A 54,810-nucleotide genomic window follows, 5' to 3' on the forward strand; every position below is an offset into this window, starting at 1 on the left:
AGAAGACAGCGGTAGTTCCCGGCAGTGATGCTAACTCACTATGGAGATCGCGAATGGTTGCGTCCTGTACTGGACAAGGTAAACACATCAACCGCAGTACCCGGCGCGGAGGCTCAGACTCCGGCAGCGATTTCTTCACCACCAAATTCTCTCCTTCACCTCAAGAACCTTTTTCTACCGACGTGCATAACGGTGCGCGTAGCCGTTGTATATCGTCATCCGGTAATGCAAGCAATGGCTTACAAGGAAGCCAACCCTCTGATGTTCGTGCGCATAATCGTGCCGATGCTGGCGCGTGTGATGAATACCAACAACTCAAGGTGCTATCCATGGGAAGACAGAAAGCAGTGATCAAAGCTCGTCGTGAAGCAAAACGTGTGCTGAGACGGGATTCACGTAGCCATAAGCAGCGTGAAGAAGAATCGGTCACCTCGCTTGTGCAGATGAGCGGCGTAGAATCCATTGGCATGGCGCGGGACAGCCGCGATGCATCGCCAATTGTGGCGCGGAATGAAGCTCAGGCGCACTACCTGAATGCTATCGAGAGTAAACAGCTCATCTTTGCAACCGGGGAAGCCGGATGCGGGAAAACCTGGATCAGCGCCGCCAAAGCGGCGGAGGCGCTGATTCATAAGGACGTGGAAAGGATCATCGTTACCCGTCCGGTACTGCAAGCGGATGAAGATCTGGGCTTCCTGCCCGGCGATATTTCCGAGAAGTTTGCCCCGTACTTCAGGCCCGTCTATGACGTGCTGGTGAAGCGGTTGGGCGCTTCCTTTATGCAGTACTGCCTGCGACCAGAGATTGGCAAGGTGGAAATCGCGCCGTTCGCCTATATGCGCGGACGTACATTTGAAAATGCGGTCGTTATTCTTGACGAGGCTCAGAACGTGACCGCTGCGCAAATGAAGATGTTTTTAACGCGCCTCGGGGAGAACGTGACGGTTATCGTCAACGGCGATATTACCCAGTGTGACCTGCCGTCGGGCGTGAAGTCCGGCCTGAGCGATGCCATGTCACGTTTTGAGGAAGATGAAATGATAGGGGTGGTCCGCTTCACAAAAGAGGACTGCGTCCGCTCAGCGCTGTGCCAACGAACGCTGGAAGTGTACTCCGACTAAGATCATTTCACATTTTAAGTCATTTCTTCCCGGCGTTATGCCGGGAAGCTTCCTTTATTCCCTCTGCACGCGTGGCTTTTTTAAATCATATTTATTTCCTATAGCATTCAACAGGATTTACGCCCCGTTTTGCGGTAATAATAATATTACTGTTAATTTGCTGCGAACGCTTTTTATACAGGTCACGGAAATGTGATATGTATTTATAATACCCACAAAATATCTATGAATATAATGATCATGCTAATTATTGGTTTAAAATTAAACGTGAATGTTGTCACAGAACATGACTAAGCAGTAAAAATTAAGTTGGTGTCTTTTGGGTAATTATCTATGTTTCGTACTTGTTCAGACAAAATTCTAAAAAGAAACTCGCCAGGGGATCGTTTCCTCTGGAACATCACGCTAAGGGTCATACATGAACGAACTGGTTAGTGCAATTAATGGTGTTATCTGGAGCCCGGCGTTAATATTTTTATGTCTGGGTGTCGGCCTCTATTTCTCGCTGCGTAGTCGCTTTCTGCAATTACGGCATATAAAACTTATGATTACCCTGATGTTTCAGGGGCGTCCTACCGAGGCAGGCGTGTCGTCGTTTCAGGCGCTGACGATGACGCTGGCGGGCCGCGTGGGGACAGGGAATATTGCCGGTGTAGCGACCGCCATTACCTTTGGTGGACCCGGTGCGCTTTTCTGGATGTGGATCGTGGCATTTTTGGGGGCAAGCTCTGCTTTTGTCGAATCCACGTTAGGTCAGGTTTATAAAGAGAAAATTAACGGCGAATATCGTGGTGGTCCTGCCTTTTATATTGAGAAAGGGTTAGGCGTGAAGTGGTACGCATGGTTATTTGCCATCGTAACGATTTTCTCCTGCGGATTATTACTGCCAGGTGTGCAGGCAAACTCTATTGGTGCGAGCCTGGATATTGCCTTTGGTCTGAGCCCAAATGTCACGGCGGCGTTACTTGCTGTGCTGTTGAGTTTTATTATTTTTGGTGGCGTAAAAAGGATTGCCAGCTTTAGCAGTATGGTGGTTCCGTTTATGGCGCTCGGCTATATTATTGTGGCGTGCGTGATTATCGCTATCAATATTGATCAGCTTCCTTCAGTTATATTGCTGATCTGGAAAAGTGCTTTTGGCCTTGAAGCTGGGTTTGGCGCTATTCTGGGCCAGGCCATCATGTGGGGCGTGAAGCGTGGCGTCTATTCCAACGAGGCGGCGCAGGGTACCGGGCCACATGCCTCCTCGGCGGCGGCCGTAAGCCATCCGGTGAAACAGGGGCTGGTTCAGGCGTTCTCCGTGTACATCGACACGCTGTTTGTCTGCTCCGCGACCGGGTTTATGCTGTTGATCACCGGGCTGTATAACGTGCAGGGCGTCGACGGCGCAGCGCTCTATACCGGAATAGCGGGCGTGGCCGCAGGACCGGGATATGTCCAGACGGCAATGGAAAGTATGATGCCGGGCTTCGGTAATTATTTTGTTGCCATCGCGCTGTTCTTCTTTGCCTTCACCACGATCATTGCTTACTACTACATCGCTGAAACGAATATCGCCTACATCAACCGTAAGATTCACCGCCCGTGGCTGACGTTCCTGCTCAAGCTGTGTCTGATGGCTTCGACGGTATATGGCACGGTACGCACCGCGGATCTGGCCTGGGGATTAGGGGATATCGGCGTAGGGCTGATGGCATGGCTCAACATTATTGCCATCGTTCTGTTGCATAAAAAAGCGTTTGCCAGCCTGAAGGATTATGAAATCCAGAATGCACAGGGGTTGGATCCACACTTTGACCCGGTTCGGCTGGGGATTAAAAATGCGGATTACTGGCTGGAGGAGCGTAAGGATGAAGCGGGTGCTCAGCCTGAGCAGGTTTCATCTCCTGAAGGAAAGGAGTCGGTAGGGAAGTTGAATAGCTGAGGAATGGTTGAGACAGGCCCGTGCTTTTGTACGGGCTTTCTTTTTTTGTAGGTGAGGCAGCTCCTGTCGCACCGGGGGGATTGACTCGCTTCGCTCTCAGTCTGTCCAACTGGCTGCGCCAGTTGTCGAACCCCGGTCGGGGGTTCTCATCCCCCCCAAAGGCGTGCGACATGCGAAAAAAAAGCCCGCATTTTCATGCGAGCTCTTCTTCAAATATGGCGGTGAGGGGGGGATTCGAACCCCCGATACGTTGCCGTATACACACTTTCCAGGCGTGCTCCTTCAGCCACTCGGACACCTCACCATATTGTTTTGCTGCCTGACCGCTTGGGGGGCAACGGGGCGCTACTATAGGGAGTTGCGCTAAAACGGTCAAGCAGATTTTCAGCATTCGTGCTTGTTCGGTTAAGCCTTAATCAGCTTATGTCGCAGCGCGCAGGATTAACGCTGCGAATCGAGCACTTCGCTATTTTTCACCACGTCCTGCGCTTTGCTGTAGCTTTCGATCAGCAGCTGGTAGGCCGGGAAGATGTGTGTGTACACCTCAGCCCATTCACCCGCATCTTCACGGTTCCACGTGCGCTGAATTTCGGAAGCAACAGCAGCCGTGTCCATCGGCACCACGCCTGCCTGCACTACGCGCGCCAGGGTGATCTCCTGCGCCATTTTGCTGTAGGTGCCGGAGGCATCAATCACCGCAAACACTTTATATCCGTCCGCCACCGCGCTGATGGACGGGAAGGCCATGCAGACGCTGGTGATCGTCCCCGCGATAATCAGCGTTTTGCGCCCGGTGGCTTTCACCGCCGCCACGAACTCCGGGTTATCCCAGGCGTTGATCTCACCCTTGCGTGCCACATACTGTGCGTGCGGCGCGTTGGCGTGGATCTCCGGGATAAGCGGGCCGTTCGGTCCCTGTGGAACCGACGCCGTGGTGATCACCGGGATCTTCGCCAGCGAGGCGATTTTTGCCAGCGCTGCTGCACGGGCGCGCAGCTCAGGCATTGGCATGTCTCCTACGGTCTGGAACAGCCCGCTCTGGTGATCGATAAGCAGCATAACGGCATCGTTTACGTCAATAACGGGACGTGCACCGTTGAAGTTTGCAGGGGTAGACATAATGCGCTCCTTATTACGTTTAGATTTGGCCAAAGCGGCCGGAGTTGAAATCGCGAATAGCCTCGGCAATTTCGGTTTTACTGTTCATCACAAACGGGCCATAGCCCACGATGGGTTCATTCAGCGGCTCCCCGGCCATCAGCAGCACTTTGGAATCGCTGCTGGCTTCGAGATGCAGTTTGTCACCGCTCTGACTCAGCACGACCAGTTGCGCCTCACCGGCAGGCGTGGTGCCGTTCACCGTCACGCTGCCTTCAACGACAACCAGCGCCGTGCTCCAGCCTTCGGGCTGATTGAACGTCAGATGGCTACCCTGGCGCAGCGCGAGATCCCACACGTTCAGCGGTGAGAAGGTATGCGCCGGGCCGGTTACCTCTCCAAAACGGCCAGCAATCACGCGCAATGTTCCGCTGTTATCCGGCAGGGTGACCACCGGGATATCCGACTGAGTGATGCTCTGGTAGCCAGGCGTCGCCATTTTGTCTTTGGCGGGCAGGTTGACCCACAGCTGCATCATTTTCAGTTCACCGCCTTTCTGCGAAAACGCGCTGGAGTGGAACTCCTCGTGCAAAATGCCTGCGCCTGCCGTCATCCACTGCACGTCGCCTGGGCCAATAACGCCGCCTCTGCCGGTGGAATCACGGTGCTCCACTTCGCCTGAGTAGACGATGGTCACCGTTTCAAAACCGCGATGAGGGTGCTCGCCCACGCCGCGTTTCGCGCCGTCCCCCGGGAAGGTATGCGGTCCGGCGTAGTCCAGCAGCAGGAACGGGCTCAAGGGCTCTCCGTGCGTCTGGTAAGAAAACATCGAACGAACCGGAAAACCGTCACCGACCCAGTGCGGACGAGGTGCGGTATACACGCCTGTTACGTTTTTCATGATTAACTCCTGATGTCCTGTTGATGGAATTAGCTTATATTCAGGGTTAATATCCCGGTAGATAGCAAAAATGACATTCACTGTTCCTTAAATGGAACAATAGAGGCGTATGCAGGATCTCAATGATTTCGTATGGTTTGTGAAGGTGGTGGAGCATGGTGGCTTTGCGGCGGTGGGTCGGGCGCTCGATCAGCCTAAGTCGAAACTGAGCCGTCGGATTGCGCAGCTGGAAGAACGCCTGGGCGTTCGGTTGATCCAACGTACCACGCGGCAGTTTGCGGTGACGGAGGTGGGGCAGACGTTCTATCAGCACTGTAAAGCCATGCTGGTGGAAGCTGAAGCTGCGGAGGAGGCGGTGGCTGCTTTACAGGCTGAGCCGCGCGGTATGGTCAGGCTCACCTGTCCTGTCACCTTGCTGCACGTTCACGTGGGGCCCATGCTGGCGCGGTTTATGGCGCGCTATCCAGGGATCAACCTCCAGCTCGAAGCCACCAACCGCCGGGTCGATCTGGTGGCGGAGGGGGTGGATGTGGCGATCCGCGTTCGTCCGCGCCCGTTTGATGACAGCGATCTGGTATTAAGGGTGCTGGCGGACAGGGGGCACTGTCTGGTTGCCGGGCCGGCACTGATTGAACGGATGGGCAACCCGGCGATGCCCTCTGAACTCAGCGAGTGGCCGGGGTTAAGTATGGGGGCGGGCAAGCACCTGCATAAGTGGGAATTGAGCGGGCCGGAGGGCGCAAAGGCAGAAATTCACTTCACGCCGCGCCTGGTGACTACCGACATGCTGGCGCTGCGGGAGGCGGCGATGGCGGGCGTGGGCGTGGTACAGCTGCCCATTTTGATGGTGAAGGATCAGCTGGCTTCAGGTGAACTTGTTCGGGTGCTGAATGCCTGGGAACCCAGACGGGAAGTGATCCACGCGGTGTATCCATCCCGGCGCGGCCTGCTGCCATCGGTCAGGACGCTGGTGGATTTTCTCACCGAAGAGTATGCAAAGATGGTTGAAGACTAGCTTTTTGTAGGTCGGGTAAGCGTAGCGCCACCCGACATAAAGAACGCAGGGAGCGAATCTCCTTACGGAGAATATAAAAGAAAAAAGCCCGTACTTTCGTACGAGCTCTTGTCTTGAATATGGCGGTGAGGGGGGGATTGACTCGCTTCGCTCGCCCTTCGGGCAGCCTGTTCGCTACGCTCTCAGTCTGTCCAACTGGCTGCGCCAGTTGTCGAACCCCGGTCGGGGGTTCTCATCCCCCCAAAGGCGTGCAACATGCGAAAAAAAAGCCCGCATTTTCATGCGAGCTCTTCTTCAAATATGGCGGTGAGGGGGGGATTCGAACCCCCGATACGTTGCCGTATACACACTTTCCAGGCGTGCTCCTTCAGCCACTCGGACACCTCACCATATTGTCATCCCGTTGATGTCGGGACGGGCGCTAATGTAAGGAAAAGCCGTACTGCCGTCAACCCACTTTTTCAGTAATTTAGCGTGTTTAGACAAACTTCAGGCAACCTGATTCCGAAATGTGCGAAATGCGCCTCTTTTATCAGCAACGCGGTTTAGCGATAAATTTGTTATGCTGGCAAGCCAGTTGAAAATGAAAATAAAACAGCGCAATAAAAGGCAATGACTATGGATATTATCTTCTATCACCCCACTTTTGATACGGCTTACTGGATTAACGCGCTCACGGCGGCACTGCCTAGCGCACGCGTTCGCGAATGGAAACAGGGCGATAATGAACATGCCGACTACGCGCTGGTCTGGCATCCCCCGGTCGAAATGCTTCAGGGACGCCGTTTGAAGGCGGTGTTTGCTCTTGGTGCGGGTGTGGATTCCATTCTCAGTAAGCTGAAGGCACACCCTGAAATGCTGCCGGAGGATATTCCCCTGTTTCGTCTGGAAGATACCGGTATGGGGCAGCAGATGCAGGAATATGCCGTGAGCCAGGTGCTGCACTGGTTCCGCCGCTTCGACGATTATCAGGCGTTTAAACAGCAATCCCACTGGGAACCGCTTCCGGATTATCAGCATGAAGATTTCACCATCGGCATCCTCGGCGCGGGTGTACTGGGTTCGAAAGTCGCCGAAGCGCTCGCGCCGTGGGGCTTCCCACTGCGCTGCTGGAGCCGGAGCCGTAAGGATTATCCAGGCGTCGAGAGCTTTGCCGGAACGGACGAACTCCCGGCGTTCCTGAAAGGGACTCGCGTCCTCATTAACCTGCTGCCGAATACGGCGGAAACGGTCGGCATTATCAATGGCACGCTCCTCAACCAGTTGGCAGAAGACAGCTACTTAATGAACCTGGCGCGCGGGGTACACGTTGTGGAAGACGATCTGCTGAAAGCGCTGGATAGCGGTAAACTGAAAGGCGCAATGCTGGATGTCTATAGCCGCGAACCGCTGCCGACAGACAGCCCGCTCTGGGCACATCCGCGCGTGGCGATGACGCCCCATATTGCGGCCGTGACGCGACCGGCGGAGGCCGTGGCGTACATCTCGCATACCATCAGCGAAATAGAGAAGGGCAACGCGGTGACCGGACAGGTCGACAGACAGCGAGGCTACTGAGAGAAACCCGGCGTTCGCCGGGTTTTTGCTAATATTCGCCGCTGATAACTGCTATCCTTTGGAAAAACCGCAGAGGAGAGAAAGATGTATCCCGTTGACCTGCATATGCACACCGTCGCCAGTACCCACGCTTACAGTAACCTCCATGATTATATCGCTCAGGCGAAGCTGAAGGGCATTAAACTGTTTGCGATAACCGATCACGGTCCGGATATGGCGGATGCGCCGCACTACTGGCATTTTGTGAATATGCGTATCTGGCCACGCCTGGTGGACGGTATCGGGATACTGCGCGGCATCGAAGCGAACATCAAAAATACTGACGGTGAGATTGACTGCACCGGCCCGATGCTGACCTCGTTAGATCTGATCCTCGCCGGCTTCCACGAGCCGGTCTTTGCGCCCCAGGATAAAGAGACCAACACCGCAGCGATGATTGCCACTATTGCCAGCGGCAACGTGCACATTATCAGCCACCCGGGAAATCCGAAATACCCGATTGATATTCAGGCCGTGGCGCAGGCGGCAGCGAAGCACCGCGTGGCGCTGGAGATTAACAACTCCTCCTTTGTTCACTCGCGTAAGGGCAGTGAAGCCAACTGCCGCGAAGTGGCGGCGGCCGTGCGTGACGCGGGCGGCATGGTGGCGCTGGGCTCTGATTCACACACGGCCTTCACGCTGGGTGATTTCAGCGAGTGCCTGAAAATATTGCGGGACGTGAATTTCCCGGAAGAACAGATCCTGAACGTCACGCCGCGTCGTATGCTCGACTTCCTTGAGTCGCGCGGCATGGCACCGATTGATGAATTTGCCGATCTTTAATTAATAACGGAATAAAACATGAATGAGTTTTCCATCCTTTGCCGCGTGCTGGGCACCTTATATTACCGCCAGCCGCAGGATCCGCTGCTGGTTCCGCTGTTTACCCTGATTCGTGAAGGTAAACTGGCGCAGAGCTGGCCGCTGGAACAGGATGAGTTGCTGGAACGCTTGCAAAAAAGCTGCGATATGCAGCAGATTTCAACGGATTACAACGCGCTGTTTGTGGGGGAAGAGTGTCGCGTGTCGCCGTATCGTTCTGCCTGGCAGGAAGGTGCGACCGAAGCGGAAGTTCGGGCGTTTCTTTCAGAACGCGGCATGCCGCTGACGGATATGCCTGCCGATCATATCGGTACCCTGCTGCTGGCGGCCTCCTGGATTGAAGATAATGCAGGTGATGATGAGAACGAGGCGATTGAAACCCTGTTCGAAACGTATTTGCTTCCGTGGGTTGGCACCTTCCTGGGTAAAGTTGAAGCCCATGCCACCTCGCCGTTCTGGAGAGCGCTGGCTCCGCTGACGCGTGACGCCATCGCTGCCATGTGGGACGAGCTGGAAGAAGAGAACGAAGAGTGATTTGAATCACAAAAATCCTGCAACGATACATTTCAACTTGCACGTAATGTGCTTCTGATCTCATTTCTATGGTGCGCATCTGCTAAGATGCGCACCATGAACATACTACTTTGTATTGCAATCACGACTGGCATCCTCTCCGGCCTCTGGGGTTGGGTGGCCGTCTCTCTCGGCTTGTTGAGCTGGGCTGGTTTTCTTGGCTGCACGGCCTATTTCGCCTGCCCGCAGGGTGGTCTCAAAGGGCTCTTCATCTCCGGCTGTACTCTGATGAGCGGTGTGATTTGGGCGCTGGTCATTATGAAAGGCAGCGCGCTGGCGCCGCATGTGGAAATCCTGGGGTACGCCATCACCGGCATTGTGGCCTTCCTGATGTGCGTTCAGGCAAAACATCTGCTGTTGTCCTTTGTGCCCGGCACGTTCATGGGTGCCTGCGCGACCTTTGCGGGGCAGGGGGACTGGAAGCTGGTGGTCCCTTCGCTCATGCTGGGGTTACTGTTTGGCTACGCCATGAAGAACAGCGGCCTCTGGCTTGCGGCCCGACGCGAGAAGAGCCAGAGCGTTCCTGCGGTAAGTAAATAAAAAAAGGCGAGACGGAAATCTCGCCTTTTTTATGCGCCGCCGATTATGACTCCGGCGGCACCGACATCTCACGGTATTTCACCAGCACCGCATTACTCACGTCACTTTTATTCTGAAGATCCCACAAGCCGCGATCGATACCGTCATTAATCAGGAAAATCACGCCGGTTTCGATGGCCGACATTAGACACAGCATGACCGGCTCGTTAGAGGTATAGCCAATTTCACCCTCCAGCAGACGCTGGTAATCGATAAAGCGGAACACCCCGGCCTGCACTTCATAAGAGAGAATCGTTTTGCTGGTGGTCACGGAGGATAATATCTCACCCGTGCTGACGTTAACCACGCGCAGGTTGACGGCAATCTGATCCAGCTGATACTGCGTGTCGGCCCCGATGCCAAAGTAACGCGCACCCGCGCCGCCCGATTTCACGTTACTTTCGTAGCCGATAATCGAGCCTTCCACCATGATATTGGCTGCGGTGAGAGACTGTAGCGGCATGCGGTTATTGACGCCAACGGTACCATTCTCCTGCGCGGCACGAATGATTTTTCGTTCGTTAAGCAGGTTTTGCAGCCCCTGACGTTCCAGCGGGATAAACCAGCGAGAATCTTTCAGGGCGGTGACCAGCATCGCGGTGGCGCTCTGCGGTACGGCCGTCGAGAAGTTACTGGCCGGATACGGTTTGAACTGGCCCGTCTCATCCTGAATGTTATAGACCGAGACGAATATCTTCCCGGTAGGGACCGGCAGATGTGTCAGATCCCGGTAGCTCTGGGCACGAGGCATTAGGGTGGGTTTAGCGGCTTCTTTTGGCGGGGCAGTTAAACAACCGCTTAATAAGCACACTGCAACTAAAATAAAAAAGCGCTGCATAATAATTGTCCTTATTTTGGGGTTGTTTAGAAATCAGTTGAACTGGTCTGCAAACCGGAAACCTGGATTGTCGACGTTTTACCGGTTTTTCGGTCTGTCACATTTAACTGAAGCTGTCCGTCTTTATTGGCAATATCGACGATAAAGTCGTTAGTGACCATCCGTCCGGGTTTTCCGGTATTAATGTTGGTTAATAAGCCACCTAATATTTGCGACTGGATGGCCTGAGTGAAATTATCCAGGGCCGACGGGGTCTCGATACCGAAATCATCGTCATAGCTGGGGTCTTTATAGGAGTTTTGAGCCTGAGCCTGGTTAAGCATAAAGGCTCCGTTATTCGGGTTGCCGCCAAAATTAGGGTTGCGGAACTGGAATGTCATATTTCCGGCCCAGCTCAACGGCGCAATGAGCATTAACGAAATCACTGTGTGTGCGAGACGCATTACAGCCTCCGAAATAGGTGTCGTTGCTAGAACTCATCTTTTGCTAAATCGCCTGTGCTCAAAAGGGCTTTGTCTAACTGTAGGCGGTTAATAGCTTCTTCTGTTTGTGCCAGCGCGAAAGCGACGTTCTGATCGAAGTCTCTTTTCGTTGGGAATAAAAAAGTCTGGTAAATAACGTCCTGATTAGCGGTTATTGTGATCCAGCTTCCCCACCGCGCACTGGGCCGTTCGTTGATGGTTAAGTTACCCGGATAATCGCTTTCCCACTTATCGCTGAAGGCACGATAAAAATCGTGTCCGACAGAGGTGACGGTGTGATCGGTCAACAGTCCGGGAACTTCCACCTCAACAGCCTGAAGGTTTCCGGCAGCAAGCATAATGCCTGCGGCGGCAATCCAACTTAGGGTGCGTTTCATGCTATTAACGCCTGAGGTTATCGTTTGCCCACGACACCGCCTGCGTGCGATTTTTAACAGCTATCTTTTTGAAAAGATTATAAAGATGCGTCTTAACCGTATTTTCGCTGATAAATAACGAACGGGCGATTTCAATATTTGAAGCACCAATACGCAGTTTGTTCAGGATCTCTTTCTCACGGTGCGTCAGAAGTGCAGATTCTGAACTGTTATAGCGATAATTTCCGGAGTGGGTAATGAGGTAGCTGGCCAGTTTTTGCGAGAAATAACACTCCCCCCGCAATATGCCCTGCAAACCCTCCACGACACGGTTTTCTTCTTCAGTGACGTAAAACACGCCGTTAATATGCGGCCAGCTCTCAATATCGCGGAAAGGATACTCATCAGGCGTATTTAATAACAATACGCGGATATTATTGTTTTTCCTGCTTAAATTATCCTGCCAGTAATGGACCAGTTTTTTATCCGCTTCCATCATATCGAGAAGAATGATGCTGCCAGGAGCGATATCATCAAAAGAACGTTGAATATTATGCAGTTTCCCGTTAAGCGAGAGGCATTGTTTTAAATGCTGCAATAACGCTGTCGCTTGTAAGGAAGGTTTTGTGATCAACAATAATGTATGACCGGGTAAGCTATGGACTTCATTAAACATGATGAAACCCCACGTTATTTATGACACCCGGCAGCTGCCCTCGTATTATTGAAAAGGGCACCAGAAGTACTGACAGGTGTGGCACTGCTGTGTGTAGTTAAAAAACCTTCCTCCAAAGGAGGCGGTAAAATTAAAAACAAATAACGTACTGCTGTTTTCAATCTAGCTATTGCAAACTTTAAAGCAAGTGTTAATCATGTAACAGAATGTAAAATTCGATATTAAGTTGTGTATTTTGCAGGGTGAATAGATTTTAAGATAAGGGGGAAGTTGTACAGGTGTATAAACGTGCACAGATTTTGAAAGTCATACAATATATTATAACGAATTGAATTATTGGGCTTTTAATTATTGTAATCCAGCCGGTAAAAAGTATGAACTCAGCTAAAAAGTTAAGACTTCTCTAAGCTGGAAATTTTTCTTAAGAAAACTTGCTTCGTGTCACGCACTGGCAAAAGACATTGCCATGTTTGTCTGTAGAAGCCGGTACAGGTTGGACAGCCTGTCTCGCTGTTGTCCAGACGCTCAGACAAGAATTTATTTCTGCATTAGTGGTGTGTCGCGTCGTTTCAGGCGAGATTTACGACTTTGAAGTGAATGAGCATATAAAAATAAGGCACACGGGTGAGATATTAAATATGTTTCGGCAGACATACTCTTTTCCGTAACGCGGCGTTAACAAAACGAATCGCGTTAACGGGTAAAGACATACCTATTTTATAGCCAGGTCCAGGGTGACAGCATGAAAAACAAAATGTTGTTTATGATGTTTACATTACTGGGTGCGCCTGGGTTTGTAATCGCAGGTGATTCAGATTTAGCCAGTTCTGAATATAATTTTGCGATAAATGAATTAAGTAAAGCTTCATACAATCAGGCAGCCATTATTGGTCAACAGGGCTCAGGTAATAATGCTGATGTACGCCAGGGCGGTTCTAAATTGCTGTCCATTATTTCCCAGGTGGGCGGGAATAACCGCGCGCATGTTGATCAGTCAGGGACGTATAACCTTGCTTATATCGATCAGACCGGTAACGGCAACGATGCGAGTATTAAGCAGGGCGCTTTTGGCAACACCGCCATGATTATCCAGAAAGGCTCGGGTAACAGGGCGAATATAACGCAGTATGGTACGCAGAAAACAGCAGTTGTAGTACAGAGACAGTCGCAAATGGCTATTCGCGTTATTCAACGCTAGCGATGTGTGACGCCTTAATCAATCCGATGGGGGTTTACCATGAAACTTTTCAAAGTGGCAGTTATTGCAGCAATCGTAGTTTCTGGCAGTGCTTTCGCAGGTGCGGTACCACAATTTGGCGGCGGCCACGGTGGTGGCTGGGGTGGCGGCAATAACGGCCCTGACTCAACCCTGAGCATTTACCAGTACGGCGGCGGTAACTCCGCGCTTGCTTTGCAGACGGACGCCCGAGATTCTGAATTGACCATTACCCAGCACGGTGGCGGTAACGGCGCAGATGTTGGTCAGGGCTCTGATGACAGTTCTATCGATCTGCTGCAAAAAGGCTTTGGTAACAGCGCCACCATCGACCAGTGGAATAGCAAAGACTCTGTTATCAACGTGAAACAGTTCGGCGGCGGCAACGGCGCGGCGGTAGACCAGACAGCGTCCGGCTCAACGGTGACTGTGCACCAGGTTGGCTTTGGCAACAACGCGACCGCACATCAGTACTGATTCATTTCTGTACCAAAAAACAGGGCATGTGCCCTGTTTTTTTTCGGGAGGATCTCATGAGCACCTTCATTCTCCTTGCCGCGCTTGCCAGCCAGATAACGTTCAGCACCTCACAGCAGGCAAATATGACAACCATTATTCCTCAGGTCACGCTGGCAGACGCCTGCGAATGTCAGGTTGAGGTGTTATCTGTCCGACAGGGGCAAGCGGGACAAAGTACATCGCGGCAGAAAAATACTCTTTTTATACCCGCTAATCAGCCGATTGATTTAACGCGAATCAGTTTAAATATTCGTTCAGGGGATGCGGTAAAAATAATCGTCACCGTTTCCGATGGAAAATCGCTTCATTTATCACAGCAGTGGAACGCACCGGTAAGTACGCTTTAATAATTCATGAAATCAATGATTTAATAAAGTGGCGGCGCTGCACAGGTAAGCTATGCTGATATCAAGAACCCAGTCATCGGGTTGCTTAAATTGATACGTCATAACGGAGCGTTTTTACCCCTCAAGGACGAATTTCATTGAGGAGTACAAATAATGTTCAAATCCGCAGCGTGTATTATTTCTGGTCTGGGACTGATCCTGTCCTCTTTTTTATCTCCGGCTTATTCAGCAACTATAGAAAATGGTGGGGTGATTCATTTTCGTGGCGCGGTGGTCGCTGACCCGTGCGAAGTCACGCCCCGGCATCAGCAGTTTGCGATCTCCTGTCCGGAAAATAACCGTATGAAAACGCATACCATCAGTTATGACGAGGCGCTCCGGGGCCATCATCCTCATTCAGCTCTGGCCGCTGTCAGCATGAAATACCTGAATGAACAGAAAACGCTTGCGGTCGTTCAGGTCGATTACCGATAACCGACGTTTTTTTCACGGCAGTTTTTCTCCTTCTCCCTCTGCGATACACTGATGAAAAAGGCGGGTTGCAGAGGGTGTTTATGAGACCGCAAATCGACGTTATTCATGGCGATATCACGACGGTACACGTTGACGTGATCGTCAACGCAGCCAATTCCTCCCTGATGGGTGGGGGCGGGGTGGACGGTGCCATTCACCGGGCCGCAGGCCCTCAACTCCTTGAAGCATGCAAAACCGTGCGTCAGCAGCAGGGAGAGTGCCCGCCGGGGCATGCTGTTATTACGCTTGCAGGCGATCTCCCGGCCAAAGCGGTGATCCATACCGTTGGACCCGTCTGGCACGGTGGCGACCGCCATGAGGCTGAGATTCTGGAGCAGGCGTATCGGAACTGCCTGCGGCTTGCGGCGGATAACGGGTATAAGACCATGGCGTTCCCCGCCATTAGCACCGGCGTGTACGGTTATCCAAAGGAAGCGGCAGCTACAATCGCCGTGAATACCGTTTATCACTACCTTTCCCTCAAACCCATGCCGGAAAAAGTCATTTTTGTCTGTTTCGATGAGCACACCGCCGACCTGTATCAGCGGATTTTGACCGCGCGCAGCCAGGCATTTTGATGTCTGAAGTGCAAAAACGGCGCCCTGGAGGCGCCGTTTTGTTATCCCGCTTTAACCTGAGGTTTGCCTGAGAACAGGAAACGCAAAAGCGGGATCCGCAGATGGATTTCATACAACACGATGGCAATGCCAACCACAAAGACCAGGCCGGTGAAGAAGCCCAGCGCATTCGAGGCGATATGCGGCGTTATGTACGCCCCGAAAAACAGCGTCAGCGGATGGTGAACCAGGTAGATAAACAGCGAAGCATTAACGAAATAGGTGACGCGACTGGATTTAAAATTCAGCAGACGATGGCCAAGGGCGAACACCACGTTAACCATCCACAGGCCCATCAGCATCGTTATCACGCTCTCTGTCTCATACATCCACGCGTCCCCGCTGCCATAGCGCTGATTGAGAAGATAGGCGGCAAAGGCCAGCGCAGCACCCACCGCACACCAGGGGGAGGGGGTGGTAAACAGCGCTTTAAGCCGGGGATGAATAAATGCCAGCGCCCCAATCAGGAAGAAGGGAATGTAGAACAGGGTCTGCATCACCACGAAATTAAACAGCCCATCGCTCAGAATGGGAGGGTAGACAATGAGCAGGGTACGCCTGACGGCGGCATACGCGACCCCCAGCGCAAGAAACAGCAGAGACAGCTTGCCCAGGGTGATGTTGGCGAAGAAGGTCGAGGATGCGGTGCTCGCGCGCTGGCGCAGCTGGCTGAAGATCAACAAACTCACCGTGGTTAGCACCACCAGTACCAGCAGGAACCAGAGGTGGGAAATCAGCTCCCAGACCAGGGTATTGTATTTCTCATAGAAGGAGAGATTCGGCCAGTTTTCCGCCTTGCCTTTAACATGCTGCAACATGATGAACTGCGGCAGCGTCAGCAGCGGAATGGCCGTCAACATCGGTATGCCCACGCGCTCCACGCGCACTTTCCACCATCGTTTGAGGGGATAGCGCAAGAAGAGCATGTAAGAGAAATAACCGGAAATGACAAAAAACACCTGCATGCGGAAGGCATGGATAAAATCATTAAACAGCGTCAGCCACCAGGAGGGCATCTGGCTGTTCACGTGCCAGGTGTGGCTGGAATAGATCAGTGAAATATGAAAAGGGATCCCCAATAGCATGAGCCATGCGCGGATCGAGTCGAGGAAATATTCACGTTGTACAGGGGTTGTGCTCATATAACTTTGCGCATTCTCAGACTTTTCGCCTTATCCCTAAGGCTCATAATGGTTACATTCGGAGCCAACCCTACACCAAGACCGACACCCTGTCTCCAGGATAAGCACGCAAAGTGAAAAGCGGGTTCTTTCATTTGCTTAATCCATGAGCCAGCGAGCTGAACAAAGCAGTGATAATGTTGTCGGATTGCCTGAGTTTCCATTAAAATGGATCGGATCGATATAAGCACACAAAGGGGGAAGTGCTTACTTATTATGAAACATAAACCACAAATGATGAAAATGCGTTGGTTGGGTGTAGCAGTGCTGTTGTCACTGTATACCTCATCTGCACTGGCCTTTAACATCGATGATGTCGCAAAACAGGCTAAATCGATGGCGGGCAAGAGCTACGAAGCGCCAAAAAGTAACCTGCCCTCCGTTTTCCGCGACATGAAATACGCGGACTATCAGCAGATCCAGTTCAATCACGATAAAGCGTACTGGAACAATATTAAAACCCCGTTCAAGCTTGAATTTTACCACCAGGGTATGTACTTCGACACGCCGGTTGCCATCAACGAAGTGACGGCGACCGCGGTACGCAAAATCAAGTACAGCCCGGATTATTTCAATTTTGGCGATGTGCAACACGATAAAGACACGGTAAAAGACCTCGGCTTCGCAGGCTTCAAGGTGCTTTATCCGATTAACAGCAAAGATAAAAACGACGAAATCGTCAGCATGCTTGGCGCCAGCTACTTCCGCGTGATTGGCGCGGGGCAGGTGTACGGGCTTTCTGCGCGCGGTCTGGCAATTGATACCGCGCTGCCATCAGGTGAAGAATTTCCACGTTTTCGCGAGTTCTGGATCGAACGTCCAAAACCAACCGACAAACGTCTGACAATTTATGCGCTGCTGGACTCCCCTCGTGCGACAGGCGCTTATCGCTTCGTGATCATGCCAGGGCGTGACACGGTGGTTGACGTACAGTCTAAAGTTTACCTGCGCGATAAAGTGGGCAAACTGGGCGTCGCGCCGCTGACCAGCATGTTCCTGTTCGGGCCGAACCAGCCCTCTCCGGCGACCAATTTCCGTCCTGAACTGCATGATTCCAATGGCCTCTCCATTCATGCGGGTAACGGCGAGTGGATCTGGCGTCCGCTGAACAACCCGAAACACCTCGCCGTCAGCAGCTTTGCGATGGAAAACCCGCAGGGCTTTGGTCTGCTGCAACGTGGCCGTCAGTTCTCCCGCTTTGAAGATCTGGATGACCGCTACGATCTGCGTCCAAGCGCCTGGGTTACGCCGAAAGGCGACTGGGGTAAAGGCAAGGTTGAGCTGGTTGAAATTCCAACTAACGATGAAACCAACGATAACATTGTGGCGTACTGGACACCGGATCAGCTGCCGGAAGCCGGTAAAGAGATGAACTTCAAGTATGCGATCACCTTCAGCCGTGACGAAGACAAACTGCACGCACCGGATAACGCGTATGTAATGCAGACGCGTCGTTCGACGGGTGACGTGAAGCAGTCCAACCTGATTCGTCAGCCGGATGGCACGCTGGCATTTATCGTGGACTTCACCGGGCAGGATATGAAAAAACTGGCCCCGGATACTGCCGTGACGGCACAGGCCAGCATTGGCGATAACGGTGAAATCGTTGAGAACGCCGTGCGTTACAACCCGGTCACCAAAGGGTGGCGTTTGACCCTGCGCGTGAAGGTGAAAGATCCGAAACAGACCACTGAAATGCGCGCCGCGCTGGTCAGTAACGATAAGCCGCTGAGTGAAACCTGGAGCTATCAGCTACCTGCCAATGAATAATACATCTGAATATATTGATGCCATGCCGCTGACGGACATTGAAAAAGCGGCACTCCCTGCGAGCGACATCCGCGCGGTTCACACCGCGCTGGATGGTGAACATCGTCACTTTTCCCGTGATGATGATACGCCGCTGGGGTCAGTGAAGGCACGTCTGGAGCAGGCATGGCCGGACTCGCTGGCAGAAGGGCAGCTAATCAAGGATGACGAAGGGCGTGACCAGCTACAGGCGATGCCGAAGGCCACGCGTTCCTCCATGTTCCCCGATCCGTGGCGCACCAACCCGGTGGGCCGCTTCTGGGATCGCCTGCGTGGGCGTGACGTGACGCCGCGCTATCTGTCACGTCTGACCAAAGAACAGCAGGCATCCGAGCAGAAATGGCGTACCGTGGGAACGATTCGTCGTTACATTCTGCTGCTGCTGACGCTGGCGCAGACGGTTGTCGCCACCTGGTACATGAAAACCATTCTGCCGTACCAGGGCTGGGCGTTGATTAACCCTGCTGACATGATTGGCCAGGATATCTGGGTCTCCTTCATGCAGCTGCTGCCGTATATTTTACAGAGCGGCATTCTTCTGCTGTTCGCGGTGCTGTTCTGTTGGGTCTCTGCCGGGTTCTGGACGGCGCTGATGGGCTTCCTGCAACTGCTGATGGGGCGTGACAAATACAGCATTTCCGCGTCGACGGTCGGGGATGAGCCCCTCAATCCTGAGCACCGTACCGCGCTGATCATGCCTATCTGTAACGAAGACGTTGACCGCGTATTCGCCGGGCTGCGTGCTACCTGGGAGTCCGTGAAGGCGACCGGTAACGCGGCGCATTTCGACGTCTATATCCTGAGCGACAGCTACAATCCGGATATCTGCGTGGCGGAGCAAAAAGCCTGGATGGAGCTGATTGCCGAGGTGCAGGGCGAAGGGCAGATCTTCTACCGTCGTCGTCGTCGGCGTGTTAAGCGTAAGAGCGGAAACATCGATGACTTCTGTCGTCGCTGGGGTAACCAGTACAGCTACATGGTGGTACTGGATGCAGACTCCGTGATGAGCGGCGACTGCCTGAGCGGGCTGGTCCGTCTGATGGAAGCCAACCCGAACGCGGGAATTATTCAGTCCTCGCCAAAAGCGTCCGGTATGGACACGCTGTATGCGCGCTGCCAGCAGTTTGCGACCCGCGTCTACGGGCCGCTGTTTACTGCCGGTCTGCACTTCTGGCAGTTGGGTGAATCCCACTACTGGGGCCACAACGCCATTATCCGCGTGAAGCCATTCATCGAGCACTGCGCCCTGGCGCCGCTGCCGGGTGAAGGGTCGTTTGCCGGGTCCATTCTGTCGCATGACTTTGTGGAAGCTGCGCTGATGCGTCGCGCAGGGTGGGGCGTCTGGATTGCCTACGATCTGCCTGGCTCGTATGAAGAGCTGCCGCCGAACCTGCTGGATGAGCTCAAACGCGACCGCCGCTGGTGTCACGGTAACCTGATGAACTTCCGCCTGTTCCTGGTGAAAGGGATGCACCCTGTTCACCGTGCGGTGTTCCTGACGGGCGTTATGTCCTATCTGTCTGCGCCGCTGTGGTTTATGTTCCTGGCGCTCTCAACCGCGTTGCAGGTTGTGCATGCCCTGACGGAGCCGCAGTATTTCCTGCAACCGCGCCAGCTGTTCCCGGTGTGGCCGCAGTGGCGTCCGGAGCTTGCGATCGCGCTGTTCGCGTCGACCATGGTGCTGCTGTTCCTGCCTAAGCTGCTCAGTATCATTCTGATCTGGTGCAAAGGTTCGAAGGAGTACGGTGGTTTCTGCCGCGTGACCCTTTCACTGCTGCTGGAAGTGCTGTTCTCGGTCCTGCTGGCGCCGGTGCGTATGCTGTTCCATACGGTGTTTGTGGTGAGCGCGTTCCTGGGATGGGAAGTGGTGTGGAATTCACCGCAGCGTGACGATGACTCTACGCCGTGGAGTGAAGCCTTTATGCGCCACGGCTCTCAGCTGCTGCTGGGCCTGGTGTGGGCCGTTGGTATGGCCTGGCTGGATCTGCGTTTCCTGTTCTGGCTTGCGCCGATTGTGTTCTCGCTGATCCTGTCGCCGTTTGTATCGGTGATCTCCAGCCGTTCCACGGTGGGCCTGCGTACCAAACGCTGGAAGCTGTTCCTGATCCCGGAAGAGTATTCTCCGCCGCAGGTGCTGGTGGATACCGATACCTATCTGGAGCAGAACCGCAAACGCACGCTGGATGATGGCTTTATGCATGCCGTGTTTAACCCGTCATTCAACGCGCTGGCAACCGCGATGGCGACGGCGCGTCACCGCGCCAGCCAGGTGCTGGAGATCGCCCGCGATCGCCACGTTGAGCAGGCGCTGAACGAGACGCCAGAAAAGCTTAACCGCGACCGTCGTCTGGTGTTGTTGAGCGATCCGGTGACGATGGCACGGCTTCACTACCGCGTGTGGTCCTCTCCGGAGAGATACTCTTCGTGGGTGAACTACTACAAGGACGTGAAGCTCAATCCGCTGGCCCTGAAGGCGAAGTAAGTTGTTAAGTAGGGCGGGTAAGCGAAGCGCCACCCGCCAAATAAAATACCGGCTTAATCGCCGGTATTTTTTTAGAGGTCAGAAATGAAAGTAATCATTGTCGTCATGATGGCATGCCTGCTCAGCGGTTGCGGCAGCATTATCAGCCGCACCATCCCCGGGCAGGGCCACGGGAATCAGTACTACCCCGGCGTACAGTGGGATGTCCGTGATTCCGCATGGCGCTATCTCACCGTGCTCGATCTGCCGTTTTCTCTGATTTTCGACACGCTACTGCTGCCCATCGATGCCAGCCACGGCCCCTACGAGTAGCGGTGACTTATCGCTCGTCCCATTCGTCCGCTGCGGCCTGACCCTCTTCGGTATCCAGCGGCGGTTCGAGCTGAAACTCACCTTCGTCCCATTCGTGCAGCGTATTTTCTTCCAGCCACTCCTGACGTAACTCAATTTCGTCATAGTCGCCGTCGAATACCGCCTGCGCACCTTCACCACTGAGTATCGGCAGACATTCACCATCTTCACCTTCATCAGCAAAGAATTCGGCCTGCCACATAATATCGCCGTCCTGTAGGACGTATTTTTGGATATTGAGTTGTTGCACGTCAGCATCTTCTTCCTCAACGCCGGGATTATCGGCGAGGAACTCTTCGCGAGCGGCATCAATTGCTTCTTCCAGCGTGGCGTACATGGTCATTGGTGTCTCCCTGTTTTTCGTGAAGGTATTCAGGGAAAGAATAGCTGATTATGTGATTTTGCAAGTATGAATGCGAAAATTAGCCGTCACGATGTGGTCTTATTCGCGCCGGGCGAAGCGCCCGGGATAAGCTGAGCCACGAATAAACGGCGTTGAACAGCACGACGCCTGCCGTCACGATAAAGACCGCCCGGAAACCGAAGCTGGCCGAAATCCCCGCGCCGACCAGCGGTCCGGTGACGTTACCCAGATCGCGAAACGACTGGTTATAACTGAAAATACGACCGGCTATCTGGTTGGTGGAGTTATAGACCAGCAGCGTCTGTACAGCCGGGAGTAGCGCACCATCCGCAGCCCCCAGCAGGAAGCGCAGGACGCCGAGCTGCCACGGAGACTGCACCAACGCCATGGGGATCAGCAGCAGGACGGAGACGATCAGGGCGCAGATCAGGATCTTTTCCGGGCCGATACGGTCTCCCAGCTTGCCGAGCCTCGGCGCGCTCAGTAGCGCCGCCACGCCGGGAACAGAGGCGATTAGGCCGCTGATAAAGGCGATATTACTGACGTTTCCCGCCAGGTCGCGTACGTAGAGCGTCAGTATAGGCGCGATTGAACCGGTGGCCACCTGGATAATCATGGTGGTTACAAACAGGCTCAGCACCAGCTTTGGGTTTTTCAGCGAGGCCAGCACATCCCGGGCGTGCAGCATCTCTTTTTTGGCCACGGGCGTGAAATTCTCGCGGATACAGATAAGCGTCACCAGGAAGCAGAGGAACAGCACGCTGGCGGTAATGAAGAATACCGGCCGCAGTCCGTAGTGGTCGGCCAGCAGCCCGCCCGCCAGTGGGCCCAGCAGTGCGCCGCTTACGCCGCCAGTGGATAGCGTGCCCAACGCCCAGCCGCTTTTCTGGCGCGGGATTTGGGTGGCGATCAGGGCGTTGGCGTTAGGGATAAATCCCCCGAGCAGGCCCAGAAGCGCGCGTAGTATCAGGAACTGCCAGACATTCTGCGCCACCCCCATCAGCAGCATAATGATCGCCATGCCGAGCGCGGAGCGCAGCAGCATAATTTTGCGGCCTTTGCGATCCGCCAGCCCACCCCAGAAAGGCGACGCAATGGCGGAGAACAGGAACGTAATGCTGAACACCAGGCCGGACCACATATTCAGGGCGCTATGTCCGGTGACGCCGAGCTGTTCAACGTAGAGGGGCAGGAAGGGCATCACCAGGCTAAAGGCGGCGCCAGTAAGAAAACAACCCAGCCACGCAACCGTCAGGTTACGTTTCCAGTTTATGGGAGCATCTGTGGGGGACATAACTATCCGCATAATGAGGTGCAGGGCACCGTGAACAGTGAGGTAATAAGCCTGCTAATTATGCGCCCGGGGTATGATTGCCGCAATGACGGGGAGCTTTTAAAGCTAAAACAACATGCGGCCCGGAAGGCCGCACGCAGGTTAATACCGGGAAGGGACGCCCTGAGGCCGGGTTTTAAAGCGGCGATGCAGCCACATGTACTGCTCCGGCGCGAGCATAATGCATTTCTCGACAACGCCGTTCATCCAGCGGGCGGTGGTTTCTGCATCAATCAGCGGTGGCGCGAGTTCCGGCTCCAGCATGATGAGCTGATAGCCTGAACCGTCTGGTTTACGGCGCGGCACAAACGGCACGATAGCCGCTTTGGACATCCGCGCCAGCATCCAGGTCCCGGTGGTCGTCGCTGCATCTTCCACCGCAAAGAACGGGACAAACACGCTGGATTGCGGGCCATAGTCATGATCCGGGGCATACCAGACCACTTCACCTGCTTTCAGGGCGCGGATCATCCCTTTCAGGTCTTTGCGATCGATCATGCTTTTATTGGAGCGCATGCGTCCGTTGGTCTGGATCAAATCGATCACCGGATTATCGTTAGGACGATAAACGCCTATACCCGGCGCCTGCATGCCGAACATGCGCGCGCCAATTTCGAGCGTCAGGAAATGAACGCCAATCAGCAGGACGCCAGTCTGGTTGGCCTGAAGAGTATGCACCGGCTCCATGCCGGTCCCGGCCACTTCCGTCCAGCGCGCCATGCGTTTATCCGACCAGAACCAGGCCATACCGGTCTCCATCAGCCCCATGCCGACAGATTCGAAGTTTTTAATCACCATGTCGTGGCGCTCAGATTCACTCATCTGAGGAAAACAAAGCTCAAGGTTACGATACGCGATCCTGGCGCGACGCTTCATAAACTGCTGAGCAATGCGGCCCAGTCCTTTACCCATGCGGAAAATGACGGGATAAGGCAGCTGTACAATTAGCCACAACAAGCCAATGCCTGACCATGTTAACCAATAGCGGGGATGCAAAAGCGCGGCAGTAAATTTCGGTAACTGGGTCATGTCTGTCCTGTGTTCTAACGTCCTGAAAGGATATTGTCTCATTTTTTAAGGCATAGCCAAAATGTCTGTCATCGAAACATGAAAGAATATGCAAATGTTAAGTCTGATTAATCAGGTTGACTGAAATGTAGCGTAAATTGTGTGGATGTAAATTGTCTTTGTTTGCTATATCATGCCGACCGATTTTTATTTCTCAACGATTGCAGGACTTGTACACCATGCCAGTGTTACACAACCGCGTTTCGAATGAGATGTTGAAAGCGCGTATGTTGGCCGAAACCGAACCGCGCACAACGATCTCTTTCTATAAGTATTTCACCATCGATGATCCCCAGGCGACCCGCGATGCGCTTTACCAGGCTTTTACCGCCCTGAACGTGTTTGGTCGCGTCTATCTGGCGCGTGAGGGGATTAACGCGCAGATCAGCGTGCCGGAAAGCAAGGTCAGCGCCTTCCGCGACCTCCTTTACGGGTTTGATCCGGCGCTTAACGGCTTACGCCTGAACATTGCGCTGGATGATGACGGTAAATCATTCTGGGTGCTGCGCATGAAGGTGCGCGAGCGTATTGTGGCGGATGGCATTGACGATCCGAGCTTCAATGCCGCTAATGTGGGGGAGTACCTGAAGGCCGCTGAAGTGAACGCGATGCTCGACGATCCGGATGCGGTGTTCATTGATATGCGTAACCACTACGAATATGAAGTGGGGCACTTCGAGAATGCGATGGAAATTCCTGCCGACACCTTCCGCGAGCAACTGCCAAAAGCCGTTGAGATGATGCAGGAGCATAAAGACAAAAAGATCGTTATGTACTGCACCGGGGGGATCCGCTGTGAAAAAGCCAGCGCCTGGATGAAGCACAACGGGTTTAATAAAGTCTGGCACATTGAGGGTGGGATCATTGAGTATGCCCGTCGCGCCCGTGAGCAGGGTTTACCGGTGCGTTTTATCGGTAAGAACTTTGTGTTTGACGAGCGTATGGGCGAGCGAATTTCAGAGGACGTGATCGCGCACTGCCACCAGTGCGGTACGCCGTGCGATACGCATACCAACTGCAAAAACGACGGATGTCATCTGCTGTTTATTCAGTGCCCTGCATGTGCCGAGAAGTTTAATGGCTGCTGTAGCGAGCTGTGCAGTGAAGAGAGTATCTTGCCTGAAGAAGAGCAACGTCGTCGCCGTGCCGGACGCGAGAACGGGAATAAGATCTTTAATAAATCCCGGGGCCGACTGAATACCAAACTGGGTATTCCGGACCCGGAGTAAAACACTGCCCGGCGGCGCGAAAGCCTGCCGGGCCTGTTTTATGACTTCTGCTGAACGCCTTCCACCGAAATAATCAACTCAACATCCTGCGATGCCGGGCCTAAATCCGTGGTGATATTAAAATCTTTCAGATGAATTTTGCCTGCGGCTTCAAAGCCAGCACGTTTGCCACCCCACGGATCGTCGCCCTGTCCAATTAATTTGGCATCCAGTGTGACCGGTTTTGTTACGCCGTTCAGCGTCAGATTACCGGTAATAGCGAGCTTATCACCGTCTTTCTTCACCTCTGTCGACGCGAAAGTAGCTTGCGGGAATTTGCCCACGTTCAGAAATTCAGCGCTGCGCAGATGTTTATCACGCTCGGCGTGATTAGTGTCGACGCTGTTGGTATTAATGGTGACGTTCACTTTATCGGCAGCAGGGTTTTTCTCGTCGAAAGTAAATGTGCCATCGAAATCATTGAATGTGCCATATAACCAGCTGTAACCCAGATGCTGAATACGGAAATTGACAAAGGCATGCTGGCCCTCCTTATCAATTTTATAGTCAGCGGCAATGGCCGAACCGGTGGTAAATAGCAGCGAACCTAATGCGATACCCAACAGGCGTTTTTTCATTTTATGCTCCAGAGTCAACTGACGAACGGCCAAGCATGCGCTTCAGCGTATCGTCTTTATCAATAAAGTGATGTTTCAGGGCCGCAAGGCCATGCAGGACAGACAGGATCACCACGCTCCATGCCAGCCACAGATGAACCACACCTGCGGTGTCAGCCTGTGAACCGGCGTCAGCCAGCGTGGCTGGGACGTCAAAAAGCCCAAACACGCTGATCGGTTTACCGTCTGCGGTCGAAATGAGATAGCCGCTGATCAGAATGGCGAACAGCAGGGCATAGAGTGCGATATGTGCGCCAACAGCGCTTATGCGGGTAAGGCGGCCATGGCTTTTGGGCGCTGGAGGGGGCGGAGAGATATGTCGCCAGATCACGCGAAAAACCAGACCCATCATCAGCAGAACCCCAATGCTTTTGTGCAATTCGGGGGCCTGATGATACCAACCGTCATAATAGCTTAATGTCACCATCCAGAGGCCGAGACCAAACATGGCATAGACGGCAAGTGCAAATAGCCAGTGTAAACACATGGATATTATTCCGTAGCGACGGGAGGAGTTACGCCATTGCATATGAATTTCCGTTCTCAAATGACTGAGCAATAAAAATGGACGGGTTAAATAAATAATGCAACTGAAAAAAATGAATAATGTTTTTTATTTAATTTATTTCAGCGAATTTGAATGTGTTTCCGCAATGTATTTCAATCGCTTCGTTCAATAAATTTGAGGTGACGTTTTTTAAAAAATATAAGTTAAATAAATTTAAAGGAGTGTCAATAAACGTCAGCGAGAATTTTCAGAAGAATACAATATAGATAACGTCAATGATCGCCAGCAGCGACCAAAGAACAATGTAGAGCATAAAATGCTCGCGGATGTTATTGATAAAGTAATTCACCAGTCTGCGCATCATGCCTCTATCGCTAAACAGGCCCCGGTTATTCGGAGCCTGTAGAGGTATTATCGATCAAAGCGCGAGAGCGCGAAGGGCTTGAGATCAAACGAAGGCGCGATCCCCTGCGCAAACTGGGCGGCGATTTCACCTAACACAGAGGCAAATTTAAACCCGTGACCGCTGAGTCCGGTTACGAGCAGGGTGTTATCGTGTCCCGGAAGGGTGTCGATGATAAAATCTTCATCCGGGGTGTTGTCGTAGGTGCACGCTGCGCCGTAAAGCAACCCGCCTATGCCCGGCAGGATATTACGCAGGAACGTGAAGGCTTCGGAACCATCCTGCGGATAAGCACCGTAAGGCTTGCGTTCTTCCGCAGAGGAAATTACCTGTCCGCCGTTATGTTTGCCAATCTTGAGCGCGTCTTTTTCCGAGGGGAAACCGTAGAACTGGTCGCCATTGGGTAACTCGCCTGTAAACGCCGGGAATTTGTTCTGGCTGCTGTAACGCCCGTCAGACTGGAACCAGGAGAAGACTTTTCGCACCGGCTGGATGGGTAGGTCCGGCAGCAGTTTCGTCACCCACGTTCCCGCACTCACCAGCAGACGCGTGGCGGTATATTCACCTTCAGAGGTGGTGACGGTTGAACCCTCTGCATGGTGGGTGATGCCCGTGACCGGACAGTTGAACAACTGTGCGCAGCCCGCTTTGGCGGCGAGATCAATCCAGGTCTTAATGGCCGTTTCGCTGTGCAGCACGCCAGAGTTGGCTTCAAACAACCCAATGTAGTCGTCAGGGACAGAAATTTCCGGCCAGCGCGCCATGATGCCGTTTGCATCCAGACGCTCGACGTCCAGGCGGTAGGCTTTCGCGCTCTCCTCGACGGTCGCCAGAAACGTGGAGCTGGCTGGCCCCAGGTTAACGACCCCGGTGCGCTCAAAAATGCGATCTTCGGTGAGTGTGGCCAGCTCATCCCACAGCGTCTGAGCCCGAAGCACCAGCGGTACATAACGTTCACCTTCGCCGTAAGCGTGACGGATCAGACGGGTATCGCCGTGATGGCTTCCTTCAGAGTGGGGGGGAAGGTGGGCGTCAATCATCAGCACTTTCAGACCCGCCTGCGTGGCGTAATAACCGGCGGCAGATCCTACGGAGCCGCTTCCGATAATGATTAAATCGTATTTCATAGGCTTCTCTTTACTAACGCTTTGTTAGCAGAGTAATTAACTAAGTGGGCTTATACAAGAGCGAAATAAATAAGGCACCGCGAGGGTGCCTGTTGAGTGAAAAGGGGCATAAGGTCAATGCCGTTTATACTCATTTTCCTGATAGTCGCCAGATTCTATTTTTGCGATGCCTGCTTCTAAAATAGAGATAAACTGACGGGCGACGTCTGTTGTAAGCCACAGCGTCTGTCCAACTTCCGCTTCATCACGGTTTTGCTGATTTGGGGTCTGGTAGTGCAAACGCAGCATCAGCGCATCGTAGCTGTCTACGGTGCTGATATCCCAGCCAACAAGCGGATGGGTCTGGATGACTTCACTATTCTTTTCCATTATAACCCCCTTAATGCGTGTTAGAAGACAACGACTTTGAGGTTCAATGCATGTTTTTCTGAAAGCAATTTCAGTATATCAATTAATAAGGGTTCAGAAGGAAAAAATAAACGGGTAGCAACACATTTTTATGCTTTTTAGGATTGTTCGAACAATAAAACGCCATCTTGTTCACGATTTTCTAAGAAGATGCTGAAATATTTTGAACTTTCAGGAGACGAAACGAAAAAAAGCCGGGGCGACCCGGCAAAAAAACACAATGAGGGAGCAAATTTTAATCAGTGATGAACCAGTCGTCGGCGCTTTCCCATGTTTCCTGCAAAATTTCGCTGATGCGTTCTTTGTCTTCCTTCGCGCCGCCGATGACGGAAAGATGGTTTGCTGTCGCATAACGTACCGTTACGGCGCCATCGTTTTCAGGAAAAGTGCTGCTAATACGTCGGGATAGTTCACCCGCCAGAGCGTCGAGTGCGCCAGCAGGCAGGACGGTGGATTTGGCAATGGTGACTTCGATACGCATAAATGCCCCCTGTGTAATATACTGTTTATTTATACAGTTATATTGTCGCTTTGACAACAGGGGGCGCGATTTTTTTAGCGTTTTACCGTCCAGTTTACGGTTTCACCGGCCAGGAAGGGGATCAGCGTATCGTCGGTGAGCGCAATCGACGCTTCAACCTGGCTTTCTTTGCGCTCCAGCTCAATGAACGTGTCATTAACCGGCAGACCGTAGAAACGCGGGCCGTTAAGGGAGCAGAAGGCTTCGAAATGGTCTAACGCATTCATCTCTTCAAACACGGTTGCGTAACTTGCCAGGGCGGTCGGGGCGTTAAAGCAGCCTGCACAGCCGCAGCTCGCCTCTTTACGGTGACGGGCATGCGGGGCGGAATCCGTGCCGAGGAACGCGCGCGGGAAGCCGCTGGCGACCAGCTCACGTAGCGCCTGCTGGTGGATGTTGCGCTTGAGGATTGGCAGACAATACAGATGTGGGCGAACGCCGCCCACCAGCATGTGGTTACGGTTAAACATCAGGTGCTGCGGGGTGATGGTGGCGGCAATCAGCTCGTTTCCATCCCGGACATACTCTGCGGCATCTTTAGTCGTAATGTGTTCAAACACCACTTTCAGCCCCGGAAGACGCTGGCGCAGCGGCTCCATGACCGTTTCGATAAAACGTGCTTCGCGATCGAAAATATCAATGTCAGCGTGGGTCACTTCCCCGTGCACCAGCAGCGGCATGCCCAGTTTTTGCATACGCTCCAGAACAGGCATGATGGCATCAATACTGGTCACCCCATGGCTGGAGTTGGTGGTGGCATTCGCCGGGTAGAGCTTCGCGGCGGTGAATACACCTTCGTTAAACCCGCGCTCAACTTCATTCGGATCCAGCGAGTCCGTCAGGTAGCAGGTCATCAATGGGGTAAAATCGTGTCCGGCCGGAACGGCGTCAAGGATACGCTGGCGATAGGCAATCGCGGCCTCGACGGTAGTGACTGGCGGAACCAGGTTAGGCATAACAATCGCACGGCCATAAATTTCGCTGGTATACGGCACGACGGTTTTCAGCATGTCGCCATCACGAAGATGGATATGCCAGTCGTCTGGGCGGCGGATTTTGAGAACCTGGGATTGTACAGTCATGGAAGCTCCGGCTTGAAAGAGATCAGTCATAAGAGGGCTGTTTTTGCCGGACACAAATCATAAGCGGAAACGTTTTCGTTTGCACACTATTCCGTTAAAAAAAACGGGCGCCTGAGCGCCCGGAGTGTTTAGTCGGTGAAAGGGATGATGATTTCACCCGGTTTCACCTCTATCCCTTTGGCATATTTTTTCGCCAGGGATTCGCCTTTGCTCTTGTCTTCGCTCAGAACATAGGCAGGCTGTTGGTTAAAGTAGTTCTGCAACGACTGGTTGAGATACGGCATCAGCGTTTGCAGCACCGGTTTCATTTTTTCCGGCGTCACAACTGCATCGACGATTTCCATCTCATGCAGGAAAATGGCCCCTTTCTCTTTATTCAAGACCGGCAGCGCCTTGAGCTTCAGCTTGATATCCGCTTTCTGATTGCCGAAGAGCGAGGTCATATCGAGGCTGGCATCGCCGGAAAGGGTGACTTTGTTAGGCTCCTCGCGCCCAATCTGGCTGGCGAGATTCGTCAGGACGATATGCGCATCCGCAAGGCCGGGCACGCCGATATCTTTTGAAAAGTTATTATGTTTTTCCAGCGCCTGATTAATTTCCTGCTCACTGACGGTGTACTGCGTAAGCTGGTTACATCCCACCAGCAGACCACTGACAATTAACGCAGCGGCAATAACGATCTTTTTCATGGCGTTCCTCAACATAAAATCGGCGCATCTGTCCTGATACGCCAGTATGTCAGGGTGATCCAACAGAAACCAGCAGAAAAAACTGATAGTGAAAGAGGGTCAGGCGCCAGGCTCCAGCATCCCGCGGGTGCTGCGTTTATCACTGAACTGCCACCAGAGGGCAATCAGCGTCATAAAGCCGACCATGCCGAGCATGACCCACGGCAGCTCCGGCTGATGGAGCGCTTTTCCGGCATCAAACAGCCAGCCGCCACCGGTGTAACCCAGTGCGCCGCCAAGCGCCAGCCCGAGACGGCTGAAGCCCATGTAGCTGCCTCGGGCCCGGGCGTCGGCAAGTGACGCGCTCAGCGTTTCACGGGCTGGCTCGGCAATGATTGAACCAATATAGAAGGTGCAGATGAGCATAAACAGTTGCTGAAGCGAACTCACCAGGCCGATGGGCATCATGCTCAGCGTCATCAGCAACAGCCCGGCCATCAGACGGTGCTCAAGCCGGAAACGGCGCTCGCTCCAGCGGGCAATCGGATAGAGCAGCGTCAGAGAGAGGCAGGCCTCAATGGCATACATCCATTTCACCGCTGCCGGCGTGCCGGCAATATCGTTAACCATAATGGGCAGCATCAGCATGACCTGCACGGCGAGCATGTAGTAGCCGGTCAGGGTTAACACATAGGTGACGAAGCGTTTATCGCTCAGCACGCGGTCAAGCCCTTCCCGCACAGGCGCCTTCACCGTCGACAGCTTCCACGCGGGCAGAAACAGACCGTTAAACAGCGCGCAGAGAATAAACAACACCGCGCCGGTGGCGCAGACCAGGCGGAAATCGTATTGCAGCAGCCAGCTTCCCAGCAGGGCGCCCACCACCGCGCCAGCGCTGTCCTGCATCATCAAAATGGAGAAGAAGCGCCCCCGGTGTTGCGGACGGATAAGCTTAACCACCAGCGCGGTACGCGGTGGGTCGAAAAGGGTGCCGCCAATCCCGGAAAGGAAACAGGAGAACCACAGCAGCCAGGGTTCATGAGCGATTGCCATGGTGGCGAATCCCGCCGCACGTAACAGCATGCCGGTAACGATCATCGGTTTCGCGCCGAAGCGGTCGGCTATTGCGCCGCCAAACACGCCCAGACCCTGTTGTACAAACTGGCGTAGACCCAGCGCGATCCCGACCATCAATGCCGCCCAGCCCATTTGATCGACAAAACGAATCGATATAAGCGGAAAAACGACAAAAAAGCCGAGCACGACCAGCATGTTATCGACGAGCAGGAAATATTTACCCAGGCTCCTGGCCTGTGATACGCGGGACATTTTCCCTCCAGGGAAAATAAAAGGTGAGCACGCTAACATTCTGCGGTGTCGCCGGGCTTTTTCCCATACCCGCTGGCGACAATATTTTTTTATCAAAAAGGTGCTTTGATAGAGAGTTCTCATCGAAAAATGTGAAAAACGATCAAAATGGTATGTCACTGTTTTCACAGAAGGCACAGGCGCAGGTATAGTAAAGCTAACAGGCAGAGCAGAAGCGACGGGAAGGAGTGGTAACGATGTTTGGCTATCGCAGTAATGTGCCAAAAGTGCGTCTGACGACGGACAGGCTGGTCGTTCGTCTGGTGCATGAGCGTGATGCCTGGCGTCTGGCGGATTATTACGCCGAGAATCGCCAGTTTTTAAAACCCTGGGAACCCGTTCGGGACGAGAGCCACTGCTACCCCTCTGGCTGGCAGGCGCGCCTCAGTATGATTGCAGAATTTCATAAACAGGGAAGTGCGTTTTATTTCGCGCTTCTCGATCCGGAAGAGAAAGAGATCGTTGGCATTGCCAATTTTTCAAACGTGGTACGCGGGTCGTTTCACGCCTGTTACCTCGGGTATTCCATCGGTCAGAAATGGCAGGGGCAGGGGCTCATGTTTGAGGCGCTGACGGCGGCGATTCGCTACATGCAGCGCACGCAACATATCCATCGCATTATGGCCAACTACATGCCGCACAATAAGCGCAGCGGCGATCTGCTGGCCCGCCTGGGGTTTGAGAAAGAGGGCTATGCCAAAGATTATCTGCTGATTGACGGCGAGTGGCGGGACCATGTGCTCACCGCGCTCACCACCCAGGAGTGGACCGCGGGTCGTTAAGGAGAAAAAATGAAATATCAGTTAAATGGCGCCGAAGCGCGCGTGGTCGGCTGCCTTCTGGAAAAGCAGGTCACCACGCCGGAACAGTATCCTCTGTCCGTGAATTCCGTCACGATGGCCTGCAACCAGAAGACGAACCGTGAGCCGGTGATGAACCTTGGCGAGCACGAGGTGCAGGATATCCTTGATGAGCTGGTGAAGCGCCACTACCTGCGCACCGTCAGCGGCTTCGGTAATCGCGTCACTAAATATGAACAGCGCTTTTGTAATTCCGAATTTGGCGATTTAAAACTCAGTGCCGCGGAAGTGGCAGTGATCACCACGCTGCTGCTGCGCGGGGCGCAGACGCCGGGTGAACTGCGCACGCGCGCCTCCCGCATGCATGAGTTTCAGGATATGCAGGACGTTGAACAGACGCTGGAGCGATTAGCCTCACGCGAGGACGGTCCTTACGTGGTGCGTCTGCCACGCGAGCCGGGCAAGCGTGAAAGCCGCTACATGCACCTTTTTAGCGGCGACGTTGAGCCCTCTGCGCTGGCCGTAGAATCCGACACGCCAGCATCAAACGACAGCCTGAACGCGCGCGTGGCGGCCCTGGAAGACGAGGTTGCCGGGCTGAAGCAGCGTCTGGATGCGTTACTCGCACATCTGGGAGATTAATCGTGACAACATTACGCATTGGTGTTGTGGGGCTGGGAGGGATCGCGCAAAAAGCCTGGCTGCCCGTTTTAGGCGCCGCGTCCGACTGGACGCTGCAAGGGGCGTGGTCGCCCACCCGCGAGAAAGCAGAGCGCATCTGCAAAACCTGGCGCATCCCTTATGCCGGTTCGCTACAGGATTTAGCCCGTGAATGTGATGCGGTATTTGTGCATACCTCAACCGCGACGCACTACCAGGTGGTGAGCGAGTTGCTTAACGCAGGCGTTCACGTCTGCGTGGATAAACCCCTGGCGGAAAATGTACAGGATGCTGAGCGACTGATTGAGCTGGCCGCGCGTAAAAAGCTGACGCTGATGGTCGGCTTCAACCGCCGTTTTGCGCCGCTCTATCAGCAGCTTAAAGCGCAGTCCGGCTCGTTCGCCTCCCTGCGTATGGATAAGCACCGTACCGACAGCGTGGGGCCGAACGATCTGCACTTCACGCTGCTGGATGATTATCTCCACGTCGTGGATACGGCCCTTTGGCTGAGTAACGGAAAAGCCCAGCTGCAAAGCGGCACGCTGCTGACTAACGAGCAGGGTGAGATGGTTTACGCCGAACATCATTTTGCCGTTGAGCATTTGCAGGTGACGACCAGCATGCATCGTCGGGCGGGCAGCCAGCGCGAGTCCGTGCAGGCCGTTACGGATGGCGCGCTGTATGACGTCACCGATATGCGAGAGTGGCGGGAAGAGAAGGGCAATGGCGTGGTCGCGTTACCGGTTCCCGGCTGGCAAAGCACCCTGGAGCAGCGTGGCTTCGTGGGCTGCGCGCGTCACTTCATCACCTGCGTGCAGAATCAGACGGTTCCTGAAACGTCCGGGGAGCAGGCTATTCTGGCGCAGCGCATTGTGGAACGACTCTGGCGCGAAGCCATGTCGGAATAACGCGTTGTAACATCTGCCGATAGTAATTCGTTGAAATCCGGTTAGACTAAGCGCCGCTTGTTGGCTTTGCCGGGTGGCGCTAACGCTTGCCCGTCCTGGAAATCCGTAGGGTTGTGGAACTTCACGTTAATGAACTTATTAAAATCGCTGGCGGCCGTCAGCTCGATGACCATGTTTTCCCGCGTGCTTGGCTTTGCGCGCGATGCCATTGTGGCAAGGGTTTTTGGCGCCGGGATGGCGACTGACGCCTTTTTCGTCGCTTTTAAGCTGCCAAACCTGCTGCGCCGTATTTTTGCCGAAGGGGCCTTTTCACAGGCATTTGTTCCGATCCTCGCAGAATATAAAAGCAAACAGGGCGAAGATGCCACCCGCGTCTTTGTGGCCTACGTTTCCGGATTACTGACGCTGGCGCTGGCGATCGTGACCGTCCTGGGGATGCTGGCAGCGCCCTGGGTGATCATGGTGACGGCGCCGGGTTTTGCTGACACAGCGGATAAATTTACCCTGACCACCCAACTGCTGCGTATAACCTTCCCCTATATTCTGCTGATTTCGCTGGCGTCGCTGGTGGGTGCCATCCTGAATACCTGGAACCGCTTCTCCGTTCCGGCCTTTGCCCCCACGTTCCTCAACGTCAGCATGATTGGCTTTGCGCTGTTCGCCGCGCCGCATTTTAACCCACCGGTGCTGGCGCTGGCCTGGGCCGTGACCGTCGGCGGCGTGTTACAGCTTGCTTACCAGCTTCCGCACCTGAAAAAGATCGGCATGCTGGTTCTGCCGCGCATTAATTTCAAAGATGCGGGCGCAATGCGCGTTATCAAACAGATGGGACCGGCGATACTCGGCGTGTCCGTTAGCCAGATCTCTCTGATCATCAATACCATCTTCGCCTCTTTCCTGGTGTCGGGCTCGGTGTCCTGGATGTACTACGCCGATCGTCTGATGGAGTTTCCATCCGGGGTGCTGGGCGTGGCGCTGGGGACTATTCTGCTGCCGTCGCTGTCGAAAAGTTTCGCCAGCGGCAACCACGATGAATACTGCCGCCTGATGGACTGGGGCCTGCGTCTCTGTTTTCTGCTGGCGCTGCCAAGCGCGGTGGCGCTGGGGATCCTGGCGAAACCGCTGACGGTGTCGTTGTTCCAGTATGGAAAGTTCACCGCCTTTGATGCCGCTATGACCCAGCGTGCGCTCGTAGCCTACTCGGTGGGGCTGATGGGGCTGATTGTCGTGAAGGTGCTTGCGCCCGGTTTCTATTCACGTCAGGACATCAAAACGCCGGTTAAGATTGCCATTGTGACGCTGATCATGACGCAGCTGATGAACCTGGCGTTTATTGGACCGCTGAAACACGCGGGGCTGTCATTGTCGATTGGTCTGGCGGCCTGTCTGAACGCCGGGCTGCTGTACTGGCAGCTGCGCAAGCAGGATATCTTCACACCGCAGCCGGGCTGGGCAAGCTTCCTGCTGCGTCTGGCGATTGCGGTAGTGGTGATGGCGGCCGCGCTGGTTGGCATGTTGTATGTCATGCCTGAGTGGGCGCAGGGCACCATGCCTTACCGCCTGATGCGTCTGATGGCCGTGGTGGTGGTCGGTGTGGTGGCGTACTTTGCCACGCTGGCGGTGCTTGGCTTCAAAGTGAAAGAGTTCACCCGCCGCACGGTATAAACGCCAAAAGGGGAGTTCACCAGAAGGTGCTCCCCGCTTCATGACGTGCCGCTACTGCGTCAAATCGAAATCTTTTTCCCACCCGTGATACGTGCCGTGGCCGTCTGACCATCCGCACCGTACAGCCCCGGCTCTTTATAGGGCTTTAACACTTCAAGCGCCTGCTGATTACGGATAATCTGTCCTTCCAGCAGCCAGCCGTTATGCTGGTTGAGATCGCGAAGATGCTGGGTTTTTTCTGTAATGGTCTGCCAGCGTTCGTTGATCTCATCATTGGCGCTGCGTTTCGCGTCTTGCTCAGCGCGTCGCTGTTTTTCCAGATAATCCAGGGTCGCCAGCAGCGAGCTTTTATCTTCAGTTATGCGTTGCAACGCGCTGCCGTTGATTTGACCAGAAGAGAGGTGGTGCTGTTCTGCATCCATCACCGTTTTCAGGTCGTTCAGGACCACCGTCATCTGATCCAGTATTTCTGACAGTCGACTCATACGGTTAGTTACTCTGGAGGAAACTCTGTGCGTCCTGAATCAGCGCATCAGCGATTTTGCTGGTATCCATTTTCAGTTCGCCGTTACGGATAGCCGTTTTCAGCGCTTCAACACGTTCCATATTGATATCGCTGCTGCCTGGCTGCATCAGCTTCGACTGCGCATCGCTCAGCGTGACGCTGGTGCTGTTAGCCGTCGACGTTTTTTCCAGACGCGTTTTTTGCGGGGCAGCCTCATTCGTTTCGCGAGGTTGTACAGTGCTAACCGGCTTCAGGGCTGATGTACGATCAATGCTCATAGTGTTGTCCTCATCGAGGGTTCGCGGCGTTTGCGCCTGACATCATCATTTGTTGAATATTTATCGGCAGTCGCCGCGAAATCTTTAAAAAGATTACAGGTTAATCAGAATATTCCCATCAGGACCGACCGTGCCGCTGACCACCTGGCCTGAGGACATTCTGACCCGGGCATTTTGCGCCACTGCGGCATTATTCAGCGCTTTTCCTTCACTGTTGATACTAAAGCCTTCGCCATTGGCGACCACCATCACCTGTTGTCCCGCTTTCACCCGCCACGCCTGGCGCAGCATGGATAGCTGTATCGCCTGTCCAGGAGCGACATCGCGCAGGCTGACCGCCTCCTGAGCCTGGTTGATATCCAGCATCGTCCGCGGTGGAAGCTGATCCAGACGGCCTCGCTTCAGCGTTACGCTGTCAGGTTGCAGCAGGCTGCCCCGGGGAATGGGAACGGCGGCGACAACATAATTGCCCGTCGCCTGAACCGCAACCTGTAAGTAGCGTTTTTCATTGGCGCAACGCGCCAGCACGTTCACGTTGCCCCATAAGCGGGTGCTGCCGGTCACGCTAAATGACGGGGCTTCGCAGGAAGGATAAAGGTTAGGCGGGGTGCGCACGGTCACGCGTACGTCATCGCTGAAACCGGCCAGCTTCTGCGCAAAGAATGCATTGAGCTGGTCCTCTAACCCCTCAGCCTGCACCAGAGGGCTTAAAAGCAGTAGGGTCGCCGCCAGGCCACGTTTAAAAGTCCGCATCGCACGTTCCACCATGTCCAGAATTTAGCAAATTCTACCCGCAGTGGTTTTCCATCAACGCAACAAATAGCGACGCATTTTGCGCTTATTCCGTCGATAGGGGAGACGGGGTGAGATTTAAGCTGTGAACTGAAATTTTCTCATCAGCGGAGGAGACATGCTCGATAAACTCGACGCCGCGTTACGTTTTCAGCAGGATGCGCTCAATTTACGCGCCCAGCGGCAGGAGATTTTAGCCGCCAATATCGCCAACGCGGATACCCCCGGGTATCAGGCGCGCGATATTGATTTTTCCAGTGAACTCAAAAAAGTGATGGAGCGTGGACGTGCCGAAGGAACGGGTGTCTCACTGGCCCTGACATCCTCACGTCATATTCCCGCTCAGGCGATGACCGCGCCAACGACCGACCTGCTTTACCGTATTCCCGATCAGCCCTCACTTGATGGCAATACCGTCGACATGGACCGGGAGCGCACACAGTTTGCCGATAACAGCCTGCAATACCAGACAGGTCTGACGCTACTCGGCGGGCAAATTAAAGGCATGATGACCGTCCTACAGGGGGGCAATTAGTAAATGGCCTTGCTGAATATTTTTGATATCGCCGGTTCGGCATTAACGGCGCAGTCCAAACGACTGAACGTGGCCGCCAGTAACCTGGCCAACGCCGACAGCGTGACCGGCCCTGACGGGCAACCGTATCGCGCTAAACAGGTTGTCTTCCAGGTTGATGCTGCACCGGGTGCGGCAACGGGCGGCGTAAAAGTGGCGGACGTGGTTGAGAGCCAGGCACCCGACAAGCTGGTTTACGAGCCAGGCAACCCGCTCGCGGATGCCAGCGGCTACGTGAAAATGCCGAACGTGGATGTGGTCGGGGAGATGGTGAACTCCATGTCCGCGTCGCGTAGCTACCAGGCAAACGTCGAAGTGCTTAATACCGTGAAGAGCATGATGCTCAAAACACTCACTCTCGGCCAGTAAAGGAGACACGCATGTCCATCGCCGTAAACGTGAATGACCCGACAAATACCGGCGTCAACAGCACCAGCAGTGCGACCGGTTCCAGCTCTCTCACCGGGAGCAATGCCTCCGATTTACAGAGCAGTTTTCTGACCCTGCTGGTGGCGCAGCTGAAAAATCAGGACCCGACCAATCCGATGCAGAACAACGAACTGACCACGCAGCTTGCGCAGATCAGTACCGTCAGCGGCATTGAGAAACTGAACACCACGCTCGGCTCGGTCTCCGGTCAAATCGATAACAGCCAGTCCTTGCAGGCCGCCAACCTGATCGGTCACGGGGTGATGATTCCGGGGACCACGATTCTGGCGGGCACCAGCACTACCGATGGCACGTCCACCACCACCACGACGCCGTTTGGCGTTGAGTTGCAGCAGCCGGCCGACAAAGTCACCGCCACAATCAAAGACGCCAGCGGCAACGTGGTGCGCACGATTGAGATTGGCGAGCTTAAAGCGGGCGTTCATACCTTTACCTGGGATGGCAGCCTGACCGACGGCACTAAAGCGCCTAACGGCTCGTATCAGGTTGCGATTAGCGCCAGCAACGGCACCACTCAGCTGGTGGCTCAGCCGCTACAGTTTGCCCTGGTTCAGGGCGTCATCAAGGGTAGCGATGGCAACAAACTGGATTTGGGTACCTCCGGTACCACCACACTCGACGAAGTTCGGCAGATTATCTAAGCCTTAATACTTATCAGGAGTAAGTCATGGCCTTTTCTCAAGCGGTCAGCGGCCTGAATGCTGCGGCCACCAACCTGGACGTCATTGGCAACAACATCGCCAACTCCGCGACCTATGGTTTTAAATCCGGTTCTGCGTCTTTTGCAGATATGTTTGCAGGCTCTAAAGTGGGCCTGGGCGTGAAGGTTGCGGGTATCACCCAGGACTTCACCGACGGGACGACCACCAACACCGGTCGCGGTCTGGACGTCGCCATCAGCCAGAACGGTTTCTTCCGTATGGTGGATGCCAACGGTTCCGTGTTCTACAGCCGCAACGGCCAGTTCAAGCTGGATGAAAACCGTAACCTGGTGAACATGCAGGGGCTTCAGTTAACCGGTTATCCGGTTGCCGGCACGCCGCCTACGGTGCAAACCGGTGCGAATCCGCAGGCGATCTCCATCCCAACGACGCTGATGGCGGCGAAGTCCACCACCACGGCCTCTCAGCAGATCAACCTGAACTCCACCGATACCGCGCCAACCGTCGCCTTCGATCCGTCCAACCCTGACTCTTACAACAAGAAAGGCACCGTGACGGTGTTTGACAGCCAGGGTAATGCGCACAACATGAACCTGTTTTATGTCAAAAACGAGACGCCAGCTAACTCCTGGAAAGTGTATTCGCAGGACGGCAGCGTAGCGGGAGATGCAGCGAAACTGGCAACCACGCTGACCTTTAACGAGAGTGGTGTGCTGACGGGTGGCGATGATATCAAGATCACAACGGGCACCGTTCCGGGCGCGACGCCAGCCACGTTTGACATGAGTTTCGCCAACTCCATGCAGCAAAACACCGGTGCGAACAACATCGTGGCGACGAGCCAGAACGGCTATAAGCCGGGCGATCTGGTGAGCTACCAGATCAACGATGACGGTACCGTTGTCGGTAACTATTCGAACGAACAGACCCAGGTGCTGGGCCAGATCGTGCTGGCAAACTTCGCCAACAACGAAGGCCTGAAATCCGAAGGGGATAACGTCTGGTCTGCCACGCAGTCTTCCGGGGTTGCCCTGCTGGGAACCGCGGGTTCCGGTAACTTCGGCACGCTGACTAACGGTGCGCTGGAAGCCTCCAACGTCGATCTGAGTAAAGAGCTGGTGAACATGATCGTCGCGCAACGTAACTACCAGTCCAACGCGCAGACCATCAAAACCCAGGATCAGATCCTCAACACGCTGGTTAACCTGCGTTAAGCAGCTGACGGGAAAGCGCAATGGATCACGCAATATATACAGCGATGGGCGCAGCAAGCCAGACGCTCAATCAGCAAGCTGTTACCGCCAGCAACCTTGCGAACGCTTCCACGCCAGGTTTTCGTGCGCAGCTCAACGCGCTGCGTGCGGTGCCGGTAGAAGGGCTGTCATTGCCCACGCGTACGCTGGTCACCGCCTCCACGCCGGGCGCCGACATGACGCCAGGTCAGATGGATTACACCGCGCGTCCGCTGGACGTTGCCCTTCAGCAGGACGGCTGGCTGGCGGTGCAAACGGCTGACGGCGGGGAAGGGTATACCCGCAACGGTAATATCCAGGTGAGCGCCACCGGGCAGCTGACGATTCAGGGGCATCCGGTTATGGGCGAAGCCGGTCCGTTGACGGTGCCGGAAGGGTCAGAGCTGACCATTGCGGCAGACGGGACGATCTCGGCGTTAAACCCGGGTGACCCGGCGAACACCGTTGCGCCTGTCGGTCGTCTGAAGCTGGTGAAAGCCGAAGGCAACGAAGTGCAGCGTGGCGATGACGGGATGTTCCGTCTGACCCAGGCGGCGCAGGCCACGCGTGGCGCCACGTTACAGGCCGACCCGACCATCCGCGTGATGTCCGGCGTGCTGGAAGGCAGTAACGTCAAACCGGTGGAAGCCATGACCGACATGATCGCCAGCGCCCGCCGCTTCGAAATGCAGATGAAAATCATCAGCAGCGTCGATGAAAACGCAGGCAAGGCTAACCAACTTCTGGCTATGAGTTAACAGGACTCCCTATGATCAGTTCTTTATGGATCGCGAAAACCGGTCTGGACGCACAGCAAACCAATATGGATGTGATTGCCAACAACCTGGCAAACGTCAGCACCAATGGTTTCAAGCGCCAGCGTGCGGTTTTCGAAGATTTGCTTTATCAAACGATTCGTCAGCCAGGGGCGCAGTCTTCTGAGCAAACCACGCTGCCGTCCGGTCTGCAAATTGGTACCGGCGTGCGCCCGGTCGCCACCGAGCGTCTGCACAGCCAGGGCAACCTGTCCCAGACCAACAACAGTAAAGACGTTGCCATTAAAGGTCAGGGTTTCTTCCAGGTGCAGCTGCCTGACGGGACCTCCGCCTATACCCGCGATGGTTCGTTCCAGGTGGATCAGAATGGTCAGCTGGTGACGGCGGGCGGTTTCCAGGTTCAGCCTGCGATCACCATACCGGCGAACGCGCTGAGTATCACCATTGGTCGTGACGGTATCGTCAGCGTCACTCAGCAAGGTCAGGCCGCGCCGGTCCAGGTTGGACAGCTCAACCTGACCACCTTCATGAACGATACCGGACTGGAAAGCATCGGCGAGAACCTCTACACCGAAACGCAGTCTTCCGGCACGCCAAATGAAAGTACCCCGGGCCTGAACGGGGCGGGGCTGCTGTATCAGGGGTATGTGGAAACCTCGAACGTTAACGTGGCGGAAGAGCTGGTGAATATGATCCAGGTCCAGCGCGCCTATGAAATTAACAGTAAAGCAGTGTCGACGACCGACCAGATGCTGCAAAAACTGACGCAACTCTAAGGTGTAGCCCGGTGCGGTAAACGTCGCACCGGCTCCCTGTTTTCGAAGATGAAGGCAATGCAAAAAAACGCGGCGTTTCGTTATCCGATCCTGACTGTTCTGGCCGTCACCCTCAGCGGGTGTGCCTGGATCCCGTCTAAACCATTGGTACAGGGTGCGACTACCGCCCAACCCGTTCCCGGCCCCGCGCCGGTGGTGAACGGCTCTATTTTCCAGACCGCGCAGCCGATTAACTACGGTTATCAGCCGCTGTTTGAAGACCGTCGTCCGCGTAACGTTGGCGATACGCTGACCATTGTGTTGCAGGAAAACGTCAGTGCGAGTAAGAGCTCGTCGGCGAACGCCAGCCGCGACGGCAAAACCAATTTTGGCTTCGACACCGTGCCGCGCTATCTGCAAGGGCTGTTCGGCAACGCCCGTGCGGATGTGGAAGCCTCCGGCGGCAACACCTTTAACGGTAAAGGTGGTGCGAACGCCAGCAATACCTTCAGCGGAACGCTGACGGTTACGGTTGATCAGGTTCTGGTGAACGGCAACCTGCACGTGGTGGGCGAAAAACAGATCGCCATTAACCAGGGTACGGAATTCATTCGCTTCTCCGGTGTGGTTAACCCTCGCACCATCAGCGGCACCAACACCGTACCGTCCACTCAGGTGGCGGATGCGCGCATTGAGTACGTCGGCAACGGCTACATCAACGAAGCGCAAAATATGGGCTGGCTGCAACGCTTCTTCCTTAACTTATCGCCGATGTAAGCGAGGTGACCTATGTATAAATTTCTCTTCGCCGTGGCGCTGTCGCTGGTCGCTACCGTTGCGCAGGCCGATCGCATACGCGATCTCACCAGCGTGCAGGGCGTGCGCGAAAACTCGCTGATTGGCTACGGCCTGGTGGTGGGGCTGGATGGGACGGGTGACCAGACGACCCAGACGCCGTTCACCACCCAGAGCCTGAACAATATGCTCTCGCAGCTCGGTATTACCGTACCGGCCGGGACCAACATGCAGCTGAAAAACGTGGCGGCCGTGATGGTGACCGCGTCTTATCCGGCCTTTGCGCGTCAGGGGCAGACCATCGACGTGGTTGTCTCGTCGATGGGTAACGCCAAAAGCCTGCGCGGCGGTACGTTGCTGATGACGCCGCTGAAAGGCGTCGACAGCCAGGTGTATGCTCTGGCGCAGGGCAACATTCTGGTTGGCGGAGCAGGCGCGTCGGCGGGCGGCAGCAGCGTGCAGGTGAACCAGCTGAACGGGGGACGTATTACCAACGGCGCGATCATCGAACGTGAGCTGCCGACCCAGTTCGGCACCGGCAACACCATTAACCTGCAACTGAATAACGAAGACTTCACGATGGCGCAGCAGATCGCTGACACCATCAACCGCAGCCGGGGCTACGGCAGCGCCACCGCGCTGGATGCCCGTACCGTGCAGATCCGCACGTCAACCGGCAGCAGCAACCAGGTGCGGTTGCTGGCCGATATCCAGAATATGGAAGTGAACGTGCCGGTGCAGGATGCGAAAGTCATTATCAACTCCCGTACCGGCTCGGTGGTGATGAACCGCGAAGTGACGCTGGACAGCTGCGCCGTTGCGCAGGGCAATCTCTCCGTCACGGTTAACCGCTCGGCCAACGTCAGCCAGCCGGATACCCCGTTTGGCGGCGGTCAGACGGTAGTGACCCCGCAAACGCAGATTGATTTACGGCAGAGCGGCGGTTCGTTGCAGAGCGTGCGCTCCAGCGCCAACCTGAACAGCGTGGTGCGTGCTCTGAATGCGCTGGGTGCAACGCCAATGGATCTGATGTCCATTCTGCAATCCATGCAAAGTGCAGGCTGCCTGCGCGCCAGACTGGAAATCATCTAAATGCTGACCGATAGCAAACTGTTGACCAGTGCCGCCTGGGATGCCCAGTCGCTCAACGAGCTGAAAACCAAAGCGGGCAAGGATCCGGCGGCGAATATCCGCCCGGTTGCCCGTCAGGTGGAAGGCATGTTCGTACAGATGATGTTGAAAAGCATGCGTGAAACCCTGCCGAAAGATGGCATGTTCAGCAGTGATTCCACGCGGCTTTACACCAGCATGTACGATCAGCAGATTGCCCAGCAAATGACCGCCGGAAAGGGGCTCGGCCTGGCGGATATGATTGTGAAGCAGACCGCAGCCGCTCAGGGGCTCCCGCCTGAAGAGGCCCCGCCGCAGGTGCCGCTGAAGTTTGATCTGGAAAAGGTGACCAGTTATCAAAATCAGGCGCTGACGCAGATGGTGCGTAAGGCGATGCCGAAACCGGCAGAAACGCGTGACGAGCCGCTCTCCGGCGACAGCAAAGACTTCCTGGCGCAGCTCTCCCTCCCGGCGCGTCTTGCCAGTGAAGAGAGCGGCGTGCCGCACCATCTGATTCTGGCGCAGGCGGCGCTGGAGTCGGGCTGGGGGCAACGTCAGATCCGCAGGGAGAACGGTGAGCCGAGCTTCAACATCTTTGGCGTGAAGGCCACCTCCAGCTGGAAAGGGCCGACCACGGAAATCACCACCACCGAATATGAGAACGGTGCGGCAGTGAAGGTGAAAGCCAAATTCCGCGTCTACAGCTCGTATCTGGAAGCGTTGTCGGATTATGTCGGGCTGCTGAGCCGGAATCCGCGCTACACCGCCGTGACCCAGGCCGCCACGCCAGAGCAGGGCGCTCAGGCATTGCAGAATGCTGGCTACGCGACCGATCCAAACTATGCGCGCAAGCTGACCAGCATGATCCAGCAGCTGAAATCCATGTCTGAGAAGGTCAGCAAAGCGTATAGCACAGATCTCGAAAATCTGTTCTGAAAGTTCTCAAGTCCCGGTGGAGGTTGCCGATAACCTTCATCAGGACTCGTGTCTGAACGTATAAAAGGAACCCCCATGTCCAGTTTGATTAACAGCGCCATGAGTGGCCTCAGTGCTGCGCAGTCGGCACTCAATACCGTCAGTAATAATATTTCAAGCTACAACGTGGCAGGTTATACCCGCCAGACCACCATTCTGGGGGCATCAAACAGCACCCTGACCGGCGGTGGCTGGGTGGGTAACGGGGTCTATGTCTCCGGTGTTCAGCGTGAATATGATGCGTTTATCACCAACCAGCTGCGCGCGGCGCAGAACCAGAGCAGTGGGCTGACCACGCGCTACCAGCAGATGTCAAAAATTGACGACGTGCTTTCTGATACCACGAACTCGCTTTCTGCCAACCTCCAGGATTTCTTTAAAAGCCTGCAAACGCTGGTGAGTAACGCAGAAGATCCGGCTGCTCGCCAGACGGTACTCGGGAAGGCGGATGGTCTGGTAAACCAGTTTAAAACCAACGATCAATATCTCCGCGATCAGGATGCGCAGGTCAATACGGCGATTTCTACCAGCGTCGATCAGATCAATAACTACGCGAAACAGATTGCCAATCTTAACGATCAGATCTCCCGGCTGACTGGCGTCGGTGCGGGCGCATCCCCGAATGAACTGCTCGATCAGCGCGATCAGCTGGTGAGTGAACTGAACAAGATTGTCAGTGTGGACGTCACCGTACAGGACAGCGGCACCTACAACATCTCTATCGCCAACGGTTACACCCTGGTACAGGGCAGCAACGCCAGCCAGCTGGCGGCGGTGAAATCCAGTGCGGACCCAGCGCGTACAACAATTGCGTATGTGGATACCGCAGCGGGCAACGTGGAGATCTCAGAAAAACAGATCACCACGGGGTCGCTTGGGGGGCTGTTAACGTTCCGTTCTCAGGATCTGGATCAGGCGCGAAACACCCTTAACCAGATGGCGCTGGCGTTTGCGGATGCCATGAATACCCAGCACCAGGCTGGCTTTGATGCCAACGGGGATGCAGGCGGCAAGCTGTTTGATTTTGGCTCGCCGGCAGTGCTGAGTAACGGTAAAAACACCGGAAGCGCGTCCGTTACGGCCACGATGACGGACAGTACAAAGGTCCAGGCGACAAACTATAAAGTCGAGTACAACGGTACTGACTGGACAATCACGCGTCTGTCGGACAACACCAGCTTCACGGCCAAGCCTGACGCCAGCGGTAATCTGTCGTTTGATGGTCTCAACGTTAAGATTAGCGGCTCAGCCGATAATAAAGACAGTTTCATCGTCAAACCGGTGAATGACGTCATTGTGAATATGGACGTAGCGATCAGCGACGAATCCAAACTGGCGATGGCCTCCGCGAAAGGAAGCGGTGAAAGCGACAATACCAATGGCCAGAAGCTGCTGGATTTACAGAGCGCCAAATTGGTGGGAGGGAACAAAACCTTTAACGATGCTTATGCCGCGCTGGTCAGTACGGTGGGCAGCACCACGGCGTCGCTGAAAACCAGCAGCGAAACCAAAGTTAACGTGGTGACGCAGCTGACCAAACAACAGCAGTCAATCTCCGGGGTTAACCTGGATGAAGAGTATGGCAACCTGCAACGCTATCAGCAGTACTATCTGGCGAATGCGCAGGTGCTGCAAACGGCGAGCACGCTGTTTGATGCATTGATCAATATCCGCTAAGGCTGAGGCATAAAAAATGCGTATTAGTACTCAAATGATGTATGAGCAAAGCATGCGCGGCGTGACGAACTCCCAAAGTCTCTGGCTCAGCTACGGCGAGCAGATGTCTACGGGGAAGCGTATCAACCGTCCGTCTGACGATCCGATTGCCGCCTCGCAGGCCGTTGTGCTCTCTCAGGCTCAAACGCAAAACAGCCAGTATGCGCTGGCACGCTCCTTCGCTACGACGAAAGTCTCGCTGGAAGAGAACGTGTTATCGCAAGTGACAACCGCCATCCAGGCTGCTCAGGAAAAGATTGTCAATGCGGGCAACGGTACGTTAAGTGACGATGACCGCGCTTCGCTGGCCACGAACCTGCAAGGTATTCGCGATCAGCTCATGAACCTGGCTAACAGCACGGACGGTAACGGTCGCTATATTTTTTCCGGTTACAAGACCGAAGCGGCGGCTTTCGACCAGGCGACGGGTGATTATAAGGGCGGCGGAACGCCAATCAGCCAGCAGGTTGACTCCGCGCGCACGATGCAAATTAGCCATACGGGCACTGAAGTTTTCGATAGCTTCACCAGCAATGCCAAGCCAGAGCCAGATGGTAGTGCGCCGGAAACGAATTTGTTCAAGATCCTCGACTCCGCAATTGAAGCGTTGAATACGCCGATTGGGGAGGACGAAAAGAAAGCCGAGGCGTTTACGGCGGCTATTGATAAAGCCAACCGTGGCCTGAGCAACTCCCTCAACAACGTGCTGACCGTGCGCGCCGACCTCGGCATCAAGCTGGATGAGCTGGGCAAGCTGGACGCTCTGGGTGAAGACCGCGCGCTGGGTCAGACGCAGCAGATGAGTAACCTGGTTGACGTGGACTGGAACTCGGTGATTTCGTCCTACACCATGCAGCAGGCGGCGTTGCAGGCCTCGTATAAAGCCTTTAGCGATATGCAGGGTATGTCTTTGTTCCAGATGAACAAATAAGACTCTGACCTGTTTGACATGTCTTGAAACTGGGCATGTTTTGACTGCCCAACCCGTCCGGGTTGGGCATTTTTTTTACACACGTTCTGCCTGTGCGGACAGCACCCGGGCGCTTTCAATCACTCTGATAGCCAGCGCAATGGCACCACACAGGGTTGCCAGAGCCACCACGCCAGACCAGCCTGCCAGCGTATAGATATTGCTGCCTAATGCCGAGCCCAGCGCCATTCCGATGAAAATGACGGTAAACAGCAGGGCGTTCAGGCGTCCGCGGGCCTGCGGCTCAAGGCTGTAGACCAGGTTCTGGTGGGCCACGAGGCTGGACTGCAAGCCGAGATCGAAACCGACCGCGGAGAGGGCAATCAGGATCAACTGACCGTGTACACCCAGTGCCGGCATCATGAACATCAGGGCAAACGAGAGGGTCACCAGCGCGGCACCCAGCTGGGTCACTTTACCTGCGCCCAGCTTATCGGCAAGACCACCCGCCAGCGGTGCGGCCAGCGCGCCAGCGGCTCCGGCAATACCAAATCCACCCGCTACGGCGCTGCCAAGGTGATACCGTTCCAGCAGCATGACCGCCAGCGTTGACCAGAATGCGCTAAAGGCAATCGACAGAAAACCCTGAGCCAGCGCCGCGCGACGCAGTGCCGGGTAACGACGCCACAGGTGCTCCATGGAACGCATCAGCGCGGGATAGCTCAGCGTGGAGTGAATAGCAAAACGTGGGAGTACGGCCCACATCACCGCGCCGACAAAGGCAATGCTTGCAGCAGCCAGCTGATACATCACCCGCCAGCCAAAGGCCTCACCCACCACGCCGCTCACGGTTCTGGAGAGCAAAATCCCCAGCAGCAGGCCGGTCATCACCGTGCCGACCGTTTTTCCCTGTTTACCTTCCGGCGCGAGGATCGCTGCGGCCGGGACAATATCCTGCGCCATGGTGGCGGCCATGCCAATCAGCAGGCTGGTGAGCAGCAGGGAGTGCAGTTGTCCGGTCAGGCTACAACCCAGCAGGAACAGCGCCAGAGCCGCACTTTTTATCAGGATCAGCGTTCTGCGGTCATGACGATCGCCGAGCGGGAGCAGAAACAGGATGCCCAGGGCATAACCCGCCTGGGTGAGCGTCGGGACCATGCCCATGCCTTCGATGCTCAGATGCAGGTCTGAGCCCATCAGCGGCAGAAGAGGCTGGGCATAATAGATGGATGCCACGCTAAAGCCCGCACCGAGCGCCAGCATTAAGATTACCCAGCGGCTTACGGCCCGGGTGGTGGTTGTGTTCATAAGATGTTCCTCATTCGTCGTGTGCGGCTATTTTTTATCAGTACGCCTTGCGACGGTAGCGGGCGCGGTGGTAAAACGCTTATACGTGTGGCGTATGGGTAAAAATGGTATGAAAAGGTCTGAGCGTATAGATCGGGTAGAACTGATGCGAACGTTTGTTCGCATTGTGGAGGCGGGGTCTCTTTCTGCGGCGGCACGTCAGCTGGCAACAACCCAGGCCACGGTGAGCAGACGGTTGCAGTCGCTTGAGACCATGCTGGGAGTACGCCTGATGTTGCGCACAACCCATACGACCCGGCTGACCGATGACGGCGAACGCTGCTATCAGCATGCCCGACGGGTGATTGACAGCTGGCTGGCGCTGGAAGACGAGGTAGGGCAGACGGAAGATGAACCGGTTGGGGTGCTGAGGGTGCGCGCCCCGCACGCGTTTGGCCAGGATCAGCTTCTGAAACCGTTAACCGAATTTTTACAGCGCTATCCCCAGCTTTCTGTTGAGTGGATGCTCAACGATCGCTCGGTTGATTTCCTCGGCGACAACCTTGACTGTGCTATTCGGGTGGGTGTGGAAATCGATCCGGCGACCGTGTCCGTGCTGCTGGCTGAAGTGCCGCGCTCGGTGGTGGCTTCACCGGAATTACTGGCCCGTTATCCCGCGGTTAAAACGCCGGAAGATTTGCAGCAGCTTCCCTGGATTGCCATCAGCTCTTTTTATCAACGCCATGTGGAGCTTTTCCACGATGCATCATCTGCCCCGGCGCGGGTTACCATTACGCCACGCCTGAGTACCGACAGCCTGTATGTGGCGCGCAATACGGCACTCACCGGGCTGGGCGTGGCGGTGGTATCCAGCTGGACAGTACAGGATGATATTCAGGAAGGAAGACTGGTGCATCTACTGCCAGAGTGGCAGCCGGCAGCGTTACCGGTACATCTGGTTTACCCCTGGTCTCGTTATTATCCGGCGCGCTTGCGGCGTTTTCTGGAGCTGATGCGGAAGATAATGCCGGAGGTCACCGGAATGAGAAAGCCCCTGCAACAGCCATAAAAAAGCCGACCCGTAGGTCGGCTTTCAGTCTTAGCGTGCGTTATTCAACAGGCTGAGGACGAGTAGCTGGCGCAGTAGCCATGTGCGTTGCACTGTGACCACCGGCAGCACCTTTGCCTTCGAAGTTGAATGCCGGACGAACCCAGTCGCTATGGCGTGGCGCTTCAGGTACATACTCAGGTGCCGGGGCGCGAGTCATCGGCGCGGTAGCAACGTGAGCAGGCGCTGGAGCGGCAACGACCTCAACCGGATCGGATTTCACTTCAGCCTCTTTGACCTCTTCGACAACAGGCTCAACCTGAATCTCGACGTCCTGAACAACCTCTTCCGTCACCGTTTCGACGGTAACGTCTGCGGGTTCTTCTGCTGCGGAGACCGGCTCAGCTTCCTCCGCGACTTCTTCAGCCACCACGGTATCTTCTTCGGCAATGATCTGCGGAGCGGCATCAACCGGCGCAGCAATGACTTCAGGATGGGTCGTTTCCACTTCCACAGCCTGCGGTGCCACCGTGTCAACAACTTGCGGTTCAACCACGGTTGCCGCTTCAGTCACGACGTCTTCCACCGCTGCTACCGGTGCAATCACCTCTTCGGTCACAGCCTGTTCTTCAACAGCCTGCTCCGGGCGAGCAACCGGATAACGGATCCAGACTTTACCGGATGCCATCTCAGGTGAGGCGCACGCCACAGTCAGCGGCATTGGCGACTGAGTCGGGTAACGCTCGTCACGGTAGCGACGACGACGCTGGCCGCTCACGCGTAGGTGACGCGGAGAACGACGGGAGCGACGCGGCATACCTGCGTTGTCACGGTTTTCGCTGCTTTCGTCCTGCTCAACCTGATTTTCCACTACGGCTGGCAGGTCAACTTTTGCAACCTGGGTACCCGTTGTGCTTTCTGCTGCTTCAACCGCGATAACGTCGTTTTCTTCCGTCTGAACAGCACCCACACGTACTTTCTGGGTCAGCTGACGCTGCTTACGACGCGGCATAACCTGAGTACGCTCTTCCTGCTCCGTGTCCTGCTGTTCAACAGGCGCTTCGCGGTTCAGGTTTTTGACTTCCTGCTGGGCCTGGCGTTTCTCGTCGTTACGACGACGGTTACGCTCGCGGCGAGGTTGCTGCTCGTCACGCTGTTTGCTCTTCTCGGACTCATCGCCCGCCTGCTGGCGAATCTCACGATCTTCAACGTTCTGCTGTTGCTTCTCGCGACGGTTGCGACGGTTGTCCTCGCGTTGTTCACGACCTTCGTTGTTCTCGGAACGATTATCACGGCGCTCGTTACGATCGCTACGGTCGTTGCGGTCATTACGATCGCGACGATTGTTCTGACGCTTACGACGGTCCTGCTGACGCTCTGGTTTCGCTTCTTTTGGCGCTTCTTTCGGCTGCTCAGGCTGAACTTCTTCGCCAGCAAACATTTTTTTCAACGCGCCGAAGATGCGGCTGAGGAGACCCGGCTGCTCAGGCTGCGCTTTTGGCGCGGCAGGGGCCGCCTTTTGCACGGCAGGTTTTGCCGCTGGTTTTTCCAGCGTCGCTTCCGGCGGGGCTTCCGGCATGATGAAGGTTGCTAATGCAGGCTGCTCAGGCAGTTTACGCTCGGCAGGCTCTTCATCCGATGGCAGCGCCATTTCTTCTTCATGCAGCTTCGGCAGCAGGTAGCTGAGGGTGCTTGTCTCTTCGCCTTTACGCACGCGCAGCACGTGATAGTGCGGGGTTTGCATCTCGTCGTTTGGCACGATGATGCAGCGAACACCGCCCTGACGCGCTTCGATTGCGCTTACCGCTGCACGTTTTTCGTTCAGCAGGTAGGAGGCAATCGGCACCGGAACGATGGCGTGAACCTCTTTGGTGTTCTCTTTCAGCGCTTCTTCTTCAATCAGACGCAGAATAGAGAGGGAGAGCGATTCATTGTCACGCACGGTACCCGTACCGGAACAGCGCGGGCAGACGTGATGGCTGGACTCGCCGAGTGACGGGCTCAGACGCTGACGGGACATTTCCAGCAGGCCGAAGCGCGAGATATGGCTAATCTGGATACGTGCGCGATCCTGGCGCACCGCTTCACGCAAACGGTTTTCAACCGCACGCTGATGGCGAACCGGGGTCATGTCGATGAAGTCGATAACAATCAGACCACCCAGGTCGCGCAGGCGGAGCTGGCGGGCGATTTCATCAGCGGCTTCAAGGTTGGTGTTGAAGGCGGTCTCTTCGATGTCGCCGCCACGGGTTGCACGCGCGGAGTTGATGTCGATAGCGGTCAGCGCTTCGGTGGTATCAATTACGATAGAACCGCCGGACGGCAGACGCACTTCACGCTGGAAGGCAGACTCGATCTGGGATTCAATCTGATAGTGGCTGAACAGCGGGATTTCACCGGTGTACAGTTTAATTTTGCTGGTGAAATCCGGGCGACCCAGCGCGGCGATGTGCTGGCGAGCCAGCTCAAGCACTTTCGGGTTATCAATAAGAATTTCACCGATGTCCTGACGTAGATAATCACGGAAGGCACGCACAATAACGTTGCTTTCCTGGTGGATCAGGAACGGAGCAGGACGGCTCTCAGCCGCTTTCTTGATGGCTTCCCAGTGCTTCAGACGGAAGCTCAGGTCCCACTGCAACGCTTCGGCAGATTTGCCGACGCCTGCGGTGCGCACGATAAGGCCCATGCCGTCTGGCAGCTCGAGACTTGCCAGCGCTTCTTTCAGCTCGGTACGGTCATCGCCTTCGATACGGCGAGAGATGCCACCCGCACGCGGGTTGTTTGGCATCAATACCAGATAGCTTCCTGCCAGGCTGATAAAGGTGGTCAGTGCGGCGCCTTTGTTGCCACGCTCTTCTTTATCGATCTGGACGATAACTTCCTGACCTTCACGCAGAACATCTTTAATGTTCGGACGGCCATGGGAGTTGTAGTTTGCAGGAAAATATTCGCGGGCGATTTCTTTGAGAGGAAGGAAACCGTGACGCTCAGCACCGTAATCGACAAATGCAGCTTCAAGGCTTGGTTCAATGCGGGTGATTTTGCCTTTGTAAATGTTCGCTTTTTTCTGTTCGTGTCCAGGACTTTCGATATCCAGATCGTACAGGCGCTGCCCATCCACAAGGGCGACACGCAACTCTTCTTGCTGAGTTGCGTTGATTAACATTCTTTTCATCGTAACTTACTCGTTATTCTTACATTGACGACAAAGCTGCGGGCAAGGTGACGCTTTCCGGGGTATGAACCGATGGCCTCGTGTCTATTCACGTCGCCAACCTCACGGTTGTCGCTCGCTTAAGAGGCGCAGAGTGTCGGTTGCCTGTGTTTCATACGGAAACACAGCGCAATTATCAGGGGAATTGCCTGGGAAAACTCTCCAGAGAACAATCCTTATACCGGGAAGTACTGCAACCCGCAGCCCGCTAACTGCCTGAAAGATCAATACGTCTTACGCCATTGCTGCGTGGATGATCGGTCAGACAAAATTGGTCATTCCGTCGACATCCTTACAAAACCCGGATTTAACGCGGAAAACGGATTCATTATTCCACTGCTCGCCGGGTTATAGCAAGATGACTTTTACCAATTATCACCCGGTTACTCACAGTTTCTTCACTTCAACGGGGTGATTGGTTTAATAACCACCAAATCGATTGCGCGAAAGGGGAGTGGTCCGGATAAAAGTAAATATAAGCATAGAAAAATGAGTGGCGCTAATGTCTGACGCTATTTAGAATCGCCAACCATGAAAACAGAGACTCCAGCCGTAAAAATGGTTGCCATCGCCGACGACGAGGCGGGGCAACGTATCGATAATTTTTTGCGCACCCAGTTGAAGGGCGTGCCAAAAAGTATGATTTATCGCATCTTGCGTAAGGGCGAGGTGCGGGTGAACAAAAAACGCGTGAAGCCAGAGTATAAGCTCGAGGCGGGCGATGAAGTCCGGATTCCACCGGTACGTGTTGCAGAGCGTGAAGAAGAGGTCGTTTCTCCGAAGCTGCAAAAAGTCGCGGCCCTGAGCGACGTTATCCTTTATGAGGACGACCACATTCTGGTGCTGAATAAACCGTCCGGAACGGCGGTACACGGGGGGAGCGGTCTGAGCTTCGGCGTGATTGAAGGGTTACGCGCGCTGCGCCCGGAAGCGCGTTTCCTCGAACTGGTTCACCGTCTTGACCGCGATACCTCTGGCGTGCTGCTGGTGGCGAAAAAACGTTCTGCGCTGCGTTCTTTGCACGAGCAACTTCGTGAAAAAGGGATGCAGAAAGATTACCTGGCGCTGGTTCGCGGCCAGTGGCAGTCCCACGTGAAAGTGGTGCAGGCGCCGCTGCTGAAAAATATTCTGCAAAGCGGCGAGCGCATTGTTCGTGTTAATCAGGAAGGGAAACCGTCTGAGACGCGCTTTAAAGTTGAAGAGCGCTACGAATTCGCCACGCTGGTGCGCTGTAGTCCGGTGACGGGGCGTACCCACCAGATTCGCGTCCATACCCAGTTTGCGGGCCATCCGATTGCGTTTGATGACCGCTATGGCGATCGCGAATTTGATAAGCAGCTGGCGGGAACAGGGCTGTCGCGTCTGTTCCTGCACGCGGCAGCGCTGAAATTTACCCATCCTAATACCGGCGAAGTTATCCGTATTGAAGCGCCGCTGGATGAGCAGCTCAAACGCTGTCTGAAAGTTCTGCGCGGCTGATTTTGTGCCGGGTGGCGCTGCGCTTACCCGGCCAACATGTTTTTCTCCCTCTCCCTGTGAGCATCAGGCCGCAACGGTCACATCGTCAGCGGATTACACTCTTCTCGCCTTAACATCTGGCACAGTGCAATCAGCGGCAACCCCACCAGCGTGTTGGGATCGCGGCCATCGAGCTTGTCGAACAACGCAATCCCTAGTCCTTCACTTTTAAAGCTCCCTGCACAGTTTAGCGGACGTTCCCGACGCACATAATCCATAATCTCCTGCTCGCTAAGATGACGGAAGTGCACATCAAACGGCTCGCATTCGGTTTGCAGATGACCGGAGGCAGAATTATAAAGCGCCAGGCCCGTATAAAAGGTCACTATACTGCCCCGCGCACGCAAAAGCTGCTGGCAGGCGTTTTCTTCCGTATGCGGTTTGCCGGTGATTTCGCCGTCCAGCACACAAACCTGATCGGAGCCTA

At 54.8% G+C, this 54,810-nt stretch carries 58 protein-coding genes, 2 tRNA genes and 1 other RNA gene (1 of these 61 cut by a window edge); 33 read left to right on the forward strand and 28 right to left on the reverse strand.

Translation table 11 applies throughout. From position 1 onward, the window contains the following. Positions 1–329 precede the first annotated feature (329 nt). Both phoH and ACQG0T_RS08065 read left to right on the forward strand, forming a co-directional pair. Positions 330–1,121 (forward strand): phosphate starvation-inducible protein PhoH, encoded by a 792-nt coding sequence (gene phoH / locus ACQG0T_RS08060; protein ID WP_017384762.1) that lies wholly within the window; start codon positions 330–332, stop codon positions 1,119–1,121. Between the two features lie 418 nt (positions 1,122–1,539). After that, on the forward strand, positions 1,540–3,045 hold the full coding sequence (locus tag ACQG0T_RS08065; protein ID WP_045338039.1) for an alanine/glycine:cation symporter family protein: 1,506 nt from the start codon (positions 1,540–1,542) through the stop codon (positions 3,043–3,045). Positions 3,046–3,261: 216 nt separating this feature from the next. Here the strand turns inward: ACQG0T_RS08065 and ACQG0T_RS08070 are convergent. The 3 genes from ACQG0T_RS08070 to ACQG0T_RS08080 form a co-directional block, all read right to left on the reverse strand. Next, a tRNA-Ser gene (locus ACQG0T_RS08070) sits at positions 3,262–3,349 on the reverse strand. Between the two features lie 137 nt (positions 3,350–3,486). Continuing rightward, positions 3,487–4,164: an isochorismatase family protein gene (locus ACQG0T_RS08075; protein WP_003858068.1), complete on the reverse strand. Its 678-nt coding sequence runs from the start codon at positions 4,162–4,164 to the stop codon at positions 3,487–3,489. A 19-nt stretch (positions 4,165–4,183) separates the two neighbouring features. Then, on the reverse strand, positions 4,184–5,044 hold the full coding sequence (locus ACQG0T_RS08080; protein WP_271040666.1) for a pirin family protein: 861 nt from the start codon (positions 5,042–5,044) through the stop codon (positions 4,184–4,186). 109 nt (positions 5,045–5,153) lie between these two features. On the opposite strand from ACQG0T_RS08080, the gene ACQG0T_RS08085 reads away from it, so the two are divergent. Next, positions 5,154–6,059 carry a LysR family transcriptional regulator gene (locus ACQG0T_RS08085; RefSeq protein WP_271040667.1) on the forward strand — a complete coding sequence of 302 codons (906 nt, stop codon included), beginning with the start codon at positions 5,154–5,156 and terminating at the stop codon, positions 6,057–6,059. Between the two features lie 120 nt (positions 6,060–6,179). Here the strand turns inward: ACQG0T_RS08085 and ACQG0T_RS08090 are convergent. Both ACQG0T_RS08090 and ACQG0T_RS08095 read right to left on the reverse strand, forming a co-directional pair. Next, a non-coding RNA gene (locus tag ACQG0T_RS08090) (RtT sRNA) lies at positions 6,180–6,316 on the reverse strand. Positions 6,317–6,360: 44 nt separating this feature from the next. Beyond that, positions 6,361–6,448, reverse strand: a tRNA-Ser gene (locus ACQG0T_RS08095). A gap of 229 nt (positions 6,449–6,677) precedes the next feature. Here ACQG0T_RS08095 and ghrA point away from each other — a divergent pair. The 4 genes from ghrA (at position 6,678) to ACQG0T_RS08115 (ending at position 9,590) form a co-directional block, all read left to right on the forward strand. Further along, positions 6,678–7,616 (forward strand): glyoxylate/hydroxypyruvate reductase GhrA, encoded by a 939-nt coding sequence (gene ghrA, locus ACQG0T_RS08100; RefSeq protein WP_047729174.1) that lies wholly within the window; start codon positions 6,678–6,680, stop codon positions 7,614–7,616. A gap of 84 nt (positions 7,617–7,700) precedes the next feature. After that, positions 7,701–8,438, forward strand: coding sequence for a phosphatase (locus ACQG0T_RS08105; protein ID WP_003858061.1), 738 nt, complete (start codon positions 7,701–7,703; stop codon positions 8,436–8,438). Positions 8,439–8,456: 18 nt separating this feature from the next. After that, positions 8,457–9,011, forward strand: coding sequence for a TorD/DmsD family molecular chaperone (locus ACQG0T_RS08110; RefSeq protein WP_017693653.1), 555 nt, complete (start codon positions 8,457–8,459; stop codon positions 9,009–9,011). A 96-nt stretch (positions 9,012–9,107) separates the two neighbouring features. Continuing rightward, entirely contained in the window at positions 9,108–9,590 is a 483-nt protein-coding gene (locus ACQG0T_RS08115) for a DUF1097 domain-containing protein (RefSeq protein WP_072159654.1), read from the forward strand. A gap of 43 nt (positions 9,591–9,633) precedes the next feature. Here ACQG0T_RS08115 and csgG read toward each other — a convergent pair whose 3' ends face one another. From csgG to csgD, 4 genes are read right to left on the reverse strand one after another with little or no spacing between them, the layout of a single operon-like run. Further along, positions 9,634–10,467, reverse strand: a complete 834-nt coding sequence (gene csgG, locus ACQG0T_RS08120) for a curli production assembly/transport protein CsgG (RefSeq protein WP_003858055.1) — start codon at positions 10,465–10,467, stop codon at positions 9,634–9,636. 26 nt (positions 10,468–10,493) lie between these two features. After that, positions 10,494–10,910 carry a curli production assembly/transport protein CsgF gene (csgF, locus tag ACQG0T_RS08125; RefSeq protein WP_003858054.1) on the reverse strand — a complete coding sequence of 139 codons (417 nt, stop codon included), beginning with the start codon at positions 10,908–10,910 and terminating at the stop codon, positions 10,494–10,496. Positions 10,911–10,936: 26 nt separating this feature from the next. Continuing rightward, positions 10,937–11,326 carry a curli production assembly/transport protein CsgE gene (csgE, locus tag ACQG0T_RS08130; protein WP_003858052.1) on the reverse strand — a complete coding sequence of 130 codons (390 nt, stop codon included), beginning with the start codon at positions 11,324–11,326 and terminating at the stop codon, positions 10,937–10,939. A 4-nt stretch (positions 11,327–11,330) separates the two neighbouring features. Continuing rightward, on the reverse strand, positions 11,331–11,981 hold the full coding sequence (gene csgD, locus ACQG0T_RS08135; protein ID WP_017384754.1) for a biofilm master transcriptional regulator CsgD: 651 nt from the start codon (positions 11,979–11,981) through the stop codon (positions 11,331–11,333). 742 nt (positions 11,982–12,723) lie between these two features. Here csgD and csgB point away from each other — a divergent pair. The 5 genes from csgB (at position 12,724) to ymdB (ending at position 15,154) form a co-directional block, all read left to right on the forward strand. Beyond that, positions 12,724–13,179: a curli minor subunit CsgB gene (gene csgB / locus ACQG0T_RS08140; protein WP_271040668.1), complete on the forward strand. Its 456-nt coding sequence runs from the start codon at positions 12,724–12,726 to the stop codon at positions 13,177–13,179. Positions 13,180–13,218: 39 nt separating this feature from the next. Next, the gene (gene csgA, locus ACQG0T_RS08145) at positions 13,219–13,674 is read left to right on the forward strand and encodes a curli major subunit CsgA (protein ID WP_003858043.1); all 456 of its coding nucleotides are present in this window, start codon (positions 13,219–13,221) and stop codon (positions 13,672–13,674) included. Between the two features lie 56 nt (positions 13,675–13,730). Next, positions 13,731–14,063, forward strand: a complete 333-nt coding sequence (csgC, locus tag ACQG0T_RS08150) for a curli assembly chaperone CsgC (protein ID WP_017384752.1) — start codon at positions 13,731–13,733, stop codon at positions 14,061–14,063. A gap of 153 nt (positions 14,064–14,216) precedes the next feature. After that, entirely contained in the window at positions 14,217–14,537 is a 321-nt protein-coding gene (locus ACQG0T_RS08155; protein WP_017384751.1) for a type 1 fimbrial protein, read from the forward strand. Between the two features lie 80 nt (positions 14,538–14,617). Beyond that, entirely contained in the window at positions 14,618–15,154 is a 537-nt protein-coding gene (ymdB, locus tag ACQG0T_RS08160) for an O-acetyl-ADP-ribose deacetylase (protein WP_015570849.1), read from the forward strand. Between the two features lie 41 nt (positions 15,155–15,195). Here ymdB and mdoC read toward each other — a convergent pair whose 3' ends face one another. After that, positions 15,196–16,335, reverse strand: a complete 1,140-nt coding sequence (gene mdoC / locus ACQG0T_RS08165) for a glucans biosynthesis protein MdoC (RefSeq protein WP_017384749.1) — start codon at positions 16,333–16,335, stop codon at positions 15,196–15,198. Between the two features lie 255 nt (positions 16,336–16,590). Here mdoC and mdoG point away from each other — a divergent pair, with 255 nt between their 5' ends. The 3 genes from mdoG to ACQG0T_RS08180 all read left to right on the forward strand — a co-directional run bounded on the left by mdoG (position 16,591) and on the right by ACQG0T_RS08180 (position 20,977). After that, positions 16,591–18,144 (forward strand): glucans biosynthesis protein MdoG, encoded by a 1,554-nt coding sequence (gene mdoG, locus ACQG0T_RS08170; protein ID WP_015570847.1) that lies wholly within the window; start codon positions 16,591–16,593, stop codon positions 18,142–18,144. Further along, positions 18,137–20,665 carry a glucans biosynthesis glucosyltransferase MdoH gene (gene mdoH, locus ACQG0T_RS08175; protein WP_003858032.1) on the forward strand — a complete coding sequence of 843 codons (2,529 nt, stop codon included), beginning with the start codon at positions 18,137–18,139 and terminating at the stop codon, positions 20,663–20,665. The genes mdoG and mdoH overlap by 8 nt, the downstream gene beginning before the upstream one ends. A gap of 84 nt (positions 20,666–20,749) precedes the next feature. Further along, positions 20,750–20,977 (forward strand): YceK/YidQ family lipoprotein, encoded by a 228-nt coding sequence (locus ACQG0T_RS08180; RefSeq protein WP_003858030.1) that lies wholly within the window; start codon positions 20,750–20,752, stop codon positions 20,975–20,977. 7 nt (positions 20,978–20,984) lie between these two features. On the opposite strand, the gene ACQG0T_RS08185 is transcribed toward ACQG0T_RS08180, so the two are convergent. The 3 genes from ACQG0T_RS08185 to ACQG0T_RS08195 form a co-directional block, all read right to left on the reverse strand. After that, positions 20,985–21,359, reverse strand: a complete 375-nt coding sequence (locus tag ACQG0T_RS08185) for a MysB family protein (RefSeq protein WP_015570844.1) — start codon at positions 21,357–21,359, stop codon at positions 20,985–20,987. Between the two features lie 79 nt (positions 21,360–21,438). Further along, positions 21,439–22,674, reverse strand: coding sequence for a multidrug efflux MFS transporter MdtG (gene mdtG, locus ACQG0T_RS08190; RefSeq protein ID WP_017693650.1), 1,236 nt, complete (start codon positions 22,672–22,674; stop codon positions 21,439–21,441). A gap of 141 nt (positions 22,675–22,815) precedes the next feature. After that, the gene (locus tag ACQG0T_RS08195) at positions 22,816–23,742 is read right to left on the reverse strand and encodes a Kdo(2)-lipid IV(A) acyltransferase (RefSeq protein ID WP_017693649.1); all 927 of its coding nucleotides are present in this window, start codon (positions 23,740–23,742) and stop codon (positions 22,816–22,818) included. Between the two features lie 218 nt (positions 23,743–23,960). Between ACQG0T_RS08195 and ACQG0T_RS08200 the strand changes: the two genes are divergently transcribed. Then, a complete protein-coding gene (locus ACQG0T_RS08200; RefSeq protein WP_015570841.1) occupies positions 23,961–25,010 on the forward strand; it encodes a rhodanese-related sulfurtransferase in 1,050 nt (349 codons plus the stop codon). Positions 25,011–25,048: 38 nt separating this feature from the next. Here the strand turns inward: ACQG0T_RS08200 and ACQG0T_RS08205 are convergent, their stop codons facing one another. From ACQG0T_RS08205 to mdtH, 9 genes are all read right to left on the reverse strand, one after another. After that, positions 25,049–25,627 carry a YceI family protein gene (locus ACQG0T_RS08205; protein ID WP_017384744.1) on the reverse strand — a complete coding sequence of 193 codons (579 nt, stop codon included), beginning with the start codon at positions 25,625–25,627 and terminating at the stop codon, positions 25,049–25,051. A gap of 1 nt (position 25,628) precedes the next feature. Next, a complete protein-coding gene (locus ACQG0T_RS08210; protein ID WP_017384743.1) occupies positions 25,629–26,195 on the reverse strand; it encodes a cytochrome b in 567 nt (188 codons plus the stop codon). A 226-nt stretch (positions 26,196–26,421) separates the two neighbouring features. Further along, complete coding sequence (locus ACQG0T_RS08215) at positions 26,422–26,535, reverse strand: YceO family protein (protein ID WP_023303419.1); 114 nt, start codon at positions 26,533–26,535, stop codon at positions 26,422–26,424. A 50-nt stretch (positions 26,536–26,585) separates the two neighbouring features. Beyond that, the gene (solA, locus tag ACQG0T_RS08220; RefSeq protein WP_023303420.1) at positions 26,586–27,704 is read right to left on the reverse strand and encodes an N-methyl-L-tryptophan oxidase; all 1,119 of its coding nucleotides are present in this window, start codon (positions 27,702–27,704) and stop codon (positions 26,586–26,588) included. A 114-nt stretch (positions 27,705–27,818) separates the two neighbouring features. Continuing rightward, positions 27,819–28,073 (reverse strand): biofilm formation regulator BssS, encoded by a 255-nt coding sequence (bssS, locus tag ACQG0T_RS08225; protein WP_015570838.1) that lies wholly within the window; start codon positions 28,071–28,073, stop codon positions 27,819–27,821. A 274-nt stretch (positions 28,074–28,347) separates the two neighbouring features. After that, positions 28,348–28,593, reverse strand: coding sequence for a DNA damage-inducible protein I (gene dinI / locus ACQG0T_RS08230; protein WP_017384741.1), 246 nt, complete (start codon positions 28,591–28,593; stop codon positions 28,348–28,350). 74 nt (positions 28,594–28,667) lie between these two features. After that, positions 28,668–29,714 carry a dihydroorotase gene (pyrC, locus tag ACQG0T_RS08235; RefSeq protein ID WP_017384740.1) on the reverse strand — a complete coding sequence of 349 codons (1,047 nt, stop codon included), beginning with the start codon at positions 29,712–29,714 and terminating at the stop codon, positions 28,668–28,670. A gap of 128 nt (positions 29,715–29,842) precedes the next feature. After that, a complete protein-coding gene (locus ACQG0T_RS08240; protein WP_058686326.1) occupies positions 29,843–30,403 on the reverse strand; it encodes a lipoprotein in 561 nt (186 codons plus the stop codon). A 99-nt stretch (positions 30,404–30,502) separates the two neighbouring features. Beyond that, on the reverse strand, positions 30,503–31,711 hold the full coding sequence (gene mdtH / locus ACQG0T_RS08245) for a multidrug efflux MFS transporter MdtH (protein WP_003858008.1): 1,209 nt from the start codon (positions 31,709–31,711) through the stop codon (positions 30,503–30,505). A gap of 236 nt (positions 31,712–31,947) precedes the next feature. Here mdtH and rimJ point away from each other — a divergent pair, with 236 nt between their 5' ends. The 4 genes from rimJ to murJ all read left to right on the forward strand — a co-directional run bounded on the left by rimJ (position 31,948) and on the right by murJ (position 35,783). Continuing rightward, a complete protein-coding gene (gene rimJ / locus ACQG0T_RS08250; RefSeq protein WP_003858007.1) occupies positions 31,948–32,532 on the forward strand; it encodes a ribosomal protein S5-alanine N-acetyltransferase in 585 nt (194 codons plus the stop codon). A 9-nt stretch (positions 32,533–32,541) separates the two neighbouring features. After that, the gene (locus ACQG0T_RS08255; RefSeq protein ID WP_023303423.1) at positions 32,542–33,192 is read left to right on the forward strand and encodes a YceH family protein; all 651 of its coding nucleotides are present in this window, start codon (positions 32,542–32,544) and stop codon (positions 33,190–33,192) included. A 2-nt stretch (positions 33,193–33,194) separates the two neighbouring features. Then, positions 33,195–34,118, forward strand: coding sequence for a Gfo/Idh/MocA family protein (locus ACQG0T_RS08260; protein ID WP_047719352.1), 924 nt, complete (start codon positions 33,195–33,197; stop codon positions 34,116–34,118). 129 nt (positions 34,119–34,247) lie between these two features. Continuing rightward, positions 34,248–35,783, forward strand: coding sequence for a murein biosynthesis integral membrane protein MurJ (murJ, locus tag ACQG0T_RS08265; RefSeq protein ID WP_023303424.1), 1,536 nt, complete (start codon positions 34,248–34,250; stop codon positions 35,781–35,783). A 59-nt stretch (positions 35,784–35,842) separates the two neighbouring features. Here murJ and flgN read toward each other — a convergent pair whose 3' ends face one another. From flgN to flgA, 3 genes are all read right to left on the reverse strand, one after another. Continuing rightward, entirely contained in the window at positions 35,843–36,268 is a 426-nt protein-coding gene (gene flgN, locus ACQG0T_RS08270) for a flagella biosynthesis chaperone FlgN (protein WP_003858003.1), read from the reverse strand. Positions 36,269–36,272: 4 nt separating this feature from the next. Then, positions 36,273–36,566, reverse strand: coding sequence for a flagellar biosynthesis anti-sigma factor FlgM (flgM, locus tag ACQG0T_RS08275; protein WP_003858002.1), 294 nt, complete (start codon positions 36,564–36,566; stop codon positions 36,273–36,275). A gap of 93 nt (positions 36,567–36,659) precedes the next feature. Continuing rightward, complete coding sequence (flgA, locus tag ACQG0T_RS08280; RefSeq protein WP_023296301.1) at positions 36,660–37,319, reverse strand: flagellar basal body P-ring formation chaperone FlgA; 660 nt, start codon at positions 37,317–37,319, stop codon at positions 36,660–36,662. A 157-nt stretch (positions 37,320–37,476) separates the two neighbouring features. Here flgA and flgB point away from each other — a divergent pair, with 157 nt between their 5' ends. From flgB to flgL, 11 genes are all read left to right on the forward strand, one after another. Beyond that, positions 37,477–37,893, forward strand: coding sequence for a flagellar basal body rod protein FlgB (gene flgB / locus ACQG0T_RS08285; RefSeq protein ID WP_271040670.1), 417 nt, complete (start codon positions 37,477–37,479; stop codon positions 37,891–37,893). A gap of 3 nt (positions 37,894–37,896) precedes the next feature. Then, positions 37,897–38,301, forward strand: coding sequence for a flagellar basal body rod protein FlgC (flgC, locus tag ACQG0T_RS08290; RefSeq protein WP_003857997.1), 405 nt, complete (start codon positions 37,897–37,899; stop codon positions 38,299–38,301). Between the two features lie 11 nt (positions 38,302–38,312). Then, a complete protein-coding gene (gene flgD, locus ACQG0T_RS08295) occupies positions 38,313–39,023 on the forward strand; it encodes a flagellar hook assembly protein FlgD (RefSeq protein WP_003857994.1) in 711 nt (236 codons plus the stop codon). 26 nt (positions 39,024–39,049) lie between these two features. Continuing rightward, a complete protein-coding gene (gene flgE, locus ACQG0T_RS08300) occupies positions 39,050–40,258 on the forward strand; it encodes a flagellar hook protein FlgE (protein ID WP_015570832.1) in 1,209 nt (402 codons plus the stop codon). Between the two features lie 20 nt (positions 40,259–40,278). After that, entirely contained in the window at positions 40,279–41,034 is a 756-nt protein-coding gene (locus ACQG0T_RS08305) for a flagellar basal body rod protein FlgF (RefSeq protein WP_003857990.1), read from the forward strand. An 11-nt stretch (positions 41,035–41,045) separates the two neighbouring features. Beyond that, positions 41,046–41,828, forward strand: coding sequence for a flagellar basal-body rod protein FlgG (flgG, locus tag ACQG0T_RS08310; RefSeq protein ID WP_000625853.1), 783 nt, complete (start codon positions 41,046–41,048; stop codon positions 41,826–41,828). A 57-nt stretch (positions 41,829–41,885) separates the two neighbouring features. Further along, a complete protein-coding gene (gene flgH / locus ACQG0T_RS08315; RefSeq protein ID WP_003857987.1) occupies positions 41,886–42,584 on the forward strand; it encodes a flagellar basal body L-ring protein FlgH in 699 nt (232 codons plus the stop codon). A gap of 12 nt (positions 42,585–42,596) precedes the next feature. Then, positions 42,597–43,694, forward strand: a complete 1,098-nt coding sequence (locus ACQG0T_RS08320; RefSeq protein ID WP_017384733.1) for a flagellar basal body P-ring protein FlgI — start codon at positions 42,597–42,599, stop codon at positions 43,692–43,694. Continuing rightward, positions 43,695–44,648: a flagellar assembly peptidoglycan hydrolase FlgJ gene (gene flgJ / locus ACQG0T_RS08325; protein WP_017384732.1), complete on the forward strand. Its 954-nt coding sequence runs from the start codon at positions 43,695–43,697 to the stop codon at positions 44,646–44,648. Between the two features lie 75 nt (positions 44,649–44,723). Next, positions 44,724–46,364, forward strand: a complete 1,641-nt coding sequence (flgK, locus tag ACQG0T_RS08330) for a flagellar hook-associated protein FlgK (protein ID WP_426723757.1) — start codon at positions 44,724–44,726, stop codon at positions 46,362–46,364. 16 nt (positions 46,365–46,380) lie between these two features. After that, complete coding sequence (gene flgL, locus ACQG0T_RS08335; RefSeq protein ID WP_271040671.1) at positions 46,381–47,334, forward strand: flagellar hook-associated protein FlgL; 954 nt, start codon at positions 46,381–46,383, stop codon at positions 47,332–47,334. A gap of 75 nt (positions 47,335–47,409) precedes the next feature. Here flgL and ACQG0T_RS08340 read toward each other — a convergent pair whose 3' ends face one another. Next, entirely contained in the window at positions 47,410–48,621 is a 1,212-nt protein-coding gene (locus tag ACQG0T_RS08340) for an MFS transporter (protein ID WP_032647986.1), read from the reverse strand. A 94-nt stretch (positions 48,622–48,715) separates the two neighbouring features. Here ACQG0T_RS08340 and ACQG0T_RS08345 point away from each other — a divergent pair, with 94 nt between their 5' ends. Beyond that, entirely contained in the window at positions 48,716–49,669 is a 954-nt protein-coding gene (locus ACQG0T_RS08345; RefSeq protein WP_045338932.1) for a LysR family transcriptional regulator, read from the forward strand. A 40-nt stretch (positions 49,670–49,709) separates the two neighbouring features. On the opposite strand, the gene rne is transcribed toward ACQG0T_RS08345, so the two are convergent. Beyond that, entirely contained in the window at positions 49,710–52,826 is a 3,117-nt protein-coding gene (gene rne, locus ACQG0T_RS08350; RefSeq protein WP_047745351.1) for a ribonuclease E, read from the reverse strand. A 570-nt stretch (positions 52,827–53,396) separates the two neighbouring features. Here rne and rluC point away from each other — a divergent pair. Further along, positions 53,397–54,344, forward strand: coding sequence for a 23S rRNA pseudouridine(955/2504/2580) synthase RluC (gene rluC / locus ACQG0T_RS08355; RefSeq protein ID WP_003857970.1), 948 nt, complete (start codon positions 53,397–53,399; stop codon positions 54,342–54,344). Between the two features lie 77 nt (positions 54,345–54,421). On the opposite strand, the gene ACQG0T_RS08360 is transcribed toward rluC, so the two are convergent. Further along, positions 54,422–54,810 carry the 3' portion of a Maf family protein gene (locus ACQG0T_RS08360; protein WP_032653209.1) on the reverse strand. Its footprint extends 196 nt past the window's final position, so the window shows 389 of its 585 coding nt (coding positions 197–585); its start codon lies beyond the right edge, outside the window; its stop codon occupies positions 54,422–54,424.

The sequence above is a fragment of the Enterobacter cloacae complex sp. 302F9 genome (genome assembly GCF_050030335.1).
Classification (GTDB): Bacteria; Pseudomonadota; Gammaproteobacteria; order Enterobacterales; family Enterobacteriaceae; genus Enterobacter; species Enterobacter hormaechei_C.

Excerpts from the sequence above, each read along its gene's own strand:
- phoH (WP_017384762.1), top strand. The coding sequence starts at position 330 with ATGGGAAGACAGAAAGCAGTGATCAAAGCTCGTCGTGAAGCAAAACGT.
- ACQG0T_RS08065 (WP_045338039.1), top strand. The coding sequence starts at position 1,540 with ATGAACGAACTGGTTAGTGCAATTAATGGTGTTATCTGGAGCCCGGCG.
- ACQG0T_RS08075 (WP_003858068.1), bottom strand. The coding sequence starts at position 4,164 with ATGTCTACCCCTGCAAACTTCAACGGTGCACGTCCCGTTATTGACGTA.
- ACQG0T_RS08080 (WP_271040666.1), bottom strand. The coding sequence starts at position 5,044 with ATGAAAAACGTAACAGGCGTGTATACCGCACCTCGTCCGCACTGGGTC.
- ACQG0T_RS08085 (WP_271040667.1), top strand. The coding sequence starts at position 5,154 with ATGCAGGATCTCAATGATTTCGTATGGTTTGTGAAGGTGGTGGAGCAT.
- ghrA (WP_047729174.1), top strand. The coding sequence starts at position 6,678 with ATGGATATTATCTTCTATCACCCCACTTTTGATACGGCTTACTGGATT.
- ACQG0T_RS08105 (WP_003858061.1), top strand. The coding sequence starts at position 7,701 with ATGTATCCCGTTGACCTGCATATGCACACCGTCGCCAGTACCCACGCT.
- ACQG0T_RS08110 (WP_017693653.1), top strand. The coding sequence starts at position 8,457 with ATGAATGAGTTTTCCATCCTTTGCCGCGTGCTGGGCACCTTATATTAC.
- ACQG0T_RS08115 (WP_072159654.1), top strand. The coding sequence starts at position 9,108 with ATGAACATACTACTTTGTATTGCAATCACGACTGGCATCCTCTCCGGC.
- csgG (WP_003858055.1), bottom strand. The coding sequence starts at position 10,467 with ATGCAGCGCTTTTTTATTTTAGTTGCAGTGTGCTTATTAAGCGGTTGT.
- csgF (WP_003858054.1), bottom strand. The coding sequence starts at position 10,910 with ATGCGTCTCGCACACACAGTGATTTCGTTAATGCTCATTGCGCCGTTG.
- csgE (WP_003858052.1), bottom strand. The coding sequence starts at position 11,326 with ATGAAACGCACCCTAAGTTGGATTGCCGCCGCAGGCATTATGCTTGCT.
- csgD (WP_017384754.1), bottom strand. The coding sequence starts at position 11,981 with ATGTTTAATGAAGTCCATAGCTTACCCGGTCATACATTATTGTTGATC.
- csgB (WP_271040668.1), top strand. The coding sequence starts at position 12,724 with ATGAAAAACAAAATGTTGTTTATGATGTTTACATTACTGGGTGCGCCT.
- csgA (WP_003858043.1), top strand. The coding sequence starts at position 13,219 with ATGAAACTTTTCAAAGTGGCAGTTATTGCAGCAATCGTAGTTTCTGGC.
- csgC (WP_017384752.1), top strand. The coding sequence starts at position 13,731 with ATGAGCACCTTCATTCTCCTTGCCGCGCTTGCCAGCCAGATAACGTTC.
- ACQG0T_RS08155 (WP_017384751.1), top strand. The coding sequence starts at position 14,217 with ATGTTCAAATCCGCAGCGTGTATTATTTCTGGTCTGGGACTGATCCTG.
- ymdB (WP_015570849.1), top strand. The coding sequence starts at position 14,618 with ATGAGACCGCAAATCGACGTTATTCATGGCGATATCACGACGGTACAC.
- mdoC (WP_017384749.1), bottom strand. The coding sequence starts at position 16,335 with ATGAGCACAACCCCTGTACAACGTGAATATTTCCTCGACTCGATCCGC.
- mdoG (WP_015570847.1), top strand. The coding sequence starts at position 16,591 with ATGAAACATAAACCACAAATGATGAAAATGCGTTGGTTGGGTGTAGCA.
- mdoH (WP_003858032.1), top strand. The coding sequence starts at position 18,137 with ATGAATAATACATCTGAATATATTGATGCCATGCCGCTGACGGACATT.
- ACQG0T_RS08180 (WP_003858030.1), top strand. The coding sequence starts at position 20,750 with ATGAAAGTAATCATTGTCGTCATGATGGCATGCCTGCTCAGCGGTTGC.
- ACQG0T_RS08185 (WP_015570844.1), bottom strand. The coding sequence starts at position 21,359 with ATGACCATGTACGCCACGCTGGAAGAAGCAATTGATGCCGCTCGCGAA.
- mdtG (WP_017693650.1), bottom strand. The coding sequence starts at position 22,674 with ATGTCCCCCACAGATGCTCCCATAAACTGGAAACGTAACCTGACGGTT.
- ACQG0T_RS08195 (WP_017693649.1), bottom strand. The coding sequence starts at position 23,742 with ATGACCCAGTTACCGAAATTTACTGCCGCGCTTTTGCATCCCCGCTAT.
- ACQG0T_RS08200 (WP_015570841.1), top strand. The coding sequence starts at position 23,961 with ATGCCAGTGTTACACAACCGCGTTTCGAATGAGATGTTGAAAGCGCGT.
- ACQG0T_RS08205 (WP_017384744.1), bottom strand. The coding sequence starts at position 25,627 with ATGAAAAAACGCCTGTTGGGTATCGCATTAGGTTCGCTGCTATTTACC.
- ACQG0T_RS08210 (WP_017384743.1), bottom strand. The coding sequence starts at position 26,195 with ATGCAATGGCGTAACTCCTCCCGTCGCTACGGAATAATATCCATGTGT.
- ACQG0T_RS08215 (WP_023303419.1), bottom strand. The coding sequence starts at position 26,535 with ATGCGCAGACTGGTGAATTACTTTATCAATAACATCCGCGAGCATTTT.
- solA (WP_023303420.1), bottom strand. The coding sequence starts at position 27,704 with ATGAAATACGATTTAATCATTATCGGAAGCGGCTCCGTAGGATCTGCC.
- bssS (WP_015570838.1), bottom strand. The coding sequence starts at position 28,073 with ATGGAAAAGAATAGTGAAGTCATCCAGACCCATCCGCTTGTTGGCTGG.
- dinI (WP_017384741.1), bottom strand. The coding sequence starts at position 28,593 with ATGCGTATCGAAGTCACCATTGCCAAATCCACCGTCCTGCCTGCTGGC.
- pyrC (WP_017384740.1), bottom strand. The coding sequence starts at position 29,714 with ATGACTGTACAATCCCAGGTTCTCAAAATCCGCCGCCCAGACGACTGG.
- ACQG0T_RS08240 (WP_058686326.1), bottom strand. The coding sequence starts at position 30,403 with ATGAAAAAGATCGTTATTGCCGCTGCGTTAATTGTCAGTGGTCTGCTG.
- mdtH (WP_003858008.1), bottom strand. The coding sequence starts at position 31,711 with ATGTCCCGCGTATCACAGGCCAGGAGCCTGGGTAAATATTTCCTGCTC.
- rimJ (WP_003858007.1), top strand. The coding sequence starts at position 31,948 with ATGTTTGGCTATCGCAGTAATGTGCCAAAAGTGCGTCTGACGACGGAC.
- ACQG0T_RS08255 (WP_023303423.1), top strand. The coding sequence starts at position 32,542 with ATGAAATATCAGTTAAATGGCGCCGAAGCGCGCGTGGTCGGCTGCCTT.
- murJ (WP_023303424.1), top strand. The coding sequence starts at position 34,248 with ATGAACTTATTAAAATCGCTGGCGGCCGTCAGCTCGATGACCATGTTT.
- flgN (WP_003858003.1), bottom strand. The coding sequence starts at position 36,268 with ATGAGTCGACTGTCAGAAATACTGGATCAGATGACGGTGGTCCTGAAC.
- flgM (WP_003858002.1), bottom strand. The coding sequence starts at position 36,566 with ATGAGCATTGATCGTACATCAGCCCTGAAGCCGGTTAGCACTGTACAA.
- flgA (WP_023296301.1), bottom strand. The coding sequence starts at position 37,319 with ATGCGGACTTTTAAACGTGGCCTGGCGGCGACCCTACTGCTTTTAAGC.
- flgB (WP_271040670.1), top strand. The coding sequence starts at position 37,477 with ATGCTCGATAAACTCGACGCCGCGTTACGTTTTCAGCAGGATGCGCTC.
- flgC (WP_003857997.1), top strand. The coding sequence starts at position 37,897 with ATGGCCTTGCTGAATATTTTTGATATCGCCGGTTCGGCATTAACGGCG.
- flgD (WP_003857994.1), top strand. The coding sequence starts at position 38,313 with ATGTCCATCGCCGTAAACGTGAATGACCCGACAAATACCGGCGTCAAC.
- flgE (WP_015570832.1), top strand. The coding sequence starts at position 39,050 with ATGGCCTTTTCTCAAGCGGTCAGCGGCCTGAATGCTGCGGCCACCAAC.
- ACQG0T_RS08305 (WP_003857990.1), top strand. The coding sequence starts at position 40,279 with ATGGATCACGCAATATATACAGCGATGGGCGCAGCAAGCCAGACGCTC.
- flgG (WP_000625853.1), top strand. The coding sequence starts at position 41,046 with ATGATCAGTTCTTTATGGATCGCGAAAACCGGTCTGGACGCACAGCAA.
- flgH (WP_003857987.1), top strand. The coding sequence starts at position 41,886 with ATGCAAAAAAACGCGGCGTTTCGTTATCCGATCCTGACTGTTCTGGCC.
- ACQG0T_RS08320 (WP_017384733.1), top strand. The coding sequence starts at position 42,597 with ATGTATAAATTTCTCTTCGCCGTGGCGCTGTCGCTGGTCGCTACCGTT.
- flgJ (WP_017384732.1), top strand. The coding sequence starts at position 43,695 with ATGCTGACCGATAGCAAACTGTTGACCAGTGCCGCCTGGGATGCCCAG.
- flgK (WP_426723757.1), top strand. The coding sequence starts at position 44,724 with ATGTCCAGTTTGATTAACAGCGCCATGAGTGGCCTCAGTGCTGCGCAG.
- flgL (WP_271040671.1), top strand. The coding sequence starts at position 46,381 with ATGCGTATTAGTACTCAAATGATGTATGAGCAAAGCATGCGCGGCGTG.
- ACQG0T_RS08340 (WP_032647986.1), bottom strand. The coding sequence starts at position 48,621 with ATGAACACAACCACCACCCGGGCCGTAAGCCGCTGGGTAATCTTAATG.
- ACQG0T_RS08345 (WP_045338932.1), top strand. The coding sequence starts at position 48,716 with ATGGGTAAAAATGGTATGAAAAGGTCTGAGCGTATAGATCGGGTAGAA.
- rne (WP_047745351.1), bottom strand. The coding sequence starts at position 52,826 with ATGAAAAGAATGTTAATCAACGCAACTCAGCAAGAAGAGTTGCGTGTC.
- rluC (WP_003857970.1), top strand. The coding sequence starts at position 53,397 with ATGAAAACAGAGACTCCAGCCGTAAAAATGGTTGCCATCGCCGACGAC.